Source organism: Streptomyces sp. NPDC001922 (assembly GCF_042891165.1).
Lineage (GTDB): Bacteria > Actinomycetota > Actinomycetes > Streptomycetales > Streptomycetaceae > Streptomyces.
This window is the reverse complement of record NZ_JBIASV010000003.1, coordinates 262,651-316,746: the sequence shown is the minus strand read 5'-3', so window position 1 is coordinate 316,746 and position 54,096 is coordinate 262,651. Positions and strand designations below refer to the sequence as shown.

Below are 54,096 nucleotides of genomic sequence, written 5' to 3'. Positions count from 1 at the left end.
CGCGGGGGCGGTGTGGAGGCGGATCCGGACCCGCAGGTCCGGCCCCGCTGGAACGTCTACTTCCGGGTGCCTGACGTCGATGCCGCGGCCGAGGCGGCCGTCCGGGCGGGCGGCACGGTCACCGGCGAGCCGGACGACTCCTCGATCGGCCGCTCGGCGACCCTCCGGGATCCGCAGGGCGGCCTCTTCACGGTGACCACGGGGACCGGCGCCGCCGCCTGAACACCGCCGCACCTGAACACCACCGCCTGAACACCTGCGCACACCTCGCCGAGAGGCCGGTGCGCCCCGCTCCGGTTAGCGTGAGGAGCATGTATGCGCCGCTGCGTACGGAACGGCTCGTGGTGCGCGACTGGACCCCCGGCGACGCCGAGGCCGCGCTGCGGATCTACGGCGCCGAGGAGGTCGCCCACTGGCTGACGCCTGCCATGCACCGGGTCGGCGACCTCCCCGCGATGCGCGCCGTCCTCCAGGCGTGGGAGGAGTCGCAGCCCAACCTGGTGCGGCCGTCGGGACGCTGGGCCGTGCAGCGCCGGGAGGACGACCGGGTGGTCGGCGGGGTCGTCATCCGGATGCTGCCGCCTTACGACGAGGACCTGGAGATCGGCTGGCAGCTCAGCCCCGACACCTGGGGCCGCGGCTATGCGACGGAGGCCGGTGCCGCGGTGGTCCGGTGGGCGTTCGAGCAGGGCGTGGACGAACTGTTCGCGGTCGCCCGCCCCAACAACACCAAAGCCGCGGCGACGGCCCGCCGGATCGGCATGGAGTGGGTGGGGGAGACGACCAAGTACTACGACATGCGGCTCAACGTCTACCGCATCCGCCCCTCCGACCTGGCCGAACCGGTCCGCATGCCGACCGACCGCGCCCACGGCTGACGCGGGGACGTCGCGGCGGGTCCGGGCATCGGCGGATCTTGACATCGGGGGTGCGGGGGCCGCGGAGGCGGGGAGGGGGAGTGCGGAGACGGGGGCGGTGCGAGAGCAGGAAAGTGGCGCCCGCCGTCCCGTGGACGGGCGCCACAGCCGAGGGGGCGGAGGAGCCGGAACGCTGCCCGGCGTGCTCCCCTCAGCGGTCGGGGCCCGGGGGCCCCGAGGACTCACCGGTCGACAGAGCCCTGCCGACCGAAGGAACCTCAGCGGTTGGCGCAGGAGTTCCCGAGGGCGGGGTTGGCGACACCGATGACGCTCACGGTGTCCCCGCAGGCGTTGACCGGCACGTGGATCGGGGCCTGGACCAGGTTGCCCGAACCGAGGCCCGGGGAGAGCATGGCGGCACCCTGGGTGCCCGAGTCGGCGACCGCCGCACCAGCGGCGGCGGAGAGGGCGGCACCGGCAGTGGCGGCCAGGACGGCGGCCTTGGCAATACGCGACATGACGCAAACTCTTTTCAGTCGTACAGAAAGAAACGTCCCTGCCTGTGACAAGCAGGGAACCGGATCAACGCACCGGACGAGGTGAAGATGCGCCTCGTGGACGGCTTTGGCCCGATCGAGTGATCGACGGGCGACGTGTTGCCGCCGTCCCTCCGCGCGAGTGCGAAGCGTCCCGCCCCGGGGTCCTCCCGGCCGCCGCCGGCCCGTACGGGAGAATCCGGAGGCGACGGAGAGGAGCCACATGCCGGGGATGTCCATGGCCGCCGGCCTGCGCCGGGTCGCCGAGGCGGGGCCGTTCTTCGCCGTGCGGACCGCGGAGGCGCCGGGAGAGGGGCCGCGCGCCCACGGGTATGTGCCGCTCGCCGAGCTGGACGCGGGCCCCGGTCCGCTGCGCGCCCGGATCGCGACCGTGGCCGGCCGGCTGGGCACGGACGAGCTCCGGGTGGGCGCTTCCCTCGTCTTCCAGGGTCTCGCGGCCCGGCTGTGGTCCCTCGCGCTCGGCTCCGCCGTGCTCGCCGGCGCCCTCCCCGACCTCTCCCCGGAGCGCCTGTGGTGGCACCCGGACCGGAGCGCGCCGGACGAACTCTGGCTGCCCGGCCCCGTGTCGGCGGCGGATCCCGGCACCTCGGCGGACCGGCTGCGCACGGCGGTGGTCGACGCCCACCTCGTCCCCCTGCACCGCGCCGTGCGGTCCGTGTGTCAGGTTTCGGGGCAACTGCTCTGGGGCAACGCCGGGTCGGCGCTGTTCGGCTCGTACCGCGTCCTGCGTGACGGGTGCCGTGCGCAGGGCCGTACCGAGGCCGCGGACACGGCGTCGGCGCTGGTCCGGGAGCTGTTCCGGGAACCGCCGCTGCACGGCACCGGCACCCTCGCGGGCGGCACCTTCACCCGGCGCAGCTGCTGTCTCTACTACCGGGTCCCGGGTGGCGGGTTCTGCGGCGACTGCGCGCTCGCCTGAAGCGACGGCCACCACGGAATCGCCCGCGGGACCGTGAACATGCTCACGCGAGGGGCGCGTGGTCGGTCGCCCGCGCCCCGGAAGCGCACCGTGCTCCAGCCTCCGGTGGTGGCCGATACCAACCCCCGGTTGTGGCCGGAGCGTGCTGCCCACTAACCTCGCAGGGCCTTGGTGTACGGGAAACCGGTGATGAAACCGGTGCGGCCCTCGCCACTGTGATCGGGAAGTCCGGTTCCACCCTTCGGGGAGCCACTGGGACGCCGAGCCGCCGGCTCGGTGCCCGGGAAGGCGGAGTCCGGGCGGCACGACCCGTCAGCCAGGAGACCGGCCGGGGCGCGTCGTCCATCCACGAGGTGCTGGAGAGGTTCGCTTTCCCATGCATATAGCCGAGGGGTATCTGCCCCCGTTGCACGCGGTCGCCTGGAGCGCCGCCGCTGCCCCGTTCGTCGTCCACGGCGTCCGGTCCCTGTCCCGCGAGGTCAAGGAGAACCCCGAGAGCACGCTGCTGCTCGGCGCCTCCGGAGCCTTCACCTTCGTTCTCTCCGCCCTCAAGATCCCGTCGGTGACCGGCAGTTGCTCGCATCCGACGGGCACCGGCCTCGGGGCCATCCTGTTCCGGCCGCCCATCATGACGGTCCTCGGCACGATCACCCTGCTCTTCCAGGCGCTGCTGCTCGCCCACGGCGGACTCACCACGCTCGGGGCCAACGCCTTCTCCATGGCGATCGTCGGCCCCTGGGCCGGATACGGGGTGTACCGGCTGGTCCGGCGGCTGGGCGCACCGCTCATGGCTGCCGTGTTCGCCGGGGCGTTCGTCGCGGACCTCAGCACCTACTGCGTCACCAGCCTGCAGCTCGCGCTGGCCTTCCCCGACCCGGGCACCGGAGTCCTCGGCTCCCTCGCCAAGTTCGGCGGCATCTTCGCCGTCACCCAGATCCCGCTGGCGGTCAGCGAGGGCATCCTCACCGTGCTGGTGATGCGCCTCCTGACCCAGTCCAGCAAGGGGGATCTGATCCGGCTGGGCGTGCTGTCCCGCTGCGCGGACGAGCAGGAGGCCGTTGCCCGATGAAGCGTCACACCAAGATCAACCTGCTGTTGCTGGCGCTGGTCGTCGCTCTGGCGGTGCTGCCGCTCGCGCTCGGCCTCGGGGACCACAAGAAGGAGCCCTTCACGGGCGCCGACGCCCAGGCCGAGTCCGCGATCACCGAGATCCGGCCGGACTACGAGCCCTGGTTCAGCCCGCTCTACGAACCGCCGTCCGGCGAGGTGGAGTCCGCGCTGTTCGCCCTTCAGGCCGCGCTCGGCGCGGGCGTCCTGGCGTACTACTTCGGGCTGCGCCGCGGGCGCCGTCAGGGTGCGGAGCAGGCCGCGTCCCAGGGCGGCTCCGGGGCCCCGGGCGGGGCGGCGACGCCGGACCGCGAGACCGCGGCCTAGCCGCGTGCTGCCCATCGACGCGGCGGCGCACAGCAGTCGCTGGCGCCGCCGCCACCCCCTGGACAAGGCCGTTCTCGCGCTCGGTCTGACGGTGTCGGCGGTCTGCCTGCCGCCGTGGCCGGGGTCGCTCCTCGTCGCGGTGGCCGCGCTCGTCCTGCTGCTGGGTCCGGCCGCCGTGCCGCCCCGTCAGCTGTGGCGGGCCTACCGCATTCCGCTCGGGTTCTGCGTCACCGGCGCCCTGCCGCTCCTCGTCCGGCTGGGCGGCCCGCACGGCCCGCTCTCCCTGGCTCCGGACGGGCCCGCGCACGCCGGACAGCTGCTGCTGCGCACCTCCGCCGCGTCGCTCGGGGTGCTGCTGTTCTCGTTCACCACGCCCCTGTCCGACCTGCTGCCCCGGCTGGCGCGGGCGGGCGTGCCGCCCGCGGTGGTCGATGTCGCCCTGGTCACCTACCGGATGGCCTTCCTGCTCCTGGACACCGTCTCCCGGGTCCGCCAGGCCCAGGCCGCCCGGCTGGGCCAGTCCGGACGGGCCGCGGCCTGGCGGTCGCTGGCCGGACTCGGAGCCACCGTGTTCGTCCGGGCGTTCGCGCGGGCCGCCCGGCTCCAGGCGGGGCTCGCGGGCCGCGGCTACGACGGCTCCCTCCGCGTCCTGGTGGCCGACGCCGAGGTCTCCCGGCGCTTCGTGGCCGCGTCGGTCACGCTCCTGGCGGGGATCGCCGCCCTCACGCTCGCACTCGAAAGGCTCACCCCATGACCGCAGGACCGCACGTGGTGGAACTCCTCGGCGCGGGATACGCCTACGAGGACGGGCCGGCCGTCCTGGACGACATCACCTTCGGCATCCGCGACGGCCGCAGCCTGGCGCTGCTCGGCCGGAACGGCAGCGGGAAGACCACCCTGCTGCGGCTGCTCAGCGGAGGCCTCCGGCCCTCGGCGGGCGAGCTGCGTCTGGAGGGAACCACGGTCTCCTACGGCCGCGCGGGGCTCACCCGGCTGCGCACCACGGTGCAGTTGGTGGTCCAGGACCCGGACGACCAGCTCTTCGCCGCATCGGTCGGGCAGGACGTCTCGTTCGGCCCGATGAACCTGGGGCTCCCGGAGCCGGAGGTGCGCGAGCGCGTCGCGGACGCACTCGCCGCGCTGGACATCACCGCGCTGCGCGACCGGCCCACGCATCTGCTCTCCTACGGACAGCGCAAGCGAGCGGCCATCGCCGGAGCGGTGGCCATGCGACCGCGGGTGCTCATCCTCGACGAGCCGACGGCGGGCCTCGACCCGCACGGTCAGGAACGGCTGCTGGAGGTGCTGAGGCGGCTGCGGGCGGCGGGCACCACCGTGGTCATGGCCACGCACGACGTGGACCTGGCCCTGCGCTGGGCGGACGACACCGCCGTGCTTGCACCGGACGGCCTGCACACCGGGCCGACCGCGGAACTGCTGGCCGACGGGCGGCTGCTGGACGAGGCCCGGCTGCGGCGCCCGTGGGGGCAGGCGGCGGCCGAGGTACTGCGGGCCCACGGACTGCTCGGACCGGACGCGATCGGGCCGCGGACGCCGGAGGACCTGGCGGGGTACGCGGTGGCGCGAACGGCCTGATGCCGGATTCCCGGGCGATCCCGGGTATCGCGCCGGTCCCGGGGCCGGGTTCCGGTTTTCGGGGGCCCGGCCCCGGCATCCGGTCCGGCATCTCGTCAGGCGCTTCGTCCCGGTGCCGCGGCCTGTCCCGGGTCCGGGGCGCCGGATGCGTTCCGGTCACGGTGTCCGGTTCTGCGTCCCCGTCAGGCGGGCCGGGGCGGTCAGCCTGTGGTCAGCAGGGGCGGCCCGTCCTCCCGCACGCCGGGAGCGGGGTCGGGAATCCGGCCCGGGGGGCCGTCCGCCGTCAGGACCACCAGACCCCATGCCGTGAGCGCCCCGGCCGCGAGTGCCGCCGGAACTCCGGCCGCGCCGAAGCGGAAACCTTCGTGCAGCAGCCCGATGCCCACCGCCGCGGCGGCCACCGGATTGACGACCGTCACCGTGGCCAGCGGTGCGGTCAGCCCGCCTCCCCGGTAGGAGGCCTGGGACGTGACCAGTCCCGCGACCGCCAGCAGCGCCACCACGCCCAGGGCCGGCAGCTCCCCGGTCACCGGGACCGACGGCCACGCCTCCGCCACCGACTTCACGAACACCGACGCCATGCCGAAGCACACCCCGGACGCGCCGGCCAGCAGGACACTGCGCGCTCCCGGCCGCCGCGCCCGGCGGCTCAGGAGGACCAGGACCGTCACCGTCGCCGCGGTCCCCACCGCCACGCCGGACTGCTCACCGCCGGTCAACGGCCGGGACTGTCCGCCCTCTCCGGTCAGCAGCAGGAGCCCGGCCAGCCCGGCCGCGGTCAGCAGGGCGCCGCGCCGCCCGGCCGGGGTGGTCCGCCGCCGGACCGTCACCGCCGCCATCGGCAGGACGAACACCAGGGTCAGGACGCCGAGCGGCTGGACGACCGTCAGGGGGCCGAAGCCCAGGGCGATCACATGGAGGACGCCGCCGGCCCCGTTCAGCACGGCCGAGGCCCACCAGTCGCCGCGCCGGAGCAGCGCCGTCCGGAGCGATGGCGTGCCCGCCACGCGTTCCTGCAGGACGGCGGCTGCCGCGTAGCAGACGGCCGACGCCAGGCACAGCAGCACGGACAGGGGCAGGGGGCTCATGGGCGCCCCCGCCTCGCCCGCTTGCTGATCATGTGGTCAACGATGGGCGAACCATGGCCAGTTGTCGTCGTCTTGGCGGACGCACCTGACATACACCGTATGGTGTACGCCGGGCCGCCGGGTCCGACTGCCGGTGGAGGCCCGGGTGCACACCCTGGACGGACGAGCGGCGCCCGGCACTCCTGCCCAGCCGCAGTCGCGCACATCGGCCCTGGTCGGAGCCGGCCCGGCCGTTGCGGCCCGGCCGGCCGGGGACACCTAGGGGCGCCCGGCGGGCGGGGGCGCTGCCGGTGCGCGGGACGGCCGGACGGCCCCGATGATCCGAAAGGCGGGTCTGAACCGGCCAGGACGGGGTACCCATCGGCACGTCGGCGGGGAAGCCGCCGCACACCGTTCGGATCCAAGTCCGGGAGGCACACGATGACGCACCCCGACCCCGTACCCCCCACCCCGACTCCTCCGCCCGGTCCCGGCCCGGGGCCAGGTCCGGGACCGGTGCCGGGGCCGGGCCCCGGTCCGCTGCCGCCCGACCCGATTCCCCCGGTGCCGCCGGGGCCGAACCACCCCGAGCCGAGCCCGGAGCCCCAGCCCGCGCCGGCACCCCCCGCAGGAACGGCCTGAGGCCGTGGAACTGCTCCGGGCGTTCGACGCCGCCCGCGCGGAGTTCGCCCAGCGGGTGCACGGGGTGGCGGCCGGTCAGTGGACGGCCGCCACCCCGTGCACCGAGTGGTCGGTCCGCGACCTGGTCAACCATGTCGTCGGAGAGCAGCTGTGGGCGCCGCCGCTGCTGGGCGGCGCGACGCTCGACGAGGTCGGCGACCGGTTCGACGGCGACGTCCTCGGCGATCACCCCACGCGGGCCTGGGACCGGTCCGCGGAGCAGTCGGCCGCCGCGTTCCACCGGGACGGCGCCCTCGACGGCACCGTGCAGACAGGCGCCGGCCCCACTCCCGCCACGGAGTACGGCTGGCAGATGACCACCGATCTCGCCGTGCACGCCTGGGATCTGGGGCGCGGCATCGGGGACGACGAGCCGCTGGACGAGGCCCTGGCGGCCGCGGTCCTCGCCTTCGTCGAGCCGCAGGCCGCCGCCTGGCAGGGCGTCGGGGTCTTCGCGCCCCCGGTCCCGGTGCCCGCATCGGCATCCGCCCAGGACCGTCTCGTCGCCCTGCTCGGCCGCCGCCCCTGAGCGGCGCCCCGCCGGACAGAGCGGGGGCGCACCGGTGCCCCCGCCCATGCCGCGCGGACGGCCCGGCAGGCGCGGAGGCCCGCCCGGAAGGAGCCGACGGCCCCGGGATGTGCGGGGCCGTGCCCGGTGCGGGTGCGGCGCCCCGCCCCCGGCAGCACAGTGGTACGCATGGAGAAGATCTCGCTCAGGACCGTGGCCGAGGAGCAGCTCGCCCTGGCCAGGGAGGCACCGGCCGGCCGCGCCGCCGTGACCCCGCTCGGCGGGACGGGCCGCCAACTGCGCCACACCTTGATCGCGCTCAAGGCCGGTGCCCGGATGACCGAGCACGTCAGCCCCGGCGAGGCCACGGTGCTCGTCCTCACCGGACGGATGCGGCTGGAGAGCGACGACGAGGCGGTCGAGGCCGTGAACGGCGAACTCATCGTGCTGCCGCCCACCCGGCAGGCCGCTGAGGCCGTCGAGGACTCGACGGTGCTGCTCACCGTCGTGAAGCCGTAGTCCGGACGGTTCCGTGCCGCGCCCGCGGCACGGGGGCGCACCCGCCGAACGGCGTGCGCCGGCACTGCGGCGCGCGGGCGGAACGGAATGCGCCGGACCCGGGGCGCCGCGCGGAACCGTCGTGCCCGGCCGCGGCGCGGAATTCCGCAACGGCCGCGGCACGGAGCCCGCGAGCCGGCTGCGGACCGACGCACGCCCGGACCGAACCGGACCCCTGATACGTCCGACAGCCGTCCTCTGCACAGCCCATGGCGCCATGCGCCGCGCGGTCGGGTCCGAGTCCACCGCCGTGCCTCGTTCGCTGCCTTCGCCCAGGCGCCGGCCCGTGTCGCCGAGGACGCCCGAGGGCCGGAGCCGATGAACCGGAACGGCCACCTCCGAACCGGCCCCCGTCATGCGGGACTTCACCTGTCGGCACCGGCGCCGCACCGCCTCCGGAGGCAGCCGGGCGCGCCGGGGAGCCCGGCGCGGAAAACACCGCCGCGGTTGAACACACGGGACGCCACCGTCCGTATTCACCCCAGTCGGAGGCGCGCACCCGCGCCGGACGGGAAGCGGACTGCAGGAGTGGACATGAGGAAGTGGCGGAACGCCTCGGTCGCGACGACCGCTGCGGCGATCATGCTGACAACGGCATGCGGGGCGGAATCCGGCCCGACGGACGCGACCGGGGTGCAGCCGGCCGGGCAGGCCGGTGTCGCGCCCGGCAAGGGGAACAACGGGTACGGGCAGGGCGGTTACGGCGGGGCGGCGCCGCAGGGCGGCAAGTCGCCCGGCAGCCGGCCCGCCGGGCAGCTGATGGTCGGCACCAGCAAGAAGCTGGGCTCCGTGCTGACCGACAGCAAGGGCTTCACCCTCTACCGCTTCGACAAGGACTTGCCCGAGCCGCCGAAGTCCGCCTGCGTCGGTGACTGCGCCACCACCTGGCCGCCGGTCCCCGCGGCGGACGTCTCCTCGGCTGCCGGAATCGACTCCTCCCTGCTCGGCGAGGTGACCCGCGCCGACGGCACACAGCAGCTCACCGTCGCGGGCTGGCCCATGTACCGGTACGCCAAGGACACCAAGCCGTGGCAGGCCAAGGGGGAGGGCGTGGGCGGCACGTGGTCCGCCTCCGCCCCCGACGGCACCAAGGCGTCGGGCTCCGACGAAACCGGCGGCGGTGCCGGCGCCGGTGCGGGGACCGGCACGGGGGAAGCGGGCACCGGGGGAGCGGGGGCCGGCTCGGGCGGCGCGACCGCGGGGAAGCTGCCCGCGGTGTCCACCGTCAACGACCCGAAGCTCGGCGAGATCCTCCGGGACGGGAAGGGCCGCACGCTCTACCGCTTCGACAAGGACTCCGCCTGGCCGATGAAGTCCAACTGCACCGGCGCGTGCCTGGACACCTGGAAGCCGGCCAAGCCGGTGGACAAGAACGATGTCGAGGGCATCGACCCCGAACTGCTCAGCACGTACACCCGCCCCGAGGGCGAGGAGCAGCTCGCGATCGACTGCTGGCTGCTGTACTGGTACACCGGCGACGAGAAGCCCGGGGACACGAACGGACAGGGCGTCGGCGAATCCTGGTCCGCGGTCTCGCCCGACGGCGAGAAGGCCGAGTAGCCGACCGGCACCGCCCACCGGGCGACGTCGCGGCAACGCGGGAACGGTGCGGCGGAGGGGCCGATGACCATGGTGCGTCGGCCGCTCCGCCGCACCGGCCTGCCGCCACCAGGTCTGCCACCATCTTTCGAAAAATCGGGCAAACAATGACAGAGTTGCGCTGAAGGGCACAGCTGACCGTCGGCGCGCCGCCCCGCGCGGTTTCCCGCCGCTCCGGGAGGGTGACATGGTTGATCGGGGAACGGCCCCGGCCTCCACCCCGTTGCCGGACGAGTGGCCCATGCGCCCCGAGATCAATCTGGCGCTCAACCGCATGGGCAGTTTCGACTGGGATCTCGACAGCGGCCGCATGCACCTGGACGCCGCCGCCCTGAGCGTCTTCGAGCTGGAACCGGACGACTACGACGGCGATCCGGCGACCCTCTCCCGGCACATCCCCGCGTCCGAGGCCCGACGCCTGGACGCCGTGGTCGCGCAGGCGCTCCGGGACGGCAGCACCACCTACGGCACCTACTTCCGCACCCGGTGCCGCGACGGCTCCCTGCGGTGGACCCACACCCAGGGCTACGTCCACCGCGACAGCGACGGCCGCGCGCACCGCGTCGTCGGGATCATCCGCGACGCCACCGCGGAACTCGCGCACTCCGCGGAACGCCTCGCCCTGGCCGAGGAGCGGCGGCGCCAGACCAGCGTCGTGGAGGAGACCACCGCCGCCCTCGCCCACGCCATCACCGTGCAGGACGTCATCGATGTGCTGGCCGACAGCCAGGGCATGGGCCGGCTCGGCGCGGTCAGCCTGGTGATGGGGCTGCTGGAGGACGGCCGGATGCGGGTCGTCGTCGAGGGCCAGGAGGGCAGCAACGTCCCGGAACTGGAGTACACCCGCGTCGACGAGGACTTCCCGATGAGCGAGGTGGTGCGCACCCTCACGCCCTGCCTGATGACGTCGCCGGAGGAGTTCGCCCGCCGCTACCCGCGGCTGTGGCCGCACATCGAGCCGCTGGACGTCTCCGCCGCCGCGTATCTGCCGCTGATCGCCCAGGCCCGGCCGCTCGGCGCGCTGGGCTTTCTCTACCGCGACAAGCAGTCGTTCAGCCCCGAGGAGCGCAACCTCCTCGTCGCCCTCAGCAGCAGCATCGCGCAGAGCCTCCAGCGGGCCATGCTCTTCGACCAGGAGCACGACATCGCGGAGAACCTGCAGACGGCCATGCTGCCGCGCAGCATCCCCGACGTGCCCGGCGCCCACATCGCCGTCCGGTACCGCTCCGCGCGCTTCGGACGGGACATCGGCGGCGACTGGTACGACGCCATCCCCGTGCCCGGCGGCCGCGTCGGAGTGGTGATCGGGGACGTCCAGGGCCACGACACCCACGCGGCGGCCGTGATGGGCCAGCTGCGCATCGCGCTGCGCGCCTACGCCGCCGAGGGCCATGCGCCCGCCACCGTCATGGCCCGGGCCTCGGTCTTCCTCGACGAACTGGACACCGACCGCTTCGCCACCTGCGCGTATGCCGAGGCCGACCCGGTGGACGGGTCCCTGCAGATCGTCCGGGCCGGGCATGTCGACCCGCTGATCCGGCACCCGGACGGCAGTTGCCGGGCGCTGGGTCTGGCCGGCGGGCTGCCGCTGGGCCTCTCCGCCCAGTTCGGGCGCAACGACTACCCGGTCACCCGGCTCGCCCTCGACCCGGGGGAGACCCTGATCCTGTTCACCGACGGGCTCATCGAGCAGCCCGGCGCGGACGTGGACGACGGCCTGCGCCGGCTGCTGGAGGCGATACGCCGCGGCCCGCACGAGGTCGAGGCCCTCGCCGACCACCTCGGCGCGGAGATCGGGGCGCAGGGCGGCGGCGACGACATGGCGATGCTCCTGCTGCGCCGGGAGGGCCCGGCCGTCCCGGAGCTCGGCCAGCGCCTGTACCGGCACATCTCGCCGGCGGACCCGGAGGCCCTGACGGCCGTCCGGCAGGCGATCGGTGACGCGGTGCGGACCTGGGGCGCGCGGAGCCGGGCGGACGAGGTCGAACTCGTCGCCGACGAACTCATCACCAATGCCCTGCTGCACACCGACGGCGGCGCCGTGGTGACCGTCCGGATGCTCGGGGGGACCGACCACCGGCTGCGGGTCGACGTGGAGGACATGTCCAGCAGCCTGCCCCGCCGCCGCGAGCCGGGGGAGACCGGCGTCTCGGGGCGTGGGCTGCTGCTGGTGGACCGGCTCGCCGACGTCTGGGGCGTGGAGGCCCAGGGGGCCGGCAAGAGCGTGTGGGGCGAGTTCATCCTCCAGACCTGACGAGGCTCCGGACCTGACGAGGCTCCGGACCTGACGAGGCTCCGGACCTGACGAGGCTCCGGACCTGACGAGGCTCCGGAACCGGCGAGGTTCCGGGACCGACAAGGCTCCGGGGCTGCTGAGGAGTGGTGCGGGCCTCGGTCCGGCCGGGACCGGCCGGGACCCCTCGGCCCGGCGGCCGGCGGGTGGCGCCCGCCCGGCCGCGCGGCGTGCGGGCTCGCCGCGTGCGGGGCGGGGTTCCGCGCCGGGCCGCGGCGGGCAGGGATCCGGCGTGAACGCACACGAGTGGGACCGACTGACCATGGCCGTCGTGGCCTGCGCCCTCGCCAATGACGGCGAGGGCGCCGCCGCGCTCCTGGAGCCGCTCGACGCCCGCGACGTCAGCCACGTCACCGTCCGCCTCGCGGCCATGGCCGCCGAGGCACTGCTGCTGGAGGCGGAGGCGGCGGGGGTCGGCCGGGCCGAGGTGCTCGGACGGTGGCAGGCACGCATCCTCGACCACGAGGCCCGCCCCGCCGAGTAGCCGGAGCCCGCCCGGCCGATCAGCCGGAGCCCGGCCGGGCGGGTGACCGCCGCCCCGCCGGCGGAGCGGCCGACGACGCCTCGTCCGGTCGAGGGGCCGGTGTGCCGCCCGGGCCCGGTGCGCCCTGCCGGCCGGTCCCGCCCGAGCCCGCCCGGCAAACGGTCCGGCCCGCGGTGCGAACCGCCCCTCACACGAACCGTCCCTCACACGAACGCCCCGCACACGAACGACCCGCAGCGAACCACCGAGCGCCACGGCACCGGGCCGACCGGGATCCGTCCCACCGCCCCGGTGCCCGCGCGCAAGGGCCCGGTCCGGGTCAGATCTTGTGGTAGTTCCGGGCGTCGTCGGTCGCCGAGAGGACCAGGTCGAGGTCGGCCCCCGCCGACGCGGTGACCAGCGCCGCCACCGCGCCCTCCACGAACGGCGCGTCGGCGATCCGCACGCCCTCCGGCAGCGCGGACGCGCCCGTCTCGGCCAGCAGGGCCTTCACCGTGAGCACGGCGCTGCCCATGTCGCAGATCACCACCACACCGCGGCCCGCGTCCGCGTGCTTGATCGCGTCGCGGATCAGCGTGGCGCTGGTCCCGATGCCGCCGTCCTCGACGCCGCCCGCCACACCTATCGCCGCCGGAGTGCCCGACCCGACCAGGGCCTTGGCCAGTTCCGCCGTTGCGGCGGCCACGTCACGGCTGTGCGAGACCAGGGCCACCCCGACCATGGCCTCGGTCCCGGCGGCGGCCGGCTGGGCCCCCTCCTCGTCGTCCGTCTCCTCCGCGCCGCCCGCGCTCTCCGCCGCCCCGGCCTCCGCGGTCCCGGTCACCGCTCCGGTGCCGGACGCGCCCGCGAGCTCGTCCCCCGCCGTTGCCGTGGCGTCGTAGAGGGCGGTGATCAGCAGCGCCGACGACGTGGCTCCGGGGTCCTTGTGACCGATGCTCCGCTCGCCGAGGTAGCTGGCCCGGCCGCGCCGGGCCTGCAGTGGGATGGTCGCCTCGGCCCCCTCCCGGGCCGCCTGCGAGGCCGCCGCGAGGGCCTGCGGGACCTGGGCGCCGCCGCCCAGCGCCACGCTGTACGCCTCGGCGGCCGGAGCCAGGGCGTCGACCATCGTCTTGTCCCCGGGCCCGGAGTCGCCCAGCCGCCGCACCCCGGCCACCGCGGCCGCCAGCGCCTCGCCGAGCGACTCGGGGGTGACGGGGTCCTCGTCGCCCAGGGCCCGGCCCGCGCGCCGCAGCACCGTGCCGTACAGCGGACCGGACGCGCCGCCGACCGTGTTGGTGAGGTGGGTGCCGAACGCCTTGAGCAGCGCCCCCGGTGTGGCCGGGGGTTCGGCCGTCACCACGGCGAGCGCCGAGGTGAAACCGCGCTTGAGGTTGGCACCGTGGTCCGCATCCCCGATGGCGGAGTCGAGCTCGGTGAGATGGGCGGCCTGCTCAGTGATCACCTTCGTGGCGCGGTCGAGCCACCGGAGGAAGAAGGCGGTGTCGAGTACGGCGGAGGCGGGGCCCGTCGGGTCGGTCATGGGCGGAGACTCCTCGGCTCGGAGCGGATGCGGGCGTACGGCCTGCGCGCGGGGTACGGGCCGTCCGCCACCAGTCTGCGCCCGCGGCGTCCGGTCAGCCCCCCACGGCGGTCGCCGGAGGGCGTTCCCGCAGCGGGAAACGGACCGATGAACCGCAGGTCGTGGGCCGTACCGTAGCGTTCCGCGGCCGTCGCTGCCCATCCGTGGGAGGTGTGCCGCGACGATCTTGTCCACCTCGTCCCCGAACCTCCGCGGGCTGCGCCCCGGGCGCGCCGCCCGTCGCCCCGCCGCCGACGGTCGGGGGCGTGGCGACGGGCGGCGTGGCGACCGGCGATAGTGCCACCGACGGCAGTGCCACCGGTGGTGGTTCGGCGGGCGCAGTACGTCCGGGAGCGGAGCAGCCGCCCGGCCCCGCTCCCGTGGCGGAGGCCGGGCGGGTGCCCCGTACCACGGGTCAGCCGATGGCCTTGATGAGTTCGCCGTTCGCGGTGTCGCCGCTGAGCTCCCAGAAGAAGGTGCCGCCCAGCCCCTGCTGGTTCTTCCAGGCCGTCTTCGCGGCGATGGTCTGCGGGGTGTCGTAGCTCCACCACTGGGAGCCGCAGTGGGCGTACGCGGTCCCGGCGACGGTGCCGTTCGCGGGACACCGGCTCTTCAGGACCTTGTAGTCCTCGATGCCCGCCTCGTAGGTGCCGGGCGCCGCCCCGGTCGCGGTGCCGCCCGGGGCCTGCTGGGTGACGCCGGTCCAGCCGCGCCCGTAGAAGCCGATGCCGATCAGCAGCTTCGACGCGGGGATGCCCAGCCCCCGGAGCTTGGAGATCGCGGCCTCGGTGGTGAAGCCCTGCTTCGGCAGCCCCGGCCAGGAGGTGAGCGGGGAGTGCGGCGCGGTGGGGCCCTGGGCGGCCCAGGCGCCGAAGAAGTCGTACGTCATCGGGTTGTACCAGTCGACGTACTGGGCGGCGCCCGCGTAGTCGGCGGCCTCGATCTTGCCGCCGGGGGAGGCGTCGGCGGTGATGGCCGCGGTCACCAGATTGCCGCTGCCGAACCGGGTGCGGAGCGCCTGCATCACGGTCCTGAAGGAGTTCCGCCCACTGGTGTCACAGCTGAGGCCGCAGGCGTTGGGGTACTCCCAGTCGATGTCGATGCCGTCGAAGACATCGGCCCACCGCGGGTCCTCGACCAGCCGGTAGCAGGAGTCGGCGAACGCGGCGGCGTTGCCGGCCGCTTCGCCGAAGCCACCGGACCAGGTCCAGCCGCCGAAGGACCAGAGCACCTTGAGGCCCGGGTGCAGCCTCTTCAGCTTGCGCAGCTGGTTGAAGTTGCCGCGCAGCGCGCCGCTGTCCCAGGTGTCCGCGGTGCCGTCGACGCTGGAGGCGGCGTCGTAGAACTTGTCGTAGTCCGCGTAGGCGTCCCCGATCCGGCACTGGCCTCCGGTGACGTTGCCGAAGGCGTAGTTGATGTGGGTGAGCCGGTTCGCGGACCCGGAGGTCTGGATGTTCTTCACGTGGTAATTGCGCTGGTAGACGCCCCAGTTGGTGAAGTAGCCGAGGACCTTGGAGCCTGCCGCCGCCGTCGCCGGGGCGGCGGCCCGCGGCTGCTCCGCGGCGGCGGGGCCCGCGGGAAGGGCCGCGGCGAGCAGCGTCGCGCAGACGGCCGCGAGGACCGTGAGCAGGGTGCGGAGGCGGGCGGGGGGCCGGTTCGGTCTGAGCATGTTTCTCCTCGGTGTGGGGGAGGGCGGCGGCGCCGGCCTCGGGCCGAGTTGACATGGACGCGAAGAGCGATGCTGGAACGTTAGAAGGACTAGACCAATACGTCAATGGTTCGGACCAATAGAGGAACGGTGGAATCCATCCCGGCCGACCTGTGACGTGAGTCCCCCGATCGGGCATACTCAACGCGCCAGAGCCGCTGGTCAGGCCCCTTCGAGACCCGACGGGGCAGCACCGACCGGCAGAACGTCCGGTGGCGCCCGCCCTACCCCGTGCGGAAGGCCGCCGCAGCGCCCGACAGGGAGGAGAGCGCCGCCATGACCGACCGCGCCGCACAGCCGGTGGAACGCCAACTGCCCACCGAGGAGGCCCGGGATCTCTTCGGTCTCGTCCGCGAGCTGGCGCAGCGGGAGATCGCGCCGCACGCGGCCGAGGAGGAGGCGGAGAGCCGCTTCCCCCGCGAGGTCTTCTCCCTCCTCTCCGAGGCCGGTCTCCTCGGCCTGCCGTACGAGGAGGAGTACGGCGGCGGCGCCCAGCCCTACGAGGTCTACCTCCAGGTCCTGGAGGAGCTCGCCGCGACCCGCCTGACGGTCGGCCTGGGCGTCAGCGTCCACACCCTCGCCTGCCACGCCGTCGCCGCGTTCGGCACCAAGGAGCAGCGCACCGAGCACCTCCCGGCCATGCTCGGCGGCGGTCTCCTCGGTGCGTACTGTCTCTCCGAGCCCGCCTCCGGCTCCGACGCCGCGTCCCTGCGCACCCGCGCGGTCCGGGACGGCGACGACTGGGTCATCGACGGCACCAAGGCGTGGATCACCCACGGCGGCATCGCCGACTTCTACACGGTCCTCGCCCGGACCGGCGGTGAGGGCGCCAAGGGCATCACTGCGTTCCTCGTCCCCGGTGACGCCCCCGGCCTGTCCGCCGCGGCACCCGAGCGCAAGATGGGCATGAAGGGATCGCCCACGGCCCAACTGCACTTCGACGGGGTCCGGGTCCCCGACGCCCGTCGCGTCGGGGACGAGGGCCAGGGCTTCGCCGTCGCGCTGTCCGCCCTCGACTCCGGCCGGCTCGGCATCGCCGCCTGCGCCATCGGAGTGGCCCAGGCCGCCCTGGACGAGGCGCTGGTCTACGCCGCCGACCGGCAGCAGTTCGGCCGCCCGATCGCCGACTTCCAGGGCCTGCGCTTCATGCTCGCCGACATGGGGACCCAGATCGAGGCCGGCCGCGCCCTGTACCTCGCCGCGGCGCGGCTGCGGGACGCGGGCCTGCCGTTCTCGAAGCAGGCGGCGATGGCCAAACTCTTCTGCACCGATACGGCCATGAAGGTGACGACCGACGCCGTCCAGGTGCTCGGCGGCTACGGCTACACCGCGGACTTCCCCGCCGAGCGGTACATGCGGGAGGCCAAGGTCCTGCAGATCGTGGAGGGTACCAACCAGATCCAGCGCATGGTGATCGCCCGGCACCTGGCGGGGCCGGAGAGCAGCTAGCGTCCTTCGTCGGCGCGAGCCGGCGCGGGCGATGCCGAAGCGCGCGAGTCCGGCGGGGTCCTGTCACGGGATCCCGGCCGGGGCGCGGGCGGATCACCTCCCGGCTCGTCGCCGGAGCCCCGTGGGGCGCGGCGGGCCGGGCGTGATGCCAGGGAAGCGGTCAACGCGAGGCGGGTGACACGGTTCGTCCTCACCGCGCGGATGGCTCCTTGGCCGTGCGGGGGCTCGCGGCGGTGCGGGACTTCCCGGGGCGTCCGCGCCGTCCTCCCGCGGCCCGTGGGCGCCGGCCGGTCCCACTGGGGGCTCGACGGCGGGGCCGGGCCGGAACCGCATGCGGGACCGGCCTGGCGCGGACATCGGCTGACGTGACCTCACCCGCCTCCCGTGCGGGGCGGGTGCGTGGACGCCGGACAGGCCCGGCCGCCTGACGCGTGCGGATGGTTCCCGGGGCCGGAGCCCGGCGGTGCGCCGGGCGAAGGGCCGGCCCCCAGGGGGCCTTACGAGCGGGCCGGCACCCGCAGCGGCCGGGAACCCGGGCCGCCCACGTGGGAGAACGGCTGGCGGCGCCAGTCCAGGCCCTCCGGCAGCGTCAGCAGCATCGCGGCGTCCTGCTCCTGGGCGGCCGGAGTGCCGTCGGCAGGCGTCGTCCCGGCGACCCCGCGGCCCGTCCCCGGGCAGACCTCGAGGCCGAACGGGTTCCACGGCGTCGGGCACAGGGCGTGTTGCGGGAGGACCTCCTCCTCGGCGAGCAGCGCGATCGCCCGCGCGCAGTCCGGGCAGATGACCCGGAATATCTCGTAGGTGCCGGTACTGTCCTCGTCGCTCTCGTCGTCGGCATCGAGGCCGTCCGGCACGAGGTCCGCGTCGACGGACGAGCTCTGGATGCGGTCGCTGCGACCGGGGCGCTTCAGGCTGCGCATGGTTCTTCTCCCCCTCAGATGGGCCGGCAAGGCACTGCGGCCTCGACCACAGCAACCATTTCCCTGACCGCCCGACAGGTAACCGCGACGCTCCGGGGGACCCCGCCCGAGTTATGTGGCGTTCGTCACATGGTCTGGGTGGTGCTCCCGGCTCGCCCGTGAGCTGCTCGGGGCGCATCGCCGGCCTGCGCCTCGCAAACGAAGGACGTCTGACGGATCGGCGACCGTTCGAGGTGGTCGCGTCGGCCGGCCGGTCACGAAACCTGTGGTCAGGGCCGCGGGGGATCCGTCAAGTCCGTCATCGCGACCGACCTGTCGTGCACCGGAGTTCGCGCCCCGGATCCCCGGGAGCAACGGAGCGGCGAACTCGTCCGCGCCGAAGCGGGGTTGAGCGGGGACGTGCGGGGCGGCCGCACCCCGGCCCGGCTGTCCGTGGCCCTGCACGGCCCGGCCCCGGCCCGTGCAGGCTCGTGCAGGCCCGTGCAGGCTCGTGCAGGCCCGGGCCGGGCCTCAGCGTGCTCCGGCGAGAGCGGCCAGCGGGTGGTCCGCCAGGAAGCCGAAGACCAGGGTGCTGAACTCGTCCGGCCGCTCCAGCCCCAGAGCATGGCTGGAACCCGGCCCGCAGAACACCTCGTACCGAGCGTCCGGCAGCCGCGCGGCGACCGCCTGACCCATCCGTGGAGGGCAGAGCACGTCCTTCTCCCCGGCCACGACCAGCGTCGGCCCGGTGATGGACGGCAGCCGGTCCAGGGTGTCGTGCGCGAGGGCCGCGTCCCACTGCTCCACCGTCGTCCGCAGCTGTTCCTCGGTGCGCGGGAACAGCGGCACCAGCTCCTCCAGCAGCTCCCCGGAGGCCGGCGACCCGAGCAGCTCGGGGGAGAAGACGAGGCGGAGCACGGAGACCGCGGTCTCGGGGTCGCGGCGGGCGAACGGGTACCGCAGGGCCGTGAACATCGCCTGCATGTACCCGTCGGTACGGCCCCAGGTCGACCAGAGGACGAGCGCCCCCAGCCGCTCGGCGTGCCGCAGCGCGAAGGCCTGGGCCACACCCGACCCGAACGACCAGGCCAGCACATGGGTCCGGGCGATGCCGAGGGCGTCCAGCAGCGCGGCCATGTCGTCCGCGAGCGCGTCCATGGAGAGCGGCCCGTCGCCGGCGTCCGACTCGCCCAGCCCGCGGCAGTCGAAGCAGATCAGCCGGTAGCGGGTGGCCAGCGCCCGGATCAGCGGGCCCCAGCCGTCCTTCGAGCCGCCCGCCCCCGTCACCATCAGCAGCGGCTCCGCCTCCGGGTCGCCGAACTCGCTGACGGATAACCGGATACCGGTGGACAGTTCCTGCATCATGAAGATCTCCCCCGTCGTGTCCTGCCATGGAACACTGCCACTCGCCGGTGTCCGCGGGCAACCGAGTGTGACCGCCTACCGGCCGTGACCGGCCACCGGCCGACCGTCCCCGCCGGGCAGCGTGCGGACGGCCCCGTTCCGCCCAGGAGGGGCCGGCGGACCCGCGCGCGGGGCGCGCCGGGCCCCGATCGAAGCCGTGTACGGCCGGAGGCCAGGTGTGCCAAGGGGGCACCGGCGCTGTAGGTTCTTGCGGTGTGGAGGAACTGGACCGGCAGATTGTGGAATTGCTCGTCAAGGACGGGCGCATGAGCTACACCGACCTGGGCAAGGCCACCGGCCTGTCCACGTCGGCGGTGCATCAGCGCGTCCGCAGGCTGGAGCAGCGGGGTGTCATCCGCGGGTACGCGGCCGTCGTCGATCCCGAAGCCGTCGGCCTTCCGCTGACCGCGTTCATCTCGGTCAAGCCCTTCGACCCGAGCGCCCCGGACGACATCGCGGACCGGCTCGCCGACATCGCCGAGATCGAGGCGTGCCACAGCGTGGCGGGCGACGAGAACTACATCCTCAAGGTGCGGGTCGCCACCCCGCTGGAGCTGGAGCACCTCCTCACCCGGATCCGCTCCCAGTCCGGTGTCTCCACCCGCACCACGGTGGTGCTCTCCACGCCGTACGAGGCCCGCCCGCCCCGTATCTGACCGGGCGCCGCGGGACGAGGGGGCACGCAGGCGGTCGCCGTCCGACCCCGGGGCGGGCATCCGCCCGCGCGCGGGAGACACTGACCGTCATGAGTGAGAGCCCCACGCGCCAGGACGACGCCCCCCGCACGCTGCTGCTGCGCGGCGGAACCGTCCACAGTCCCGCCGACCCGTTCGCCACCGCCATGGTCGTCGAGGGCGGCGCGGTCGCGTGGGTGGGGTCCGAGGGGGCCGCGGACGCCTTCGCCGACGGCGTCGACGAGATCGTGGACCTCGAGGGGGCCCTCGTCACCCCGGCCTTCACCGATGCGCATGTGCACACCACCGCGACGGGGCTCGCGCTCACCGGACTCGACCTCTCCGGCGCCCGGACGCTCGCCGAGGCCCTGGACCGGGTGCGGGCGTTCGCCGCCGACCGCCCCGGGGACCGCGTCCTCCTCGGCCACGGCTGGGACGCCACCCGGTGGCCCGAGCAGCGGCCCCCGTCCCGTGCGGAGCTGGAGGCCGCCGTGAACGGCCGGCCCCTCTATCTCACCCGGGTGGACGTGCACTCGGCGGTGGTCACCGGCGCCCTGCTGGACCTCGTCCCGGGCGTTGCCGGTCTCCCCGGCCACAGCCCCGAGGGACCGCTCACCCGGGAGGCCCACCACGCCGTGCGGCGGGCCGCGCAGGCCGCCGTCACCCCCGGACAGCGGGCCGAGGCCCAGCGGGCCGCCCTGCGCCGTGCCGCCTCGCTCGGCATCGGCACCGTCCACGAGTGCGGCGGCCCCGACATCTCCGGTGCGGACGACTTCACCGGCCTGCTCGAACTCGCCGCGACCGAGCGCGGGCCCCGGGTCCTCGGGTACTGGGCGGAGCAGATCCGGAACGCGGAGGACGCCGCCCGGATCCGGGAGCTCGGCGCGGTCGGCGCCGGGGGAGACCTCTTCGTCGACGGTTCCCTCGGATCGCACACCGCCTGCCTCCACGAGCCGTACGCCGATGTCCCGCCCGATGCCCCCGGCGGCGGGCCGCACACCGGCACCGCGTACCTGGACGCCCCGGCCATCGCCGCCCATGTCGCCGCCTGCACCGAGGCCGGGCTCCAGGCCGGTTTCCACGCCATCGGCGACGCCGCGCTCACCGCCGTCGCGTCCGGAGTCCGGGGCGCCGCCGAACGCCTCGGCCTGGCCGCCGTCCGCGCCGCCCGCCACCGGGTCGAGCACGCCGAGATGCTCACCCCGGAGACCATCGCCGACTTCGCCGAACTGGGCCTGACCGCCTCGGTGCAGCCCGCCTTCGACGCCGCCTGGGGCGGAGCGGACGGCATGTACGCCCGACGGCTCGGCGCCGAGCGGGCCCGCACCCTGAATCCGTACGCCGCGATGCTGCGCGCCGGTGTGCCGCTCGCCCTCGGTTCGGACAGCCCCGTCACCCCGCTGGACCCGTGGGGCACGATCCGGGCCGCCGCCTTCCACCGCACCCCCGAGCACCGCATCTCGGTCCGGGCCGCGTTCACCGCCCACACCCGGGGCGGTTGGCGGGCCGTGGGCCGCGACGACGCCGGGGTGCTCGTGCCCGGGGCCCCCGCCGACTACGCCGTCTGGCAGGCCTCGGACCTGGTCGTTCAGGTCCCCGACACCCGCGTCGCCAACTGGTCGACCGACCCCCGCTCCGGCACCCCCGGGCTGCCCGACCTCACCCCGGGGGCCGAACTGCCCGTCTGCCTGCGCACCGTGGTGGGCGGACACACGGTCTTCGCACGGCCGAACGAGTGACGTACCGGGGTGGCGCGCGGCCGGAACTCCGGGTGCCGGTCCGTCGCGTCACCTGCGGATCTTCCCCACTGACCTGCCGAATCGAGCAAGAGGCGCAGGTCAAGCGGCTGTTGACAGAACGCGGGCGGCGGCCGGTAGGTTCGGCCGAGTCCACCACAGGACGTCCGACCGGAGAAGAATCTCCACGCAGTCGCCGCACGCCGCTGGGCATTGGGGCGGTGCGCCGCACGGTGCACCGCCACTGGGAGCCAGGTCCAGCGTCCGCGCCACGGGGGCGAGGGGGGTATCGGCCGGTCGGCAGGTGCGACCCGGGTGGGGCCCGGACGTTCAGTAGACAACGGCTCTCGGTCGATCCGCAGCCAGCGGGTCCCAGGTCGGCCCGAAGGGCGCCGGGCCCCCATCCGTTCGATCCGGCACGGCGGGCGCGCGGCCCGGTGCCTCCCGTCGCCTCCCGCCCCCGGCCGGACGGCCTCCGCGTACCGGCGCTTCCCGGGATCCTCGTGCCCGCCTCACTTCCCGCGTCCCGCCGCCCGCCGTCCGTTTCCCGCTCCCCGCGTATCCCCGCCCGCGTTCCGTGACGTCCCCGCAGCACCCGTGGCCGCGCCGTACCCGTCGCGGTGCTGCGCGCCGGTGTGCCGCTCGCCCTCGGTTCGGACAGCCCCGGCGCTTTTACGGACCGGCCTGGTCACTGTTGCCCTGCCGCCCGGCATCCCGCCCGGCAGGAAAACGAGCGGCAGCTTCCGAAGCGGGGTGTCCCCGCCGGGCCCATGGCCCCGCCTTCGCGATGTACCGTCACCAGACGACTGCACGACCTGCAAGGAAGGCCGCGACCGTGCCATCGGGTCCCGATACCACCACCGCCCGTGCCTCCGGAGGCGCAGCTTCCGGACGCCGCGAGGCAGACCTCGCGGTGCCGGGCGGCTCCGCCGCCGGGGCGGAGACCGACCGCGCCGCCGACCACGCGGACGCGGCAACCGGCTCCGACGTGCCCGCGGAGGGCTCCGACGTGCCCGCCGGGGAACCGGCGGGGGCCGGCGCCGCGACCGGCCGGGCGCACCGGACCGGGCGGGCCGTGCGCCGCGAGGCGCCGCGCACCGCTGCCGCCGCCGTCGCCGGGGCGGCGCTCGCCCTGGCCTTCCCGCCCTACGGCTGGTGGCCGCTGTCGGTGCTCGCCGTGGCCGGGCTGGGCCTCCTGACCCGGGGCCGCACCGCCCGGCAGGGCGCCTGGACCGGCTTCGCCTTCGGCCTGCCGTTCTTCTTCGTGCTGCTCCGCTGGCTCCATGTGGTCGGCTACGACGCGGTCGTCGGCCTCTCCGTCATCGAGGGGCTCTTCCTCGCCGCCCTCGGCGCGGGCCTGGCCGTCGTCTCCCGGCTGCCGCTGTGGCCGCTGTGGGGCGCCTGCCTGTGGGTCGCCGAGGAGTGGGCGCGCGACCGGATTCCGTTCGGGGGATTCCCCTGGGGGCGGCTGGCGTTCGCCAACACCGGCTCGTCGTTCACCCCGTACGCGGCCCTCGGCGGCGCCGCGCTGGTCACCTTCGCTGTCGCGCTGAGCGGCATGCTGCTGGCCGCCGCGGCCGTGGGCGCCCCGCGCCTGCGGCGGGCGCCGCGCGGCCTCCGGTCCGCGCTGCCCGGAGCCGGCGCCGCGGTCCTCGCGGTGAGCGTCGCGGTCGCCGGTTACGCGGTTCCCGTCCCCACCGCCGCCGACGACCACGTCGACGTCGCCGTCGTCCAGGGCAATGTCGAGCAGCCCGGGATGAACTTCCTGGGCCGTCCGATGAAGATCCTGAACAACCATGTCGACGCCACCCTCGACCTGGCGAAGCGGGTGAAGGAAGGCCGGGCCGAACGGCCCGACCTGGTGATCTGGCCGGAGAACTCCTCCGACCTCGACCCGTTCCAGTACCGGGAGGCGTACGACCGGATCGACCGGGCGGTCAAGGCGATCGGGGTCCCCGTCCTGGTCGGCGCCCTCATCGACCACCCGGGCAAGGAGGGCTACGTCGAGAACCAGGGCATCGTCTGGGACCCCCGGACCGGCCCCGGAGCCTCCTACACCAAGCAGCACCCCGTGCCGTTCGGCGAGTACGTCCCCTTCCGCGACCAGCTCAGCAAGGTGATCACCCGGCTCCAGCGGGTGCCCCGCGACTTCTACCCCGGCGACCGCACCGGCGTCCTCCAGGCCGGGCCGGCCCGGATCGGCGACGTCATCTGCTTCGAGGTCGCCTACGACGAGATCGTCCGGGACACGGTGCAGAAGGGGGCCCGCGCCCTCGTCGTCCAGACCAACAACGCCACCTACGGCCGCACCGGCCAGCCCGACCAGCAGCTCGCCATGTCCCGGCTGCGGGCCGTCGAGCACGGCCGGGCCGTGGTCACCGCCGCCACCAGCGGCATCAGCGCCGTCGTCGCCCCCGACGGCACGGTCGAGCAGCGGACCGCGGAGTTCACCCGCGACGTGCTCTCCGCGCGCCTGCCCCTGCGTGACGACACGACGGTCGCCGACCGCGTCGGCGCAGGTCCGGAGTGGGCTCTCGCTATGGTGGGCCTTCTGGCCTGCGCCGCCGGGATCATGATCGGCCGGCGGGGACGAATGGACGGGAAGGGGCAGAAGTGAACGACGGTGGCGCGGTTCCGCGCAGCGGGGCGCAGGGGCGGCAGTACGGTCCGCTCGGCACGGCTCTGGTGATCATCCCGACCTACAACGAGGCGGAGAACGTCAAGTCGATCGTCGGGCGGGTGCGGGCCGCGGTGCCGGAGGCGCACGTCCTCGTCGCCGACGACAACAGCCCGGACGGCACGGGCAAGCTCGCCGATGAGCTGGTGGCCGAGGACGAGCAGGTCCATGTGCTGCACCGCAAGGGCAAGGAGGGCCTCGGCGCGGCCTATCTGGCCGGATTCCGCTGGGGCATCGAGAACGGCTACGGCGTCCTCGTCGAGATGGACGCCGACGGCTCGCACCGGCCCGAGGAACTGCCGAGGCTGCTCACCGCCCTCAAGAGCGCGGACCTCGTCCTCGGCTCCCGCTGGGTGCCCGGCGGCCGGGTGGTGAACTGGCCCAAGTCCCGCGAGTTCATCTCCCGCGGCGGCAGCCTCTACTCCCGGGTCCTGCTCGGCGTCCCGATGCGCGATGTCACCGGTGGCTACCGGGCCTTCCGCAAGGAGACCCTCGAGGGCCTGGGCATGGAGGCCGTCGCCTCAGCGGGCTACTGCTTCCAGGTCGACCTGGCCTGGCGGGCGGCGAAGGCGGGCTTCCACATCGTGGAGGTGCCCATCACCTTCGTGGAACGTGAGTTCGGGGACAGCAAGATGAGCCGCGACATCCTCGTCGAAGCGCTGTGGCGGGTCACCGGCTGGGGCCTCTCCTCCCGGGCGAAGCGCCTCCTGGGCCGCGGCGGCCGGTGACCGCGACGGCCCGCGACCACGGCGCGGGCCCGTAGGGCCTGCCCGAGGCATCCCGCCTGCCCCGCGGTGTCCGGCACGCACGCTCCCTGGCCCTTCGCAGCGCGGGAGGTGCCCCCACGCTGCGTTGTCGGTCGTCGGTGCAGCCCGCTGCGCGCTCTCCCCTTGGGGGCCTGGCGGCCCGGGAGGTACCCCCACCCTCCGCCTTGCGAGCGCACGCACCGGACGCCGCGGGCCCGCCCTGCAGGCGGGCCCGCGGCATGTGTCGGACAGCCCCAGGCCTCGACGCGTTCTCGCGGCACGGAGGAGCGGGCACGCCCCGGGTGGGGCAACTGCCCGTCTGCCACGACCCGGACCCGTCGGGGTCCGACCCCGCCCGAGATCTCCCCGGTCCGGATCGGCGGCGGACAGCCGGCCCGCCTTCCCGGAATGGGCGCACAGCACTCTCCTGCCGAGCCTCCGTGCGGCATTCTGACGACGGGGGTGGGTACCCGCACGTCATCCGGAGGTGTTGTCACATGCCCGACCCGCAGATCAAGGACGAGAAGACCTACCAGGCCCTGCGCCGTGAGGGCGCGAGCAAGGAGAAGGCCGCCAGGATCGCCAACGACGCCGGCGGCTCCCGCCGAGCCACCGCGCGTAAGGGCGGCAAGGCCGGGGCGTACGAGGGGCGGACCAAGGACGACCTGTACCGCGAGGCCAGGAAGGTCGGTATCGAGGGCAGGTCCGGCATGTGGAAGGACCAGCTCATCTCGGCGCTCCGCAACCGCTGAGCCGCAACCGCTGAGCCGCAGCGGCGAAGCGCGCCGAAGCCTCACTGCCGAAGCGCCGAAGCGCCGAAGCGCCGAAGCGGCGGACTGACGGCCGGCGGCCGTACGGCCCCTCTGCGGTGCCGTGGAGGGGCCGAACCGGTGTGGAACGGAAGCGGAGGGGCCCGGACACCGTCCGGGCCTCTCCGCGTGCGACGTCAGTCCGTCGGCTCGTCCGGGGCGGGCTCGTCCGGGTTCACCCCGATCGGCTGCGGCGCTCCCCGCGGCCCGGTGCCCGCCTCGTCGGTGTCCGGCATCCGCTCCCCGTCCCGGTCCTCGAGGGACGACCCGTCGGCGTCCCAGTGGTCGGGGCCGGCCTCGGCGTCAGCCTGCTGATCGGGCAGGTCCCGGGGGACGCCCTCGCTGCCGTGTCCTTCCGGAGCTTCGCTCGGTCGTTCGCTCATGGCCCCATCCTCACTCGCTTACGGGGTTCGTGCCGGGCGGGCGGGTACCCGGCGGGGCCGCCGGGCATGCGCCGGTCACCGTGATGATCGACACCGGCCCGGTGCGGCAGCCGTCGTACGGCACCGCATCCGGTGGCCGCGGCCATACGCGTCGGGACCTTTGCCAGGAGCCTCATGAGCCTGTCACTGGGAGAGCCTGTCACCGGATGTCCCGTGCCGCGAGTGCCGTCGCCGACGGGCCCCGTGGCGGGCGTTGCGAGAGGCTGTCACCCCGGCCTGAGTCCTGCCATGGCGTCACGCCGACCTGGGGCGCGCGGGACACGGCAGCCCGTCCGGGTGGGCGATGGGTCCGCCGCGGTCGGCAGCCCGCGTCGAAACAGCGGGGTGTCCCGTCGCCGACTGGGGCGCGGCCCGTGAAGGCGGCGGCCGGCAGTGGTACCTCCAGCTCGTGCCGCCGGCCGCTGAAGCGGTGGGGGCGTGCATCCCCGGTCCGGACAGGGAGCAGGGCATGGGGCGTGCAGCGGGGCGTCACGCGCAGGCGCCCGCATCCGCGTTCCCGGCCGCGCGCCGCCCGAGCGGTGGGGCCACGGAACGTGGTGCCGCGGGCGGGTGACTGCCGGACCGGGGCAGCACCGGACAGCTGCCCCGGTCGTCCGGCGGCGTCAGCGCCGGGCCCGGCTGCGGGCCCGGGCGTTGCGGCGTCGCAGTGCCCGGCGTTCGTTCTCCTCGAGACCGCCCCAGACACCCGAGTCCTGGTTGTTCTCCAGGGCCCATTCGAGGCACTGGTCCGTGACCGGACAGCGCGCACAGACGGCCTTCGCCTCCTCGGCCTGCAGGGCCGCCGGGCCCGACGTGCCGATGGGGAAGAAGAGTTCCGGGTCCTCGTCGATGCAGGCAGCGCTCTGGCGCCAGTTCATGGGGTCAACTCCGTTTCCGCGCCCCGTGAGGGCGCATACGTGCCGGTCCGCTTCGCGTACCCGGGAGCCCGGCCGGAATGCACGGGCCCGGCGTACGGAGGCCGACCCACCGCTCCGATTCCGCCACCGGCCCAGGCACACTGGGACACATGACGACCGGCACACCGCACCAGAATTCGCCCCGGGGCCGAGAGCCCGGCCGCCGGCGCTCCCGCGCCCGCAGGTTCCTGCCGCTGGCGGTCGCCGCCTGGCTGGTGCTGGAGCTGTGGCTGCTCATCGTGGTGGGCGAGGCCTTCGGCGGTCTCACCGTTCTGCTGCTGCTGGTGGCCGGAGCGGTGCTCGGCGGATATGTGATCAAGCGGGCCGGCCGCCGGGCCTGGCGAGGGCTCACCGCCGACCTCCGGGCCGCTCAGGCCGGCGGGGCCGGTGACCGGCAGGAGGACGACCCGGCGCGCGACGGCGACCGGAGCAGCGGCAATACGCTCCCCATGCTGGGCGGGCTGCTGCTGATGATCCCGGGGCTGATCTCGGACGCGCTCGGACTGCTCTGCCTCTTCCCGCCGACGCGGACGCTGCTGCACCGCTCGCTGGAGCGGTCACTGGAGCGCCGGATGCGGACCGCACGGCCCGGGACCTTCGGCGACGCCTTCCAGCAGGCACGGATGCACCGCCCCGACGGCAAGGTCGTCCAGGGCGAGGTCGTCCGGGACGACGCGGACGTGCCGGGGCGCCGCCCGCACGACGAGGACGGGCCGCGCCCACCGCTCACGCACTGAGCCGTCGCCCGGGACGGGGCCGGTGGGGCTCCCGCGGGCCCGCCACGCTCCCGGGCATCCCGCGCTCCCGGGCACCCCGGGCACCCCGGGCTCCTGGGCATCCCGGGCATCCCAGGGCGAGGCCCGTCCACCCTGTCTGTCGCCGGGGCCGGCAAGATGAGCCCGTCGCCGGGGCATGCAAAAGCCGCGGGCCGGGGACACCGGCTGGTGCCCCTGACCCGCGGCCTCTCTGCGCGGTTCGCGCGGCGCCTCGGCGCTACGCGGACTTGCGGTTGTCGCGCGGATGCACGGCAATGTTCATGGCGCCGGAGCGGAGAACGGCCAGCCTCTCGGCCAGCACCTCCTCCAGCTCCTCGCGGGTGCGCCGCTCCATGAGCATGTCCCAATGCGTACGCGCGGGCTTGCCCTTCTTCTCTTCAGGGCCCTCGCCGTCCACCAGGAGTGCCATGGCGCCGCACGCCTTGCACTCCCACTCCGGCGGAATTTCCGCCTCTACCGAGAACGGCATCTCGAATCGATGTCCGTTCTGGCATGCGTACTCCACCGCCTGGCGCGGGGCCAGATCGATGCCGCGGTCGGTCTCGTAGCTGGTAACCACGAGTCGCGTGCCGCGGAGAGCTCGCTCACTCATGAATCGTGCCTCCCGGGCTTGTAGCCCACAGGACAGGTGTCGCTGTCGTCGTCATCCGGTCAACGTCCGGTCGGCGGTGAAGATTCCCGTTCCGGGACATGCGTCGCCCGTCGTGCCGCCCCTTGTTGTACCCACCGGCGCCCGGTTTGTCACATCTGGCAGCAGATGTCACCCAGCGTTCCCGTTTCCTGAGCACGCAGTAACGGTCCACCCGGCAGGCCAAGGGCGTACACTACCGCCTCCGGCTCTGGACCCTAAATCCGGGCCGGTACGGGGTTGCCCGCCGCCGCTACCGCACGCCGCACCGGCACCCGCGCGAGCAGCACGAATCCCAGTGCGAAGAACACCACGAGCGAGATGATCGCCGTCCGGTAGTTCCCGGTCAGCTGGTAGGTCAGACCGAACAGCAGCGGCCCCAACCAGCTCGTACCCCGGTCGCTCAGCTCGTACGCCGAGAAGTATTCGGCCTCCTTGCCGCGTGGCACCAGATGGGAGAAGAGCGACCGCGACAGGGCCTGGCTGCCGCCCAGCACCATCCCGATCGCCGCCGCCAGCACGAAGAACCACCCCGGCTCGCCCGCCGGCAGGAAGCAGCCCGCGCCGATCGTCACCGTCCAGGCCGCCAGCGCGCCGAGAATCGTGCGCTTCGCGCCGTACCGGCGGGCCAGCCGGCCCATGCCCAGCGCGCCTGCCACCGCCAGCACCTGGACCAGGAGGATCGCCAGGATCAGGGTCGTCTGGTCCAGCCCCAGCTCCTCCGAGCCGTACACCGAGGCCTGGGAGATCACGGTCTGCACCCCGTCGTTGTAGACGAGATAGGCGAGCAGGAACATCAGCGTCAGCGGATACCGGCGCATGTCCCGCAAGGTCGCCACGAGTTGCCGCAGGCCCTGGCCCAGCGAGGCGCGCTCCGCCGGGGTGCGGCCGGGCAGCCGCCGGTCCCGCAGCCGCCGCAGCGGGATCAGGGCGAACGCGCCCCACCACAGGCCCGCGGTGGCCAGCGAGATCCGCACCGCGGTGCCCTCGGACACCCCGAAGCCGTCGTGCCCCGAGTACAGGACCAGGTTCGCGACCAGCACCAGCGCCCCGGCCGCGTAGCCCAGGGCCCAGCCGCGCGAGGAGACCGCGTCCCGTTCGTCCGGCCCGGCTATCTGGGGCAGGAACGCGTTGTAGACCACCATCGAGACGGACAGCGAGGCGTTGGCCACGATCAGCAGCGCTCCGCCGAGCAGATAGCGCTCCCCGTCCAGGAAGAACATCCCCGTCGTCGCCGCGGCCCCCAGGTAGGCGGCCACCGCGAGGATCGGCTTCTTGCGGCCCGTCCGGTCCGCGACCGCCCCCGCCAGCGGCATCACCAGCACCGCCAGCAGGATGGACGCCGAGACCGCGTACGCGAAGTAGGAGCCCGCCCGCACCGGGACGCCCAGCGGGTGTACATAGCCGTCCGCGTCGGCGGCGGCCCGGGCCACCGCCGTCAGATACGGCCCCAGGAACACCGTGACCACGCTCGTCGAGTAGACCGAGACGGCCCAGTCGTAGACGTACCAGCCCCGCTGTTCCCGCCGCCGCTCCGCCGGCGTGGTCGCGCTCCCGGCCGCTCTGTCCCCCGCCGTGTCCGTGCTGTCCATCCCCGGCCCCTCGTCTCCCCGTCGGCCGCCGTACCACGGCGGCCCGGGGTCAGGCCCAGGCTCCCCGGTCGGTCAGTACCGTGCGCAATGTGTCGAGATGATCGGTCATGATGCCATCGACGCCCAGGTCGAGCAGGGCTGCCATCCGATCCGCGTCGTTCACCGTCCACACGTGCACCTGGAGCCCCCGCGCGTGCGCGGCCCGGACGAAGGCCCGGTCCACCACCCGGAGGCTGCCGAGCACCGGGACCGGCTGCGCCTCGGGCACCTGCACGGCGACCGCCGTACGCCGCGGCCGGACCGGCAGCCCCAGCGAGCGCAGCCGCAGCGCCAGCACCCCCCGGACGCCGTAGGACGTCGCCAGCCGGGGCCCCGCCAGCCGCTGCGCCCGGGCCACCCGCGCCTCGGAGAAGGACCCCACGCAGACCCGGTCCCAGGCTCCGGTCCGGCGGACCAGCTCGAGCAGCGGGATCAGCGCAGCCTCCGCCTTGACGTCCACGTTCCAGCGGGCCTCGGGGAAGGACTCCAGCAACTCCTCGAACAGCGGGAGCGGCTCGGTCCCGGCGACCCGGGCCCGCCGCACCTCGGACCAGGGCAGGTCCGCGATCCGCCCGCGGGCGTCGGTGACCCGGTCCAGGGTCGCGTCGTGGAAGGCGACCAGCGCGCCGTCCGCGGTGACGTGCACATCGGTCTCCAGGTAGCGGTACCCGGTGCCGACCGCGCGCCGGAACGCGGCCGCGGTGTTCTCCAGCCCGTCGGCCGTTCCGCCGCGGTGGGCGAAGGCGAGCGGGGCCGGATGGTCGAGGAAGGGATGGCGTACGGAATTCACTGCGGCAGTATCGCCTGTTCCCTCACCTCGCCCCGCGCCACCACCGGGGAAGGCTCCCCGTCGGCCCCGGGAATCGCGAAGACCCGGAGGAACACCTGCGAGAGCGGGCCGATGGCCAGCGCGAACGCCACCGTGCCCACGCCGACCGAACCGCCGAGCAGCCAGCCGGTCACCAGCACGGTGACCTCGAGCCCGGTGCGCACCAGACGGATCGACCGGCCGGTGCGCTTGTGCAGCCCGGTCATCAGGCCGTCCCGGGGGCCGGGGCCGAAGCGCGCCGAGATGTAGAGCCCCGTCGCGACGCCGTTCAGCACGATCGCGAAGACCAGCAGCGGCACCTGGAGGGCGAGCCCGCGCACGTCCGACGTGAGCGCCAGGGTGGCGTCCATCGCCACGCCGATCAGCACGACGTTGGAGACCGTTCCGAGCCCCGGGCGCTGCCGCAGCGGCACCCAGAGCAGCAGCACCAGGGCGCCGGCGAGGATGCACACCGTGCCGATGGACAGCCCCGTGTGCTTGGAGACGCCCTGGTGGAAGACGTCCCACGGGTCCAGGCCGAGTCCGGCGCGCAGCTGGAGCGCCATGCTCATGCCGTAGAGGACCAGTCCGACGTAGAGCTGCACGAGGCGACGGGTGAGCCGGCGGGGGAGTGCGGACCGGGTCGTTCGCGACCATCGGGACATGTGGGGGCTCCCAGGGAAGGGTGACGCTGGTGGAAGTGGCCTGACTCATGACACCCTGTGGCCTGGGGCCACGGTGGTTCCAGGGCCAATCGAGGGAAGGTGGACTGCTGATCATGGGTCAGTGGACTTCGGCGGTGGGCGCCGCGCAACTCGCCCGGCTACTGCGCTCCCAGACCGACGGCGGGCGCGAGACCGCGGCCGGGCGGCGGCTGCCCGCCTACCGCGCCCTCGCCGACGGCGTGCGTCTCCTCGTCCTCGAAGGACGCGTGCCGGTCGCCGCCCGGCTCCCCGCGGAGCGCGAACTCGCCGCCGCTCTCGCGCTCAGCCGCACCACGGTCGCCTCGGCGTACGAAGCGCTGCGCACCGACGGCTTCCTGGAGTCGCGGCGCGGAGCGGGGAGTTGGACCTGCGTCCCGGCCGGCAGCCCACTGCCCACCCGCGGCCTGGACCCGCTGCCGCCGGACGCCGCCGGATCCGTGATCGACCTCGGGTGCGCCGCCCTGCCCGCGCCCGAACCCTGGCTCAGCCGGGCCTTCCAGGGCGCCCTGGAGCAGCTCCCGGCCTACGCCCACACGCACGGCGACTACCCGGCCGGCCTCCAGGACCTCCGGCAGGCCCTCGCCGACCGCTACACCGCCCGCGGTATCCCGACCATGCCCGAGCAGATCATGGTCACCACCGGGGCCATGGGGGCGGTCACCGCGACCTGTCATCTGTTCGCCGGGCGCGGCGAGCGGGTCGCCGTCGAGTCCCCCTCGTACGCCAATGTCCTCCAGCTGATGCGGGAGGCGGGCGCCCGGCTGGTGCCGGTCGCGATGGCGGACGGCCTGGCGGGCTGGGACATTCCCGCCTGGCGGCAGGTGCTGCGCGACGCCGCTCCGCGCATGGCGTACGTCATGGCCGACTTCCAGAACCCCACCGGCGCGCTGGCCACCGAGGAGCAGCGCCGTGACCTCGTGGCCGCCGCCCGCTCGGCGGGCACGGTGCTCGTCGCCGACGAGACGATGTCCGACCTGTGGCTGGACCCGGACCCCGAACTGCCGCGCCCGGTCTCCGCGTTCGACCCCTCGGGCAGCACGGTCGTCACCGTCGGCTCGGCCAGCAAGGCGTTCTGGGCCGGGCTGCGCATCGGCTGGGTCCGGGCCGCCCCGGACGTCATCCGCAGCCTGGTCGCCGCCCGGGCCTACGCCGACCTGGGCTCACCCGTCCTCGAACAGCTCGCCGTCACCTGGCTGTTGAACGACGGCGGCTGGGAGGCGGCGGGGGACATCCGCCGCGCGCAGGCACGGGAGAACCGCGACGCGCTCGTCGCCGCACTCCGGCAGCACCTGCCCGACTGGGAGTTCACCGTCCCGGGCGGCGGGCTCACCCTGTGGACCCGCACCGGCGGTCTCTCCGGCTCCCGGATCGCCGAGGCGGGCGAACGGATGGGGGTGCGGGTGCCGTCCGGGCCGCGGTTCGGGGTGGACGGCGCCTTCGAGGGCTTCGTCCGGCTCCCGTTCACCGTGGGCGGCGCGGTCGCCGAGACCGCCGCGGCCCGGCTCGCCGCGGCGGCTCACCTGGTGGAGACGGGTGCCCCGGTCGCCACGGACACACCGCGCAGCCTGGTGGCCTGAGCCCGGTCGGCCCTGCGGCCCGGGCCGCCCCGGACCTCGTCGGGCCGGTCCGGGCCTCCGGCCCTCCCGCCGGACCCTGCCCGGCTTCCGGACTCCGGCCGGACCGGACCGGTGTGGTCCGCGCCCCGCCGGACGGAACCCCTGGCCCGAGCCCGGACGGCCCGGCTCCCGCAGGAGTGGACCGATCCGGCGGACGGTCCGGTGCGTGCGAGCGGGAGGAGGGGCCGCGGGGCGTGCCGGGTCAGCTGTCGGCGTGCACGGCGGCCGCGGGCTGGGCCGGCAGCTCCGGACCGGCCGGTTCCGGCAGCAGGTCCAGAACGGCCTGCCGGTCCGTCTCGCTCACCTCGTCGTCGTACGGGTCGGGGGTGGCCGGCACCTGGAGCCGGTGCACCGGCCCGGCACCCAGCCGCGCGTAGCCGCGCCCCGGCGGGACGTGTGCGGGCGGGGTGGTGTGCGGCGGCTGGTCCAGCACGTCCGTCACCTCCTCGGCCGTGGCCGTTCCCAGGATCACCCGCGCCCTGGTGTGCGACCGCACGGCGTCGGCCAGCAGGTCCGCGCAGTCCAGTTGGTCACCGACGCAGACGGTGACCTGGGCGGCCCGCCCGTGCCGCAGCGGGATGCCGAGCAGCTCCTGCGGGTCGGTCCGTCCCTCGGCGGCCGCGACCTGGCTGAGCACGGAGGGCCGGTCGAGGACGATCCACAGCTGCCGACGGGTGTCCTCCGGCGCCGGATGCCCCAGCTGGCGGGCCCGGTTGGCGGCGATCAGCCGGCGCTCCGTCTCGTGGGCCGCCCACTCCAGCGACGTCAGGGCCCCCGCGAGGCCGCTCTCCACCGCCAGTACCCCCTCCCGGCCCAGCAGGCAGGCGTACTCGCCGGTGCCGCTCCCGTCCACCACCAGCACGTCGCCGTGCCGCAGCCCCTGGAGGGCGAGCGAGCGCAGCAGCGTGCTGACGCCGCTGCCCGGCCTGCCGAGCGCGAGCAGATGCGGCTCCGTGGTGCGGGGACCGGTCCGCCAGATCACCGGCGGGGCGTCGCGCGGGGCGTCGTCGGTGGTCACGGGCACAGTGCGCCGGACGTCGCCGGAGTCGGTGAAGCCCAGGACCGTCTCGGCGGGCGAGGTGACGAAACGCTGGGCCCGGATGTCGGTGGGGAGCGGCTCCAGCACCGTCATGACGAGTTCGTTCAGCTCCTCGTTCCAGTCGAACAAGTACTCCCGGCCCCGCCCGGACTTGGCGTGGAGCAGCTTCTCGATCCGGGCCCGCGCGGCGGGCTCGCCGTCGGTGAAGTACGGCGGGTAGTGCAGGTGCAGCAGCGTGATCCGGCCCTCGTCGTCGAAATCCCAGGCGGAGAAGGCCTGTTGCCAGTCGCCTCCGTGCGCGTACAGCGGGCCGGGATCGTCGGTCGCGGAGAAGTAGGGCACCAGGGCGTCGTGGAGGACCTGCAGCCGTCCGCTCTCGGCCTCGCTGGGGCCGGTCTCCGCCGGGTCCCGGTCACGCCCCGCCCAGGCTCCGGCCGCCAGGACCCCCGCCATCATGAGCGCCGGCCCGTACGGCAGCAGCGCGAGCGCCACCACCCCGGCCGCCAGCATGACCAGCGCGGGACCCCGCCGGTCCGGGGGCGCGGCGGACAGCCGCCGCCGCCCGCCGGCCGCCAGGCGGCGCAGCCCGCGCACCACGACGATGAGCGGATGCAGGACGTCCGCGGCGGTGTGGACGGCGGCACGGGCCGCCGCGCGGCTTCGCGCGAGGAGTGCGCCGGTCAGGATGCGGGGCAGTGGGCGCCGGGCCACAACGGTCTCCTGGGGTGTGCAACGTCGGTGGACGGGACGGCCGTCGCGGCCGGACCTCAGAACTTGATTCCGCCCAGCAGGCTGGCCAGGCTCGCGCTGCCCGCCTTGATGCTCGGAGCGATCGCCGTGCCCGCCAGGAAGAAGCCGAACAGCGCGCAGACCACGGCGTGGGAGGCCTTGAGCCCGTCCTTGCGGAAGAGCAGGAAGACGATGATGGCGAGCAGTACGACGCCTGAGACGGACAGAATCATGGGGTTCTCCTGTGGGGTGGGGACGACACCGTCACCGTGAGGTGATTCAGGTTCGCAGCATGTGTCTGTCCCGGCAAAGTGGCACATGGGGGATTTGTCATGAATTTGATGCTCATGGGCGATGCGCGGTGCGCCGTCCGGGCGGGGGACGGTCCGGGGAGCCGGTGCCACGACGGCCGGTCCGCCGGACCCCCGGTGGGCCGCAGTACGCTGGCTGTTCACTCGTACGGGCGGCGGACCGGGAAGGCGGATCAGCGGATGGACACTCCGGAGTCGGGAGATGTCGCAGGTCAGGTCGATCCTGAGGTCATCGAGCTGGCGAGCAGGATCTTCGACTTCGCGCGCGGCGGCGAGACGGCCTCGCTGTCCGCGTACGTCGACGCCGGTGTGCCGGCCGATCTCACCAATGACAAGGGCGACTCGCTGGTGATGCTCGCCGCGTACCACGGCCATGCGGGTGCCGTGGAGGCCCTCCTCAGCCGCGGCGCCGATCCCGACCGGGCCAACGACCGCGGTCAGACGCCTCTCGCGGGTGCGGTCTTCAAGGGGGAGGACGCGGTGGTCCGGGCCCTGCTGGCGGGCGGCGCCGATCCGGCGGCGGGCACCCCGTCCGCGGTGGACACGGCGCGGATGTTCGGCAAGGACGACCTGCTGAAGCTGTTCGGCGCCGCATGAGATTCCCGGGCCGGATTCCCCCGGGCCCGGTCCGGCGTCCGAACGGACGTCAGAACAGCGGCAGCTGACCCGGCACCGGCGGCGCGTCCAGGTCGATCAGCGGCGGCTGGCTGTCGCCGACGGAGGTGAGACGCCGCGACCCCGGGCAGGAGATCAGCTCCAGCACCGAGCGGCGGCCCGGCGGGTCGTGCCGGGCCAGCCGGCCCCCCACCACGGCGATCTCACGGCAGCAGACGGGGCAGGAGCGGCGCGGAGCAGACATGCTGCTCAGTTTCCCCCATCCGGCGGCATCCATCGGCCGCGGGCCGGGGTCCGGGGCCGCAGGCGGCCTCTGCGATGGGCCGCCGATCTCCGGAGACGCGGCCGGCCCACCGCCCCTCGGTGCCCCGGGGAGTGGCCTGCCGGACGGGCCGGCCACGAACGGGCCGTCAGGCGCCGGACGCGGGAGCGCGACATCCGGGCGCCGGGTACCTGTTGTGCCGAGGCGGTGTCACCCCGAAGTGCGGCGGGTCCGCGTACTCAGCGCAGGCGACGGACCACCTGCGCCTCGGCGCGTTCCACGGCGCCGCGACCGTGGGTGTGCACCAGGGCCAGATGGAACAGGGCGGGAGTGAGCGGGGCCCAGCGGCGGACGCGGTCGGGGCGCAGCAGGTAGCCGACCACGTCGGCCGGGCGGAACGGCACGTGGTCGATGCTCTGGTGCTCCCAGCGGTCGGCGACGCCGTGCGAGATGCGGGACCGCAGGCCGTCGCCGGTCAGGCCGGAGAGGTGCGCGGTGAAGTGGGCGCTCCACTGCCGCCGTTCCACGTCCAGCGCGAAGGCCAGCAGCGTGAGCGAGTACTCGTGCGGCTGCACGGAGAGCTCCTCGCGCATGCCGCGCCGCGCGACGTCGTGCAGGTCGGGTGCGTGGCGGCCCGCCGAGTCGATGTGCCGGGAGAGCCCCTCGTTCACCGAGGAGCCCCACAGGCCGGGGCCGGAACGCACCTGGTCCGACCGCCGGCTGACGACGAGAAGGTGGTCGGCGGTGACCACGGCCACGTTCACACCGAAGCTGCACTGCAGGAACGCGGGGGCATCCAGCGGGCGGTCGGGGTCGAGGTAGCGTCCGCGCGGGGTGCTGCCGTCGGGCAGCCTGCGGTCGAGCTGCTGTGCCGCGAGGAAGGTGAAGTAGTCGGTGGGGCGCAGCCGCAGCCGGACGTCCGGGTGCTCCTCCAGCGCGGTGCGGGAGATCTCCAGGCCCTCCACGGCGTACCGGGGGCCGTTCCAGACGCGCACCCGGGTGCCGGTGGCCTCCGCCTGCTCCTGCTCCGCCGCTATCTCCGCCCGCCACGGCGCCATCTCCTCGGGGAGCGCCACCTCCCCGTCCAGTACGTGGACGCGGACCGACTCCGGCGCGATGGCCTGTTCGCCGTCGCCCTCCACGACGAGGGCCGAGGTGTGGAGCGGGCCGATCGAGAAGGTCGACCACATGGAGTGGGGCACGCCGTCGTCCCGGTACGTCACGCTGCGCACGGCGGTCGCGGACCGGCGGCGGATCCTGAACCAGGCGTTCTGGAGCGGCTGTTGGAACAGTACGGCGAAGACCATGCCGAAGACGGCCCCCACCACCCCGTTGACAAGATCGATTCCGGTCACGGGCCCCCAGCGTACGGCGTTCCGCGGCCCGGCCCCGCGGGATCCACACCTGACGTGCGGTCGGCCCGCGCTCCCCGGGGGCCCGGGGCGGACCGTCGTCAGAAGCCCGAGGCGCGGTCGCAGGGCAGACTCATATAGAGCGCCTGCTCGCCCGCGGACTCCGTGCCGTCGTAGAGGGTGGTGTCCAGGCCGCAGAGGGCGAAGCCCATCCGGCGGTAGGCGTGGATGGCGGGAGCGTTGACGTTGGTGACCTCCAGCCAGAGGTGCCCGGCTCCCCGCTCGCGGGCGAAGTCGACGGCGTGTCCCATCAGGGTCCGGCCGATGCCCCGGCCGCGGTGGCCGGGGGCGACCTCGATGTCCTCGACGGTCAGGCGGCGGTTCCACGCGGAGTGGGAGACGGCGGCGAAGCCGACGAGGGTGCCGTCGGGCCCCACGGCGACGAAGGTGCGGCGGTCGGCGCCCTCGCCCTCGTCGCCACCAGGGTCCTCGGCACCGGGGTTCTCGTCCTCGGGGCTCTCGTCCTCGGGAAAGGCCTTCGTCAGCGGCGGGTCGACGGGGACCTCGCGGAGGGTGAACCCGTTGCCAGTGGCCGTCACTTCGAAGACGGTGCCGGTGGTGAAGGAGCCGTCGAGGGCCTCGATGGCCGCTGCGTCCTCGGGACGGGCGGTGCGGACTGTGCAGGCTGTGGTGTCGTCGGCACTGGTCATGGCTCATGACGCTACCGGCAGCCCCGACAGCGGGATCGACCGCCCGGCTGCCCCGTACGGGACGGGGCTCAACGGCCCTCGGCCGGACCCTCCGTGCCTGCCCTGGCCTCCGGCCCCGCAGGGTCCATCGGGCCCTCCGGTTCCTTCCGCAGCCGTTCCGCCTGCCGGCGTCCCAGCGCGGCTCCGGTGCTCAGATAGTCGCCGATGAGGGCCAGTTCCTCGTCGGTGTACCGCCGGAGGTTCTCGTCGAAGGCCTGAGCGGGGCTCTCCCATGCCGCGTTCACCCTTCCCAGGGCACCCGGCACCAGGGCGACCAGTGCCCGCCTGCGGTCCCGGGGGTCCGGGCGGCGCTCGACCAGCCCCGCCTTCTCCAGACGGTCCACCAGCCGGGTCGCCGCCCCCGGTGTCAGACCGGTCAGCTCGGCGACCCCGCCGGTGCTCAGCGGCCCGGGTTCGAGACCGAGCAGGCCCAGGCACTGCAGGTCGGTGGGGTGAAGTCGCAGCCGGCCGGCCAGTGCCTGGTTGAACAGCGTCCACGCGGCGTGGTGCCGACGGCTTTCGACGCTGATCCGCTCCAGCAGCTCCGCCCGTTCCGCCGTCATGTCGCCTCCGCCGTCATGATCGCCTCCACGTTCCATTGATTGCGTGACGCAATATTGGTGCTATGTAATATCTGTGGCGCGCAATGGAGTCTACGGGTGCGCGGCCGTGCGGCGTTCCCGCATGCCCGCACCGACCCGATCCCCGAGGCCGGCATCGCCGAGGCCGCCCTGCGCCTTCGGTGCCGCCCGGCCCGGCTGTACGGCCCACGCCCCGACCGGGCCGGAGTCGCTCTCCTTCCAGCAGCAGCTCGAACGCATCGCGCAGGTGACCGGCCGGCCCGTCACCGTCAACACCGTCAGCCGTGAGACGGCGAGGAAGGGTGTGTCCGCCCACATGCCGGAGGCCGTCGTCGAGGTCCTGCTCGACATGTGGGAGTCGGCTCGGAACACCCCTGTCGAAATCGCCCGCACGGTGGAGGAGCTGACCGGCTGCCCGGCCCGCTCCTTCACCGCCTGGACCGAGGATCACGGGGCTATTTCATGTCGTGACAGGCATCTATGCACAAAGCACTTGAAAGCGCACAATGGTACTGCTCGCCTGATGTCGGCTGGCGAGTTCACAAATGGAGGATCGAAGGAGGCGAGTCGCATGGCCGACCTCTCGCACCGTCCCGGTGACCTGTCGAGTCACCCTGATGTACATGAAATGCGGGACCGGTATGCGCGCATGCTCCAGGGACCGGACGCCGGAGCCCTCGACGGACTGGCGTTCCTCGCGGGCGTCTACTGCGCCATCTCTCCCTGGGTCGTGCACTTCACGGGCGCCGAGCCCGAGCTGACCCTCAACAACCTCGTTCTGGGCATCGCTGTCGCACTGCTGGGAATCGGGCTGGCCGTCGCGCCGGAGAGGATCGGCGGGATGAGCTGGGCCATGGCGGCGATGGGTGTCTGGCTGATCATCTCTCCCTGGGTGGTCACCCGCTTCCCGGACACCGGGATGATCTGGAACAACGTGATCGTCGGCGCGGTGGTGTGCCTGCTCGGTCTGCTCGCCGCGGGAGCGGTGATGCGGACCATGAGGTCCCAGAGCCGCACGGCCTGACCCGGCGGCGAGGACATCGGCCACCCCACCGGTGTCCTCCTCGCCATCCAGAGCGGCAGTCGCCGGCGGCTGCCGCTCAGCCGTGTCCGGCCCCGCCCCCGATCCCGGCGCCGCCTCGGCCGCTCCGCGGGAAGCGGCCACGCCCGGAACGACGGGGGCGCCGACCGGCGCAGGGGTCATCTTCGCGGCCGGACGTCCGATTCGTTCAAGACGGCTGCGCCGCCCGCTGCCTACGGTGCCGGTATGACTCCACGATTCGACCTCATCGGCCTCGTCGTCACCGACATGGCGGCGTCGCTCGCCTTCTACCGCCGCCTCGGCCTGGACATCCCGGCCGAGGCCGACACCCAGCCGCACGTCGAGGCCGCGCTGCCCGGCGGCCTGCGCATCGCCTGGGACACCACCGAGACCATCCGCTCCTTCGACCCCGCATGGACACCCCCGCGGGGTCACGGTGTCTCCCTGGCCTTCGCCTGTGACGGCCCCGACGACGTCGACGCGTCGTACGCCGCGCTCGTCGGGGCGGGCCACGAGGGGTACTTGAAGCCCTTCGACGCCTTCTGGGGGCAGCGCTACGCCGTGGTACTCGACCCGGACGGCCACGCCGTGGATCTCTTCGCGCCGCTGCCGGCCGACTGATCCCACCGTCCGCCGACCTACCGGCCTCACTCTCCCCGTCCGGCCGCACGGTCCTTCGGCCGGCCGCACCGTCCATGGCCCGGCCGCATGATCCGTCGTCCGCTCCCGCCGCTCGCGGGCCGGCCGTCGCCGCTCGCGGACCCGCCGCTGCCCGTGGCGCCGGTCCGCGGACGGTCGGCTGCCGCCCGCGCGCGGGCCTGTCGCCGGCTCAGCGGACCGGCAGCTCGCTCAGCGGCACCCCGGCCAGGGCCTTCACCTCGCGCGCCAGGTGCGCCTGGTCCGCATAGCCCGCGGTGGCCGCGACGGTGGCATACGGAACGCCGTCGCGCGCCAGCCCCAGCGCCCGGTTCATCCGCAGCACCCGGGCCAGGGTCTTCGGGCCGTACCCGAAGGCCGTCAGACAGCGGCGTCGCAGCTGCCGCTCACCGAGTCCCGCCGCCGCGGCGACCGCGGCGACCGGTTCGCCCGCCTGCAGCGCCGGAACGAGCGCGGTGACGAGGGGGTCGGGCGGCGGACTCGTCCGCTGCCGGTCCGCCGCGATCCGTGCGAGCACCTCCGCCGGATCGTCCGCCTCGACGACCCGCTCCGCCAGCACCCGGGCATCCCGGCCCGACCAGAGCGCACCCAGCGGCACCCGCTGGTCCCGCAGCTCGTCCGCCGGCACGCCCAGCAGCGCGGGCCCCCGCCCGGGAGGGAACCGGAGGCCGAGGTACCGGGTGCCCGGCGGGCCCGTGGCCAGATGCGCCCGGGTGTCCGGGCCCGCCACCACCAGTTCTCCGCCGATCACGATGAGGTCGGTGCAGCCGTCCGGCAGGACCCGCTGCGGCGTGTCGCCCGCGGTCCGGGTCCACAGCGTCGCGCCGGCCGTCCGGGAGAACCGTTCCTCGTACACCCCTCCAGCATCACACCCCGCGGACCCCGCCGGTGCCTCACCGGTCCGGAGGGGGTGGTCACTCATTGGGGGGTGGAGGCGGGGTGGTTGTGCGCGGAGCTGCGCGGGCCTGTGTGGCCTGGGGTTTTGACGTGCGGAACGGCCGCTCGGTGGGCCGTTGGTGGGAGGGGAACGGCGGCCCGGCGTGTGCGCTTGACGGTCCGCGGGGGTGGCATGGGGTGCGTGATGGTCCTGTGCGGACGGCGAGGTTCCGCATGCGGGCGTTCCGGAGGTGTTGGGCGATGGGTGCGGTTGTGCGTCGGTGTGTGGGGGTCGCGCTGTTGGGTGTTGTGGCGGTGGGCGGCTCGGCGGTGGGCGCCGCTGCCGAGGACGGAGGCCGTGGGGAGGGGCGCGGGACGCTCTCGGTCTCCCCGCGCTTCCCCGCGCCCGGGGGCGAGGTGACGCTGGTGCAGCGGGGCGGCTGCCGGGCGCGTTCGGTGGTCGCGTCGTCCGAGGGGTTCGTGCGGTCGGTGACCCTGCGCGACAAGGGCGGGAGCAACTTCGTGGGGACGGCTCGCGTCTCGCCCCGGGCCCGGGTGGGGCAGACGTACCACGTGCGGACGCGCTGTGAGGGCGGCGGGTCGTCGGCGGAGGCGAGTTTCACCGTGCGCCGGGGCGCGACGGGCGGCTCCGACGCCGGTGAGGGCGGCAGCATCGCGGGGATGAACGGCCTGGGGATCGCCGGGGGTGCGGCGTTGCTGGCGGCCGGTGGTGCGGCCACGATCCTCATCACCCGCAAGCGGAACCGGAACGGCGCCTGACCTCCCGTCGGGCATGACCACCACCGCGGGCCCCGTATCCCGGCATGGCCGCACCGCGGTCGGCCGGGATACGGGGCCCGCGGCGTGTCCAGCCGCCGACGGACCCCGGAACCGAGACAGCACTCCTGGTACGGAAGACAGAAAGGACACCCCCGTGAGCACGGAAGACCAGCACCGGGCCCCGCATCCGCCGCCACCATCCCCCCTGGTCCGGCACCTGATATGCGGTTCCCTGCTCGGAGCGCTCTGCATCGTCCCGACGTCGGGCACGGCCTGGGCGGCGACGGAGCACCCGGCATCGGCCCACCGGCCGGGGTCCGACCGCATGGCGTACGCCGCCGGCACCGGCCGTGACGACGCCGAACCGGGCGACGACGATCCCCAGGAGGAGCAGTCCGAGCAGTCCGAGCAGTCCGAGCAGTCCGGGCAGTCCGGGCAGTCCGGGCAGTTCGTCGAGGAGCCGGCGGAGCCCTCGGAGGTGCCGGCGGAGGCGGAGGAGGCGGCACAGGAGTCGCAGTGGCAGGTGGACACCGGGGAGGGTGACCTGCGGGGCTGGGTCAGGCCGGTCGCCGTCGGCGCCGTGTCGGCCGAGTACGGCATCCCCGGTGAGTGGATCGCCGGCCATCACACGGGCGTCGACCTCGCCGTCCCGGTGGGCACCTCGGTGCACTCCGTCGGCTCCGGCGTGGTCACCCAGGCCGACTGGGCCGGCGACTACGGCCTGATGGTGATGGTGAAGCTGGACGACGGGCACTACGTGCTCTACGCCCACCTCTCCGAGGTCGCGGTCCACGAGGGGCAGCGGGTGGAGGCCGGCACCCTGCTCGGGCAGTCCGGCAACACCGGCAACTCCACCGGTCCGCACCTGCACTTCGAGGTCCGGACCTCCACCGCCTACGGCTCCGATCTCGACCCCGCGGCCTATCTGGAGGCGAAGGGGATACTGCTCTGACCGCTGGATGCAGGCGGATTCCGCCGAATCCCGCCGGCCCCTGTGCGAGGTCACGACGGTGCCGCCGCCCGGATCCCGGAGCGGCGGCACCGCCGCGCTCAGGCGGAGAGCTGCGCCGTGAGGGTGATGGTGGTCCCGGTGAGGGCCTGACTCACCGGGCAGTTCGCCTTGGCGTCCTCGGCCGCCGCCTGGAACGCGGCCTCGTCCGCCCCCGGCACCCGGCCGGTTGCCGTGAGGTGCACCCCGGTGATGCCGGTGCCCGGCTGGAAGGTGACCTCGGCCTGGGTGCGCAGCGTCGTCGGCGGCGTACCGGCCTTGGTGAGCCCGTTGGCCAGGGCCATCGAGAAGCAACTGGAGTGAGCGGCCGCGATCAGTTCCTCCGGACTCGTCCTCCCGGCCGGCTCCTCGGCGCGGGAGGCCCAGGTCACGGGGAAGTGCCCGACTCCCGAGGAGTCGAGCGTGACCTCGCCGGCCCCCTTGATCAGTTCGCCTTCCCATTCGGTGTGGGCGGTGCGCGTCGTGGCCACGGTGAAATCCTCCTGTGTGCGGATGACCCTCGGTGTGCGGATGACCGTCAGCCCGATCGTCCGCCCGGGACCGGCCGGGTGGGGCGCCGACGCGCCGTACGGCCCCGGGCAGCCGGGCCGGACCGCGGGGAGCGCGTGCACCGACGTGCCGGTGCACCGGGAGTCAGGTCATCCCGGCCGGGCGCCCAGTGGGGGCCTCGCGGCCCGTCCGGTGCACAAACCGGGCGGAGGAGAGCCGGGGGAGTGTCCGACGGCATCGGGCCCCGGCCGGGATGACGCAACGCCGGGGCCGGCTGTCAGCCTCCGGTGGCGGGCCGGTCCCGCCCGCCCACGACGAAGACCACACTCGACCGGGGCGCGACTCCGGTGGCCGACCGCCCGGGGGCCAGCACCGGGCCCGGCCGGCCGGCGCAGCCGGGCTCGGGGAAGAGCTCGGCCCGCAGCTCGCTGCCGTTGCGGAAGGCGGTCGCGGACCGGGTGCTGCCGAGCGAGTAGCAGATCCCGGCCCGGGGCGCGGCCAGGGACTCGGTGGGCGCCCCGGCGCCGTAGTCGAACGAGGCCGCGGGCGGGGCGGCCGCGGGCGGCGCGGGGGCGGGCGCGGAGCCGTGCACGGGTGTCCCGGCGTCGGCGGGGGCCGTGACCTGTGCGGCGCCGAGCGCCGCCCCGAGGACGCCGCCCGCGGCCGCGAGGGACATCAGTGCACGCATCGCGTTCATATGAGGATGTTTCAGTGCCCGCCACCGGGGGGCAACCGCAGTCCCGCCGTTGGCGGAGGGGCCCTCTCCCACGCTGTCGGCCGGTCCCGTTGTCGCAGGCCCGTGCCGGAGCCCGCCACGCCGGAGCCCGCCACGCCGGAGCCCGCCGTGCCGGAGCCCGGCTCAGCGGCGGCCGGTGCCCGGGAGCGGCAGGAGCGGTCGCGCCCGCCCGGGGCGCCGCGGCCGGTGCCCACGGAGCGGTGCCGGGACCGCCGGGCCCGCGACCGGCCCCGGAGAGCCGCCGGAACCGGGCCGGTGCGGCACCGGCCGCGACGCCTGAGTCACGCCTCGCGCCGCCCCTCCGGGAGGGCTCCGCCGGTACCTCCGCCGTGGTACGTCCCTCACCGCTGGACGGCGGATATGACAACCCGTTCGTCGCACCCTTTCGAGGGAGTGCGGCGGGTGGTGCGACTGATCCCGCCGGTCCGGGGCCGAGGGTGGACACCGAACCGGACACCAGGGCGAAAGGACTCTCCATGGCTCTGTCCCAGGCTCTCGGGGCCACCCAGCTGGCCGTCGACCTAGGAACGTCCTGCACCCGGGTGCACGGACCGCGGGGCACCTCGTTCCGCGGCGCTTCGGTACTCGCGGTCGACACCCGCACCGGGAAGATCGTGGCGGTCGGCGACGCAGCCAAGGGCATGGCGGGCCGCACACCGCCGGCCATCGAGACGGTCGCCCCCATCCGCCGGGGTGTCATCACCGACTTCGACGCGACCACCCGGCTGCTGTGGCACGCCATCGGGCAGCAGCGCCGCGGCCGGCTGCGGTCCTGGCTGCCGCCCCGGGTGGTGGCGGGCGTACCGGCCCAGGCCACCGAGGTGCAGAAGCGCGCCGTTCAGGAGGCCTTCGAGATCGCCGGGGCACGCTCGGTCCGGCTGATCCCCAAGTCCACCCTGGCGGCGATCGGAGCCGGCGTACCGGTCTGGGACGCGACCGGCACCATGATCGTCGACGTGGGCGCGGGGACGACCGAGGTGGCGGCCTTCGCCTTCGGCACCATGGTGGCGGCGGAGTCGATCCACACCGCCGGTGACTCCTTCGGGGCCGCCCTGATCGGCTATCTGCAGCGGGAGCACGCCCTGACGCTGAGCGCAGAGGCCGCCGAGGAGGTCAAGATCGGCCTCAGTCTGGCCGCCGCCGCCCGGCAGAACACCTCCCTGGAGGTGCGCGGCCGCGACCGGGTCACCGACCTGCCCAAGTCCGCGACGATGTCCGTGGGCGAGCTGCTGCTGGTCTCCGTGCCGGAGATCAAGCGGATCGGCGAGGCCGTCGCCTCCGTCGTCGGGCACTGCCCCGCGAGCGTCGCCGACGACATCATCGAGCGGGGGCTGGTGCTCACCGGGGGAGGAGCACTGCTGGGCGGCCTGCCCGAGCAGTTGAGCCGGCTGGTGGGCATGTCGGTCCACCTGGTCGACACGCCGCAGGCCTCGGTGCTCCAAGGCGCCGTGCGGTGCCTGGCCGACTCCATGCCCTCCGGTGAGCAGCAGTTGCTCGCGCCGATGTGATCCGGTACATCGGCACTCTGTCATCTCGTCCGCGTCCCCCTGCTTCTGACGGTGCATCGGATCGTCGCCCCCGGATGGAGCAGGAACGCGCGGCACGCCAACCACAGCGTTTTTACGGTGCAGCCATGGGAACGAAGTCGGGACTGAAGACGCGGATCGCCGCGATGACACTCGTCGCCGGGAGTCTGGCCCTCGCCTGCCCGGCGGCGCCGGCGCACGCGGACGACGAGGGGCAACGCCACGGCAGACCGGCCGCGGTGGGCGGACCGCGGCTGAGCCGGCCCGGTGTGCAGGTACGGCCCACGGCCCGGGCGCCGCACCTCCCCTCGAACCTCTCGGGCCTGTCGTGGGTGGTGGCCGACGCGGGGACCGGCCAGGTGCTGGCCTCGAAGGACGCGCACCGGCGACTGCCCCCGGCGAGCACCCTGAAGACCCTCTTCGCGGTCACGGTGCTGCCCCGGCTTCCGCAGCAGGTGCTCCGCAAGGTGAGCGAGGCCGACCTCGCCGGGGTCGGCGAGGGCAGCAGCCGCGTCGGCGTGCAGGCGGGCCGCTCCTACACCGTCGCGGACCTCTGGCGGGGCGTGTTCCTCAGCTCCGGCAACGACGCCGTGCACGCCCTGGCCGCCATGAACGGATCGATGCGCACCACGATCGCGCAGATGCGGGCCAGGGCGCGCTCGCTCGGGGCGTACGACACCCGGGTGGTCTCGGCGGACGGCTACGACGCCCCGGGGCAGGTCTCCTCGGCGTACGACCTGACCCTGATCGCCCGCGCCGGTCTGGCCCGGCCCGACTTCGTCCGCTACGCCTCGACCCGCTACGCCCGCTTCCCCACCGGGAGGACGGCGGACGGCAGGGCGAACGGGTCCTACGCCATCCAGAACACCAACCGGCTGCTCGTCGGCGCGTCCGGACTCGAGCGCTACCGCGGCCTGATCGGGGTCAAGAACGGCTACACCAGCCAGGCCGGGAACACCCTCGTAGTCGCCGCGCGCCGCGGCGGGCGGACCCTGCTGGCGACGGTGATGAACCCGCAGTCGGGCAGCTACAACGCCGTCTACCACGAGGCGAAGTCCCTGCTCGACTGGGGGTTCAAGGCCTCGGGCAAGGTCTCCGCGGTCGGCACGCTGCACCACGACCAAGCCGCCGCGGCGGCCCGCGCGGTGCACCGCCCGGTCCACGACGACCCCGCGACCGTGGTGAGCCAGGCGTCGGCGGCCACCGTGCCCCGCGACCGCCCCCCGACGGCCTGGTACGTCTCCGTGGCCGGCACCCTGGTCGTCGGCAGCACGGCCTGGACCCTGTACGCCCGCCGCCGCTCCCTGGGGAGCCGGGACTACTGACGCGCCGCGCCGCCCCCGGCCGGGCGCGCGCCGTCCGGCGTGTAGCGGGCCGGTGCCCGGGAATCCGACGGCGATGAGCAGAGAACAGAGCGGCGACGCCGCCTCCGGGCAGCGCGCCGAGGACAGCAGAACCAGAGCGACCGTCTTCGTGGCCCTCGCCGCCAATCTCGTCATCGCCGTCGCCAAGGCCGCCGGGGGCGTGTTCGCCCACTCGCCGGCGCTGCTGTCCGAGGCCGCGCACTCCGTCGCGGACAGCCTCAACGAGGTCTTCCTCCTGGCGTCGCTGAAGCGCAGCACGCGGCAACCGGACGAGGAACACCCGTTCGGCTACGGCAAGGAGCGCTACTTCTGGTCGCTGCTCGCGGCCGTGGGCATCTTCGTCATGGGCGGCTGCTTCTCGTTCTTCCAGGGCATCGAGGCCCTGCACGCCACCGAGCAGGAGACCGGCGCCGGTTACACGGCCGGGCTCGTCGTCCTCGGCGTGGCCCTGATCGCCGAGGGCGCCTCCCTGGTCAAGGCGCTGCTCCAGGTCCGTGGGCAGGCGCGGCGGGCGGGCCGGGGCATGGTCCGGCAGCTCCGTGCGGGCATGGACCCCGCGCTGCGCACCGTGCTCGCGGAGGACAGCACGGCCTGCCTCGGCGTGGTGCTGGCCATCGTCGGCATGGCCCTGCACCTGGCGACCGGCGACCCCGTGTACGAGGCCTGGGCCTCGCTGCTCATCGGCGGCCTCCTGGTGTTCGTGGCCTACCGGCTCGGCAAGGACGCCCGCAAGCAGTTGATCGGTGAGGCCGTCGCCCCCGCACTCCGCCGCGACCTGCGGGTGTTCCTGGAGGCACAGCCCGAGGTCGACACGGTGACCACGGTGCTGACGATGCGGCTCGGTCTGGAGGACACTCTGGTCGCCGCCCGCATCGACCTGGTCGGCGGGCTGGACAGCGAGGAGGTCGAGGAGGCCTCGGAGCGCATCAAGGCGGCGATGCGGGAGCACCTTCCGGTGAGTGACCAGATCTTCCTCGACATCACCGACGCCTCGGCCGCCGACCGGGCCCGCGCCCGCCGGGAGCGCAGGGCGCTCGACCGGGCGGCGGCCGAGGCGTCGGGACCGGTGCCGTCGGGCGGTGCGCCGGAAGGGTAGCGGCTCCCGCGCCGGCCACAGGAGCAGAGGGGAGGGCCGGGCCTGCGGAGTCCGGGAGGCGGGGCCGTTCCGGAGCGCCGGGGCCGCGGTCCCGCCGCTCCCGTCCGTTGCCCGGCCGGCGTTTCAGACGCCCGGCTGGTCGCGCGGGATCCGCTCCAGCAGCCCCCGCATGTCGTCCGCGTGCTCCTCCTCCTGGGCCAGCAGCTCCTCGAAGATCCGGCGGGTGGTCGGATCGCCCGCCCCGATCCACTGGGCGATCTCGGTGTACGCGGCGATGGCGACGCGCTCGGCCACCAGGTTCTCCTTGATCATCTCGATCAGATCGGCGCTGGCGTCGTACTCGGCGTGCGCCCGCCGGGTGAGGGTGTCCGGGTTGAAGTCCGGTTCCCCGCCGAGCTGGACGATGCGCTGCGCGAGCTTGTCGGCGTGCTGCTCCTCCTCCTGGGCGTGCTGGAGGAACTCCGCCGCGACGGGCTCGGAGTACAGCCCGGTCGCCGTGTAGTAGTGCCGCTTGTAGCGCAGTGTGCAGACGATCTCGGTGGCCAGAGCCTCGTTGAGGACCAGGATGACCCGGCTCAGATCGGCGCCGTAGGCGTCCGTCACCGGTCCCTTGTCGATCTCCCTGCGCGCCCGGTCCCGGATGGTCCGGATGTCGGTCAGAAACTCTGCCATGTCGGTACAGCCGCCCTTCTCCGTACAGGGGGGAATCGCCACCGGGGGAATCGCCGTGCTTGCTGGCGGTACCCGGTGCGCCCGGCCCGCACGCGCCTGTCCCCGGGGTTCAGCCGGGCGGCCGTACCGGAGGCCGGGCCCGCACCGTCGGCGGCCCCGTACCCACCGCCGGCGCGGGCCCCAAAGCCCTGACGGCCGGTCAGGGAAGCCGGCCGCGGGTCACGGCGGTCCGGCCGGGCGCGCGGCACGGTCCGGCTCGTCCAGCGCGACCGGCGGGAGGTGCTCACCGATCAGGGTGCGGGTCCACCACGCCCGGGTCTCCCGCCGCTCCCGGCGGGTGGTGAACCGGTACTCGTAGAGCCGGGCGCGCACATGGGCGGGCGGGGCGTCCGGGAACGGGTTGCGGCGCAGCAGCCGCAGGGTGGCCGGGTCGTTCACCAGCAGGCGCTCGACGAACGGCAGGAACCAGGAGCGGGAGTAGGCGGAGGACAGCGCCGCGAACCACATCAGCCAGTCCAGCCGCAGGTGGTACGGCGCGAACTGGGGCGGCAGCCGGGCCGGGTCACCGGGCTTGCCCCGGAACTCGTACTCCCGCCACACGGTGGCCCGGGTGACCTCGGGCTCGTCCGTGCCCTCGACGACCACTTCCCGCCGGGTCCGGCTGATGGTGCCGAACGCGCCGTAGGTGTTGACCAGGTGCAGGGGATTGAACGAGCGGTTCATCTCCTGCCGGCGGGAGAGCAGATTCCGCGCCGGCCAGTAACTGAGCACCACGACCAGGGCGGTGGCGGCGATCACCATGCCGTCGAACCACGCCGGTGCCGGGGGCAGTGCCGGAGGCCGGGGCAGTGACAGCGCGTCGGTGACCGCGCCGCCGCCGATCGCGGGCAGCGCGAGCAGGATCGTCACCCAGTTCAGCCAGGCGAAGTTGCCGGACAGCACCAGCCAGAGCTGGGTGAGGACGATCCCGGCCGCCGCGATGCCCGCCACCGGCTGCGGGGTGAACAGGGCCACCGGGAGCACCAGCTGGGCCACATGGTTGGCCGCGACCTCGACGCGGTGCAGCGGTTTCGGCAGATGGTGGAAGTACCAGCTGAGCGGCCCCGGCATCGGCTGAGTCTCGTGGTGGTAGTGGAGGCAGGTCAGATCGCGCCAGCAGCGGTCGCCGCGCAGCTTGATGAGTCCGGCGCCGAACTCCACCCGGAAGAGCAGCCACCGCAGCAGCCACAGCACGAGCACCGGTGGCGCGGTGTCGGCGTTCCCCAGGAACACGGCGAGGAAGCCCGCCTCCAGCAGCAGGGACTCCCAGCCGAAGCCGTACCAGATCTGGCCCACATTGACGATGGACAGATACAGCACCCACAGCACGGCCCACAGCACCATCGACGCCCAGAGCGGGACCGCGTCGGCGGCACCGGCCGCCACGGCCGCAGCCAGCGCCGCCCCCGTCCAGGAAACCGCGGCGAAGAGGAGGTCGGAGTAACGGAAGTGGAAGAGGCTGGGGGAGCGCCGGAACGGAACCCGCGCCACGAAGTACGGCACCGGCAGCATCCCGCGCTCCCCGATCAGAGCGCGGAACTGGCGGGCCGCTGCCAGGAACGCCACCAGATAGAGGGCGGCGAGCCCGCGCTGGAAGACCAGCCGGCCGAGCCAGTAACCGGAATCCGTGGACCACTCCATGCCGCCTGCCCTTCGGGCTCTCGTTCCGGGTCCCGCACCTGCGCCGGCCCTGGGCCCGGGCCTGCCACGGCGCCCCCGGGCCGGAAGGCGCCCGCGGGCCCGCGGACGCCCGTTACGAGGGCCCCGGCTTCTCGTACTCCTTGAGGACGTCCTCGGTGGGGCCGTCCATGACCAGTTCCCCCTTCTCCAGCCACAGCACGCGGTCGCAGGTGTCCCGGATCGACTTGTTGTTGTGGCTGACCAGGAAGACCGTGCCGGCCTCCTTGCGGAGCTCCCGGATGCGGGCCTCGGAGCGCTTCTGGAACTTCCGGTCGCCGGTGGCCAGCGCCTCGTCGATCATCAGCACGTCGTGGTCCTTGGCCGCGGCGATCGAGAACCGCAGCCGGGCCGCCATGCCGGAGGAGTACGTCCGCATCGGCAGGGTGATGAAGTCGCCCTTCTCGTTGATCCCCGAGAAGTCGACGATGCCCTGGTACCGCTCACGGATCTCGTCGACCGTCATGCCCATCGCCAGGCCGCCGAGGACGACGTTCCGCTCACCGGTCAGGTCGTTCATCAGCGCCGCGTTCACACCCAGCAGCGAGGGCTGGCCGTCGGTGTAAACCTTGCCGCTCTCCGGCGGCAGCAGGCCCGCGACGGCCCGCAGCAGGGTCGACTTGCCGGAGCCGTTCGACCCGATCAGCCCGATCGCCTCACCCCGGTACGCGGTGAACGTCACCCCGCGCACCGCGTGCACCTCGCGTATCCCGGGGGTGCCCTTGCGGCCCAGGATCCGGCTCAGCGCGGCCGTCGCTCCGCCCCGGCCCCGGCCGCCGCCGTGCACCCGGTAGACGATGTGCAGGCCGTCCGCGATGACCGTGGGGACCCGTGTCTCGGGGGTATCGCTCTGCTCAGCCACGGCCGTACCGCTCCTCCGCCTGCCAGAAGTACACGAAGCCGCCGGTCCCGACGAGCAGCGCCCAGCCCAGCGCGATGGCCCAGGCGTGCGGCGGCAGCGCTCGCGCGTCCCGGAAGCTGTCGATCAGCGCGTACCGCATCAGGTCGATGTGGACCGCTGCCGGATTCAGGTTCAGCAACCACTCTACGAAGCGGGGCAGGTGCCTGCCCGCCGTGAGGTGATCGGTGCTGTACATGACCCCCGAGGCGTACATCCAGGTCCGCACGGCGAAGGGCATCAGCTGGGCGATGTCCGGGACCCTGCTGCCCAGCCGGGCCGTCACCAGGGTCAGGCCGGCGTTGAACACGAACTGCAGGGCCAGCGCCGGCACCGCCAGCAGCCAGGCGGCCTGCGGCCGCTCACCCCAGGCCAGCACGATGGCGACGAGCACCGCCAGCGAGTACAGCAGTTGCTGCAACTGCAGAAGACAGACCGACAGGGGCAGCGAGGCCCGGGGGAAGTGCAGGGTCTGGACCAGTCGCTGCTGTCCCGAGATCGCCCGGGTGCCGGACAGCACCGAGTTCTGGGTGAACGCGAAGACGAAGACCCCGGTCACCAGGAAGGGCACGAAGTCGGGCACACCGTCCCGGGTGCCGATCAGCCGCCCGAAGATCAGGTAGAAGACCGCCGCGTTCAGCAGCGGTGTCGCCAGCTGCCACCACTGCCCCAGCCGGGCCTGGCTGTACTGGGCGTGCAGCCGCGCCCGCGAGAGCGTGACCACGAAGTGCCGCCGGCCCCACAGCTGGCGGACGTACTCCGGCAGACCCGGCCTGGCGCCGCTCACCGCCAGGCCGTGCCGCGCGGCGAGCGCGGCCGGGGATTCGTTCATCGGAGCTCCTGCGAAGGTCGTCATGGAGTTCATGGAGGGAGTGGGGGGCATGAACGACGGGACGAAACCGTTTCGTCGTGTCGCCACGGTAGGGCAGTGTGCGTCGCAACGCAACCGTTTCGTCGTAACGCCGGGTAGGGTGAGCTCATGCCACCAGCGGACAAGCCGATTCCCCGCCGCGTCCCCGCCGGAGCAGCCGTTCTGCAGGAAGACGTGACAGCGGCGATCCGCGCGGCGGTCTTCCAGGAGCTCGCCTCCGTCGGCTACGGGCGGATGTCCATCGAGGCCGTCGCCCGCCGTGCCGGAGTCGGCAAGACCGCGGTCTACCGCCGCTGGTCCTCCAAGCTGCAGATGGTGATCGGTGTGGTGTCCGACGTCGCCGTCCAGGACACGCCCGTCCCCGACACCGGCAGCCTCCCGGGCGATCTGCGGGTCCTGCTCGGATCGACGGCGCAGGCCCTGCAGCATCCGCTCGCCTCGCAGATCGTGCCCGATCTGCTGGCCGAGGCCGCGCGCAACACCGAGATCGCGCAGACCCTCCAGTCCGCCCTCGGCAAGGCCCAGGAGAAGGTGGGCGCGGAGATCGTACGCAACGCCGTCGCCCGCGGCGAACTGCCGGCCGGTACCGACGCCCGACTGGCGCTGGACGTCGTCATCGGCCCGCTCTACTGGCGTCTCGCCGTGGTCCGCAGCCCGCTGCCGGACGGCTACCTCGACCACCTCGCCCGGACGACGGCGGCCGCCCTCCAGGCCGGCAGCACTCCCTGACCCCATCGGAACCGTTGGCCCCATCGGAACCGTGAACCCCGCCCGCGCCGGGTGTCCGCACCGGGCCCCGGCCGGGATTCCGGTTGTCGGGCCCCAGGGATGGCGTCACGGGTCGAACATGGGTCCAATGGGGGTACCAGATGTACGCCGACCGGGTGAACGTCGGGCGGCGGGCCTCGGAGGCGAGGAGGGTCCCGGCCATGACTACTGCGCCCCGGTTCCTGCGGGCCCTGCCGCTCGACTACCGCAACCGTCTGATGGAGCTGGCCGTCGAGGTCTCCT

56 protein-coding genes, 1 pseudogene and 1 riboswitch (2 of these 58 cut by a window edge) are annotated in these 54,096 nt (G+C 74.1%); of the genes and pseudogenes, 30 read left to right on the top strand and 27 right to left on the bottom strand.

Annotated features, from left to right (window positions below; genetic code table 11):
- Both ACFYYR_RS06915 and ACFYYR_RS06910 read left to right on the top strand, forming a co-directional pair.
- A protein-coding gene (locus ACFYYR_RS06915) for a VOC family protein (protein WP_351503907.1) crosses the window boundary here: on the top strand, positions 1–222 show its 3' portion. Its footprint begins 516 nt before the window's first position; the window shows 222 of its 738 coding nt (coding positions 517–738); the start codon falls outside the window, past its left edge; the stop codon is at positions 220–222.
- Positions 223–311: 89 nt separating this feature from the next.
- The gene (locus tag ACFYYR_RS06910) at positions 312–878 is read left to right on the top strand and encodes a GNAT family N-acetyltransferase (protein ID WP_388847745.1); all 567 of its coding nucleotides are present in this window, start codon (positions 312–314) and stop codon (positions 876–878) included.
- A gap of 257 nt (positions 879–1,135) precedes the next feature.
- Here the strand turns inward: ACFYYR_RS06910 and ACFYYR_RS06905 are convergent, their stop codons facing one another.
- Positions 1,136–1,375, bottom strand: a complete 240-nt coding sequence (locus ACFYYR_RS06905; protein ID WP_388847743.1) for a chaplin — start codon at positions 1,373–1,375, stop codon at positions 1,136–1,138.
- A gap of 241 nt (positions 1,376–1,616) precedes the next feature.
- On the opposite strand from ACFYYR_RS06905, the gene ACFYYR_RS06900 reads away from it, so the two are divergent.
- The 5 genes from ACFYYR_RS06900 to ACFYYR_RS06880 all read left to right on the top strand — a co-directional run bounded on the left by ACFYYR_RS06900 (position 1,617) and on the right by ACFYYR_RS06880 (position 5,363).
- Positions 1,617–2,333: a (2Fe-2S)-binding protein gene (locus ACFYYR_RS06900; protein ID WP_388847741.1), complete on the top strand. Its 717-nt coding sequence runs from the start codon at positions 1,617–1,619 to the stop codon at positions 2,331–2,333.
- 152 nt (positions 2,334–2,485) lie between these two features.
- Positions 2,486–2,681: riboswitch (cobalamin riboswitch) on the top strand.
- Positions 2,682–2,709: 28 nt separating this feature from the next.
- Positions 2,710–3,402 carry an energy-coupling factor ABC transporter permease gene (locus ACFYYR_RS06895; RefSeq protein ID WP_388847739.1) on the top strand — a complete coding sequence of 231 codons (693 nt, stop codon included), beginning with the start codon at positions 2,710–2,712 and terminating at the stop codon, positions 3,400–3,402.
- The gene (locus ACFYYR_RS06890; protein WP_388847737.1) at positions 3,399–3,767 is read left to right on the top strand and encodes an energy-coupling factor ABC transporter substrate-binding protein; all 369 of its coding nucleotides are present in this window, start codon (positions 3,399–3,401) and stop codon (positions 3,765–3,767) included. Before ACFYYR_RS06895 ends, ACFYYR_RS06890 begins: the two co-directional genes overlap by 4 nt.
- Positions 3,768–3,771: 4 nt before the next feature.
- A complete protein-coding gene (gene cbiQ / locus ACFYYR_RS06885; RefSeq protein WP_388847735.1) occupies positions 3,772–4,521 on the top strand; it encodes a cobalt ECF transporter T component CbiQ in 750 nt (249 codons plus the stop codon).
- On the top strand, positions 4,518–5,363 hold the full coding sequence (locus ACFYYR_RS06880) for an energy-coupling factor ABC transporter ATP-binding protein (protein WP_388847733.1): 846 nt from the start codon (positions 4,518–4,520) through the stop codon (positions 5,361–5,363). The genes cbiQ and ACFYYR_RS06880 overlap by 4 nt, the downstream gene beginning before the upstream one ends.
- Before the next feature lie 200 nt (positions 5,364–5,563).
- On the opposite strand, the gene ACFYYR_RS06875 is transcribed toward ACFYYR_RS06880, so the two are convergent.
- Positions 5,564–6,451 carry a DMT family transporter gene (locus ACFYYR_RS06875; RefSeq protein ID WP_388847731.1) on the bottom strand — a complete coding sequence of 296 codons (888 nt, stop codon included), beginning with the start codon at positions 6,449–6,451 and terminating at the stop codon, positions 5,564–5,566.
- Between the two features lie 625 nt (positions 6,452–7,076).
- On the opposite strand from ACFYYR_RS06875, the gene ACFYYR_RS06870 reads away from it, so the two are divergent.
- The 5 genes from ACFYYR_RS06870 to ACFYYR_RS06850 all read left to right on the top strand — a co-directional run bounded on the left by ACFYYR_RS06870 (position 7,077) and on the right by ACFYYR_RS06850 (position 12,553).
- On the top strand, positions 7,077–7,640 hold the full coding sequence (locus ACFYYR_RS06870) for a TIGR03086 family metal-binding protein (protein WP_388847729.1): 564 nt from the start codon (positions 7,077–7,079) through the stop codon (positions 7,638–7,640).
- Between the two features lie 168 nt (positions 7,641–7,808).
- Complete coding sequence (locus tag ACFYYR_RS06865; protein ID WP_388847727.1) at positions 7,809–8,138, top strand: LuxR family transcriptional regulator; 330 nt, start codon at positions 7,809–7,811, stop codon at positions 8,136–8,138.
- 573 nt (positions 8,139–8,711) lie between these two features.
- The gene (locus ACFYYR_RS06860) at positions 8,712–9,737 is read left to right on the top strand and encodes an SCO0930 family lipoprotein (RefSeq protein WP_388847725.1); all 1,026 of its coding nucleotides are present in this window, start codon (positions 8,712–8,714) and stop codon (positions 9,735–9,737) included.
- Positions 9,738–9,963: 226 nt separating this feature from the next.
- Positions 9,964–12,030: a SpoIIE family protein phosphatase gene (locus ACFYYR_RS06855; RefSeq protein ID WP_388847723.1), complete on the top strand. Its 2,067-nt coding sequence runs from the start codon at positions 9,964–9,966 to the stop codon at positions 12,028–12,030.
- A 271-nt stretch (positions 12,031–12,301) separates the two neighbouring features.
- Complete coding sequence (locus ACFYYR_RS06850) at positions 12,302–12,553, top strand: hypothetical protein (RefSeq protein ID WP_388847721.1); 252 nt, start codon at positions 12,302–12,304, stop codon at positions 12,551–12,553.
- 319 nt (positions 12,554–12,872) lie between these two features.
- Here the strand turns inward: ACFYYR_RS06850 and ACFYYR_RS06845 are convergent, their stop codons facing one another.
- From ACFYYR_RS06845 to ACFYYR_RS06835, 3 genes and pseudogenes are all read right to left on the bottom strand, one after another.
- Positions 12,873–13,274, bottom strand: coding sequence for a PTS-dependent dihydroxyacetone kinase phosphotransferase subunit DhaM (locus ACFYYR_RS06845; protein ID WP_388848138.1), 402 nt, complete (start codon positions 13,272–13,274; stop codon positions 12,873–12,875).
- 135 nt (positions 13,275–13,409) lie between these two features.
- Positions 13,410–14,072 (bottom strand): annotated as a pseudogene (dhaL, locus tag ACFYYR_RS06840) (dihydroxyacetone kinase subunit DhaL); the annotation flags it as partial.
- A gap of 454 nt (positions 14,073–14,526) precedes the next feature.
- On the bottom strand, positions 14,527–15,780 hold the full coding sequence (locus tag ACFYYR_RS06835; protein ID WP_388847719.1) for a glycoside hydrolase family 18 protein: 1,254 nt from the start codon (positions 15,778–15,780) through the stop codon (positions 14,527–14,529).
- A gap of 315 nt (positions 15,781–16,095) precedes the next feature.
- Between ACFYYR_RS06835 and ACFYYR_RS06830 the strand changes: the two genes are divergently transcribed.
- Positions 16,096–17,268, top strand: coding sequence for an acyl-CoA dehydrogenase family protein (locus tag ACFYYR_RS06830; protein WP_388847718.1), 1,173 nt, complete (start codon positions 16,096–16,098; stop codon positions 17,266–17,268).
- Between the two features lie 497 nt (positions 17,269–17,765).
- Here ACFYYR_RS06830 and ACFYYR_RS06825 read toward each other — a convergent pair whose 3' ends face one another.
- Both ACFYYR_RS06825 and ACFYYR_RS06820 read right to left on the bottom strand, forming a co-directional pair.
- Positions 17,766–18,188 (bottom strand): hypothetical protein, encoded by a 423-nt coding sequence (locus ACFYYR_RS06825; protein WP_388847716.1) that lies wholly within the window; start codon positions 18,186–18,188, stop codon positions 17,766–17,768.
- 510 nt (positions 18,189–18,698) lie between these two features.
- Positions 18,699–19,532, bottom strand: coding sequence for an alpha/beta fold hydrolase (locus ACFYYR_RS06820; RefSeq protein WP_388847714.1), 834 nt, complete (start codon positions 19,530–19,532; stop codon positions 18,699–18,701).
- A gap of 254 nt (positions 19,533–19,786) precedes the next feature.
- Between ACFYYR_RS06820 and ACFYYR_RS06815 the strand changes: the two genes are divergently transcribed.
- The 5 genes from ACFYYR_RS06815 to ACFYYR_RS06795 all read left to right on the top strand — a co-directional run bounded on the left by ACFYYR_RS06815 (position 19,787) and on the right by ACFYYR_RS06795 (position 26,156).
- On the top strand, positions 19,787–20,227 hold the full coding sequence (locus tag ACFYYR_RS06815) for an Lrp/AsnC family transcriptional regulator (protein WP_351503947.1): 441 nt from the start codon (positions 19,787–19,789) through the stop codon (positions 20,225–20,227).
- A gap of 89 nt (positions 20,228–20,316) precedes the next feature.
- Positions 20,317–21,984 carry an amidohydrolase gene (locus tag ACFYYR_RS06810; RefSeq protein WP_388847712.1) on the top strand — a complete coding sequence of 556 codons (1,668 nt, stop codon included), beginning with the start codon at positions 20,317–20,319 and terminating at the stop codon, positions 21,982–21,984.
- A gap of 832 nt (positions 21,985–22,816) precedes the next feature.
- Positions 22,817–24,598 (top strand): apolipoprotein N-acyltransferase, encoded by a 1,782-nt coding sequence (lnt, locus tag ACFYYR_RS06805; protein ID WP_388847710.1) that lies wholly within the window; start codon positions 22,817–22,819, stop codon positions 24,596–24,598.
- Positions 24,595–25,386 (top strand): polyprenol monophosphomannose synthase, encoded by a 792-nt coding sequence (locus tag ACFYYR_RS06800; RefSeq protein ID WP_388847708.1) that lies wholly within the window; start codon positions 24,595–24,597, stop codon positions 25,384–25,386. Before lnt ends, ACFYYR_RS06800 begins: the two co-directional genes overlap by 4 nt.
- A gap of 515 nt (positions 25,387–25,901) precedes the next feature.
- Complete coding sequence (locus tag ACFYYR_RS06795) at positions 25,902–26,156, top strand: Rho termination factor (protein ID WP_388848135.1); 255 nt, start codon at positions 25,902–25,904, stop codon at positions 26,154–26,156.
- Positions 26,157–26,350: 194 nt separating this feature from the next.
- Here the strand turns inward: ACFYYR_RS06795 and ACFYYR_RS06790 are convergent, their stop codons facing one another.
- Positions 26,351–26,596, bottom strand: a complete 246-nt coding sequence (locus ACFYYR_RS06790) for a hypothetical protein (protein WP_388847706.1) — start codon at positions 26,594–26,596, stop codon at positions 26,351–26,353.
- A gap of 662 nt (positions 26,597–27,258) precedes the next feature.
- Complete coding sequence (locus tag ACFYYR_RS06785) at positions 27,259–27,513, bottom strand: WhiB family transcriptional regulator (RefSeq protein ID WP_388847704.1); 255 nt, start codon at positions 27,511–27,513, stop codon at positions 27,259–27,261.
- 149 nt (positions 27,514–27,662) lie between these two features.
- On the opposite strand from ACFYYR_RS06785, the gene fxsA reads away from it, so the two are divergent.
- Complete coding sequence (gene fxsA / locus ACFYYR_RS06780) at positions 27,663–28,289, top strand: FxsA family membrane protein (RefSeq protein ID WP_388847702.1); 627 nt, start codon at positions 27,663–27,665, stop codon at positions 28,287–28,289.
- A 256-nt stretch (positions 28,290–28,545) separates the two neighbouring features.
- Here the strand turns inward: fxsA and ACFYYR_RS06775 are convergent, their stop codons facing one another.
- From ACFYYR_RS06775 to ACFYYR_RS06760, 4 genes are all read right to left on the bottom strand, one after another.
- Positions 28,546–28,920, bottom strand: coding sequence for an RNA polymerase-binding protein RbpA (locus ACFYYR_RS06775; protein WP_388847700.1), 375 nt, complete (start codon positions 28,918–28,920; stop codon positions 28,546–28,548).
- A gap of 254 nt (positions 28,921–29,174) precedes the next feature.
- On the bottom strand, positions 29,175–30,548 hold the full coding sequence (locus ACFYYR_RS06770; RefSeq protein ID WP_388847698.1) for an MFS transporter: 1,374 nt from the start codon (positions 30,546–30,548) through the stop codon (positions 29,175–29,177).
- 49 nt (positions 30,549–30,597) lie between these two features.
- Positions 30,598–31,377, bottom strand: a complete 780-nt coding sequence (locus tag ACFYYR_RS06765) for a glycerophosphodiester phosphodiesterase (RefSeq protein ID WP_388847696.1) — start codon at positions 31,375–31,377, stop codon at positions 30,598–30,600.
- Positions 31,374–32,060, bottom strand: a complete 687-nt coding sequence (locus ACFYYR_RS06760; protein WP_388847694.1) for a YitT family protein — start codon at positions 32,058–32,060, stop codon at positions 31,374–31,376. The genes ACFYYR_RS06765 and ACFYYR_RS06760 overlap by 4 nt, the downstream gene beginning before the upstream one ends.
- Before the next feature lie 113 nt (positions 32,061–32,173).
- On the opposite strand from ACFYYR_RS06760, the gene ACFYYR_RS06755 reads away from it, so the two are divergent.
- Entirely contained in the window at positions 32,174–33,676 is a 1,503-nt protein-coding gene (locus ACFYYR_RS06755; RefSeq protein ID WP_388847692.1) for a PLP-dependent aminotransferase family protein, read from the top strand.
- 241 nt (positions 33,677–33,917) lie between these two features.
- Here ACFYYR_RS06755 and ACFYYR_RS06750 read toward each other — a convergent pair whose 3' ends face one another.
- Together ACFYYR_RS06750 and ACFYYR_RS06745 are read right to left on the bottom strand one after the other, a co-directional pair.
- Positions 33,918–35,465, bottom strand: a complete 1,548-nt coding sequence (locus ACFYYR_RS06750; RefSeq protein ID WP_388847690.1) for a hypothetical protein — start codon at positions 35,463–35,465, stop codon at positions 33,918–33,920.
- 56 nt (positions 35,466–35,521) lie between these two features.
- Complete coding sequence (locus tag ACFYYR_RS06745) at positions 35,522–35,716, bottom strand: hypothetical protein (protein WP_388847688.1); 195 nt, start codon at positions 35,714–35,716, stop codon at positions 35,522–35,524.
- 258 nt (positions 35,717–35,974) lie between these two features.
- Here ACFYYR_RS06745 and ACFYYR_RS06740 point away from each other — a divergent pair, with 258 nt between their 5' ends.
- Positions 35,975–36,391, top strand: a complete 417-nt coding sequence (locus tag ACFYYR_RS06740; protein ID WP_388847686.1) for an ankyrin repeat domain-containing protein — start codon at positions 35,975–35,977, stop codon at positions 36,389–36,391.
- A 49-nt stretch (positions 36,392–36,440) separates the two neighbouring features.
- Here ACFYYR_RS06740 and ACFYYR_RS06735 read toward each other — a convergent pair whose 3' ends face one another.
- From ACFYYR_RS06735 to ACFYYR_RS06715, 5 genes are all read right to left on the bottom strand, one after another.
- Positions 36,441–36,653, bottom strand: coding sequence for a hypothetical protein (locus tag ACFYYR_RS06735; RefSeq protein ID WP_351503979.1), 213 nt, complete (start codon positions 36,651–36,653; stop codon positions 36,441–36,443).
- Between the two features lie 257 nt (positions 36,654–36,910).
- On the bottom strand, positions 36,911–38,026 hold the full coding sequence (locus ACFYYR_RS06730) for a hypothetical protein (RefSeq protein WP_388847684.1): 1,116 nt from the start codon (positions 38,024–38,026) through the stop codon (positions 36,911–36,913).
- 98 nt (positions 38,027–38,124) lie between these two features.
- On the bottom strand, positions 38,125–38,733 hold the full coding sequence (locus ACFYYR_RS06725) for a GNAT family N-acetyltransferase (protein WP_388847682.1): 609 nt from the start codon (positions 38,731–38,733) through the stop codon (positions 38,125–38,127).
- Positions 38,734–38,801: 68 nt separating this feature from the next.
- A complete protein-coding gene (locus ACFYYR_RS06720) occupies positions 38,802–39,335 on the bottom strand; it encodes a MarR family winged helix-turn-helix transcriptional regulator (RefSeq protein ID WP_388847680.1) in 534 nt (177 codons plus the stop codon).
- A gap of 90 nt (positions 39,336–39,425) precedes the next feature.
- Positions 39,426–39,704 (bottom strand): hypothetical protein, encoded by a 279-nt coding sequence (locus ACFYYR_RS06715; RefSeq protein WP_388847678.1) that lies wholly within the window; start codon positions 39,702–39,704, stop codon positions 39,426–39,428.
- A 220-nt stretch (positions 39,705–39,924) separates the two neighbouring features.
- Between ACFYYR_RS06715 and ACFYYR_RS06710 the strand changes: the two genes are divergently transcribed.
- The gene (locus ACFYYR_RS06710) at positions 39,925–40,377 is read left to right on the top strand and encodes an SPW repeat protein (RefSeq protein ID WP_388847676.1); all 453 of its coding nucleotides are present in this window, start codon (positions 39,925–39,927) and stop codon (positions 40,375–40,377) included.
- Between the two features lie 243 nt (positions 40,378–40,620).
- Entirely contained in the window at positions 40,621–41,016 is a 396-nt protein-coding gene (locus ACFYYR_RS06705; protein ID WP_388847674.1) for a VOC family protein, read from the top strand.
- 208 nt (positions 41,017–41,224) lie between these two features.
- Here the strand turns inward: ACFYYR_RS06705 and ACFYYR_RS06700 are convergent, their stop codons facing one another.
- The gene (locus tag ACFYYR_RS06700) at positions 41,225–41,908 is read right to left on the bottom strand and encodes a helix-turn-helix domain-containing protein (protein ID WP_388847672.1); all 684 of its coding nucleotides are present in this window, start codon (positions 41,906–41,908) and stop codon (positions 41,225–41,227) included.
- Positions 41,909–42,189: 281 nt separating this feature from the next.
- Here ACFYYR_RS06700 and ACFYYR_RS06695 point away from each other — a divergent pair, with 281 nt between their 5' ends.
- Entirely contained in the window at positions 42,190–42,708 is a 519-nt protein-coding gene (locus ACFYYR_RS06695; protein ID WP_388847671.1) for a hypothetical protein, read from the top strand.
- Between the two features lie 154 nt (positions 42,709–42,862).
- Positions 42,863–43,660, top strand: a complete 798-nt coding sequence (locus ACFYYR_RS06690; RefSeq protein WP_388847669.1) for a M23 family metallopeptidase — start codon at positions 42,863–42,865, stop codon at positions 43,658–43,660.
- A gap of 98 nt (positions 43,661–43,758) precedes the next feature.
- Here ACFYYR_RS06690 and ACFYYR_RS06685 read toward each other — a convergent pair whose 3' ends face one another.
- Together ACFYYR_RS06685 and ACFYYR_RS06680 are read right to left on the bottom strand one after the other, a co-directional pair.
- Positions 43,759–44,187 (bottom strand): OsmC family peroxiredoxin, encoded by a 429-nt coding sequence (locus ACFYYR_RS06685; RefSeq protein ID WP_388847667.1) that lies wholly within the window; start codon positions 44,185–44,187, stop codon positions 43,759–43,761.
- Between the two features lie 296 nt (positions 44,188–44,483).
- A complete protein-coding gene (locus ACFYYR_RS06680) occupies positions 44,484–44,903 on the bottom strand; it encodes a hypothetical protein (RefSeq protein ID WP_388847665.1) in 420 nt (139 codons plus the stop codon).
- Positions 44,904–45,418: 515 nt separating this feature from the next.
- On the opposite strand from ACFYYR_RS06680, the gene ACFYYR_RS06675 reads away from it, so the two are divergent.
- From ACFYYR_RS06675 to ACFYYR_RS06665, 3 genes are all read left to right on the top strand, one after another.
- Positions 45,419–46,450, top strand: a complete 1,032-nt coding sequence (locus ACFYYR_RS06675) for a rod shape-determining protein (RefSeq protein ID WP_388847663.1) — start codon at positions 45,419–45,421, stop codon at positions 46,448–46,450.
- 125 nt (positions 46,451–46,575) lie between these two features.
- Positions 46,576–47,793: a D-alanyl-D-alanine carboxypeptidase family protein gene (locus ACFYYR_RS06670; protein ID WP_388847661.1), complete on the top strand. Its 1,218-nt coding sequence runs from the start codon at positions 46,576–46,578 to the stop codon at positions 47,791–47,793.
- Between the two features lie 73 nt (positions 47,794–47,866).
- On the top strand, positions 47,867–48,928 hold the full coding sequence (locus ACFYYR_RS06665; RefSeq protein ID WP_388847659.1) for a cation diffusion facilitator family transporter: 1,062 nt from the start codon (positions 47,867–47,869) through the stop codon (positions 48,926–48,928).
- A 123-nt stretch (positions 48,929–49,051) separates the two neighbouring features.
- On the opposite strand, the gene ACFYYR_RS06660 is transcribed toward ACFYYR_RS06665, so the two are convergent.
- The 4 genes from ACFYYR_RS06660 to ACFYYR_RS06645 all read right to left on the bottom strand — a co-directional run bounded on the left by ACFYYR_RS06660 (position 49,052) and on the right by ACFYYR_RS06645 (position 53,046).
- Positions 49,052–49,600: a bacterioferritin gene (locus tag ACFYYR_RS06660; protein WP_388847657.1), complete on the bottom strand. Its 549-nt coding sequence runs from the start codon at positions 49,598–49,600 to the stop codon at positions 49,052–49,054.
- A 219-nt stretch (positions 49,601–49,819) separates the two neighbouring features.
- Complete coding sequence (locus ACFYYR_RS06655) at positions 49,820–51,280, bottom strand: lipase maturation factor family protein (RefSeq protein ID WP_388847655.1); 1,461 nt, start codon at positions 51,278–51,280, stop codon at positions 49,820–49,822.
- Positions 51,281–51,392: 112 nt separating this feature from the next.
- The gene (locus tag ACFYYR_RS06650; RefSeq protein ID WP_388847653.1) at positions 51,393–52,178 is read right to left on the bottom strand and encodes an ABC transporter ATP-binding protein; all 786 of its coding nucleotides are present in this window, start codon (positions 52,176–52,178) and stop codon (positions 51,393–51,395) included.
- On the bottom strand, positions 52,171–53,046 hold the full coding sequence (locus ACFYYR_RS06645) for an ABC transporter permease (protein ID WP_388847651.1): 876 nt from the start codon (positions 53,044–53,046) through the stop codon (positions 52,171–52,173). Before ACFYYR_RS06645 ends, ACFYYR_RS06650 begins: the two co-directional genes overlap by 8 nt.
- Before the next feature lie 147 nt (positions 53,047–53,193).
- On the opposite strand from ACFYYR_RS06645, the gene ACFYYR_RS06640 reads away from it, so the two are divergent.
- Together ACFYYR_RS06640 and ACFYYR_RS06635 are read left to right on the top strand one after the other, a co-directional pair.
- Positions 53,194–53,814 (top strand): TetR/AcrR family transcriptional regulator, encoded by a 621-nt coding sequence (locus tag ACFYYR_RS06640; protein WP_388847649.1) that lies wholly within the window; start codon positions 53,194–53,196, stop codon positions 53,812–53,814.
- Positions 53,815–54,014: 200 nt separating this feature from the next.
- Positions 54,015–54,096: the start of a Crp/Fnr family transcriptional regulator gene (locus ACFYYR_RS06635; RefSeq protein ID WP_388847647.1), read on the top strand. Its footprint extends 365 nt past the window's final position; only the first 82 of its 447 coding nucleotides appear in the window; the start codon lies at positions 54,015–54,017; its stop codon lies beyond the right edge, outside the window.

What these genes read in the sequence shown, in the direction of transcription:
- ACFYYR_RS06910 (WP_388847745.1), top strand. Translation starts at nt 312, where the DNA reads ATGTATGCGCCGCTGCGTACGGAACGGCTCGTGGTGCGCGACTGGACC.
- ACFYYR_RS06905 (WP_388847743.1), bottom strand. Translation starts at nt 1,375, where the DNA reads ATGTCGCGTATTGCCAAGGCCGCCGTCCTGGCCGCCACTGCCGGTGCC.
- ACFYYR_RS06900 (WP_388847741.1), top strand. Translation starts at nt 1,617, where the DNA reads ATGCCGGGGATGTCCATGGCCGCCGGCCTGCGCCGGGTCGCCGAGGCG.
- ACFYYR_RS06895 (WP_388847739.1), top strand. Translation starts at nt 2,710, where the DNA reads ATGCATATAGCCGAGGGGTATCTGCCCCCGTTGCACGCGGTCGCCTGG.
- ACFYYR_RS06890 (WP_388847737.1), top strand. Translation starts at nt 3,399, where the DNA reads ATGAAGCGTCACACCAAGATCAACCTGCTGTTGCTGGCGCTGGTCGTC.
- ACFYYR_RS06880 (WP_388847733.1), top strand. Translation starts at nt 4,518, where the DNA reads ATGACCGCAGGACCGCACGTGGTGGAACTCCTCGGCGCGGGATACGCC.
- ACFYYR_RS06875 (WP_388847731.1), bottom strand. Translation starts at nt 6,451, where the DNA reads ATGAGCCCCCTGCCCCTGTCCGTGCTGCTGTGCCTGGCGTCGGCCGTC.
- ACFYYR_RS06865 (WP_388847727.1), top strand. Translation starts at nt 7,809, where the DNA reads ATGGAGAAGATCTCGCTCAGGACCGTGGCCGAGGAGCAGCTCGCCCTG.
- ACFYYR_RS06860 (WP_388847725.1), top strand. Translation starts at nt 8,712, where the DNA reads ATGAGGAAGTGGCGGAACGCCTCGGTCGCGACGACCGCTGCGGCGATC.
- ACFYYR_RS06855 (WP_388847723.1), top strand. Translation starts at nt 9,964, where the DNA reads ATGGTTGATCGGGGAACGGCCCCGGCCTCCACCCCGTTGCCGGACGAG.
- ACFYYR_RS06845 (WP_388848138.1), bottom strand. Translation starts at nt 13,274, where the DNA reads ATGGTCGGGGTGGCCCTGGTCTCGCACAGCCGTGACGTGGCCGCCGCA.
- ACFYYR_RS06835 (WP_388847719.1), bottom strand. Translation starts at nt 15,780, where the DNA reads ATGCTCAGACCGAACCGGCCCCCCGCCCGCCTCCGCACCCTGCTCACG.
- ACFYYR_RS06830 (WP_388847718.1), top strand. Translation starts at nt 16,096, where the DNA reads ATGACCGACCGCGCCGCACAGCCGGTGGAACGCCAACTGCCCACCGAG.
- ACFYYR_RS06825 (WP_388847716.1), bottom strand. Translation starts at nt 18,188, where the DNA reads ATGCGCAGCCTGAAGCGCCCCGGTCGCAGCGACCGCATCCAGAGCTCG.
- ACFYYR_RS06820 (WP_388847714.1), bottom strand. Translation starts at nt 19,532, where the DNA reads ATGATGCAGGAACTGTCCACCGGTATCCGGTTATCCGTCAGCGAGTTC.
- ACFYYR_RS06810 (WP_388847712.1), top strand. Translation starts at nt 20,317, where the DNA reads ATGAGTGAGAGCCCCACGCGCCAGGACGACGCCCCCCGCACGCTGCTG.
- ACFYYR_RS06795 (WP_388848135.1), top strand. Translation starts at nt 25,902, where the DNA reads ATGCCCGACCCGCAGATCAAGGACGAGAAGACCTACCAGGCCCTGCGC.
- ACFYYR_RS06790 (WP_388847706.1), bottom strand. Translation starts at nt 26,596, where the DNA reads ATGAGCGAACGACCGAGCGAAGCTCCGGAAGGACACGGCAGCGAGGGC.
- ACFYYR_RS06785 (WP_388847704.1), bottom strand. Translation starts at nt 27,513, where the DNA reads ATGAACTGGCGCCAGAGCGCTGCCTGCATCGACGAGGACCCGGAACTC.
- fxsA (WP_388847702.1), top strand. Translation starts at nt 27,663, where the DNA reads ATGACGACCGGCACACCGCACCAGAATTCGCCCCGGGGCCGAGAGCCC.
- ACFYYR_RS06775 (WP_388847700.1), bottom strand. Translation starts at nt 28,920, where the DNA reads ATGAGTGAGCGAGCTCTCCGCGGCACGCGACTCGTGGTTACCAGCTAC.
- ACFYYR_RS06770 (WP_388847698.1), bottom strand. Translation starts at nt 30,548, where the DNA reads ATGGACAGCACGGACACGGCGGGGGACAGAGCGGCCGGGAGCGCGACC.
- ACFYYR_RS06760 (WP_388847694.1), bottom strand. Translation starts at nt 32,060, where the DNA reads ATGTCCCGATGGTCGCGAACGACCCGGTCCGCACTCCCCCGCCGGCTC.
- ACFYYR_RS06755 (WP_388847692.1), top strand. Translation starts at nt 32,174, where the DNA reads ATGGGTCAGTGGACTTCGGCGGTGGGCGCCGCGCAACTCGCCCGGCTA.
- ACFYYR_RS06745 (WP_388847688.1), bottom strand. Translation starts at nt 35,716, where the DNA reads ATGATTCTGTCCGTCTCAGGCGTCGTACTGCTCGCCATCATCGTCTTC.
- ACFYYR_RS06740 (WP_388847686.1), top strand. Translation starts at nt 35,975, where the DNA reads ATGGACACTCCGGAGTCGGGAGATGTCGCAGGTCAGGTCGATCCTGAG.
- ACFYYR_RS06735 (WP_351503979.1), bottom strand. Translation starts at nt 36,653, where the DNA reads ATGTCTGCTCCGCGCCGCTCCTGCCCCGTCTGCTGCCGTGAGATCGCC.
- ACFYYR_RS06725 (WP_388847682.1), bottom strand. Translation starts at nt 38,733, where the DNA reads ATGACCAGTGCCGACGACACCACAGCCTGCACAGTCCGCACCGCCCGT.
- ACFYYR_RS06720 (WP_388847680.1), bottom strand. Translation starts at nt 39,335, where the DNA reads ATGACGGCGGAACGGGCGGAGCTGCTGGAGCGGATCAGCGTCGAAAGC.
- ACFYYR_RS06715 (WP_388847678.1), bottom strand. Translation starts at nt 39,704, where the DNA reads ATGTCGAGCAGGACCTCGACGACGGCCTCCGGCATGTGGGCGGACACA.
- ACFYYR_RS06710 (WP_388847676.1), top strand. Translation starts at nt 39,925, where the DNA reads ATGGCCGACCTCTCGCACCGTCCCGGTGACCTGTCGAGTCACCCTGAT.
- ACFYYR_RS06705 (WP_388847674.1), top strand. Translation starts at nt 40,621, where the DNA reads ATGACTCCACGATTCGACCTCATCGGCCTCGTCGTCACCGACATGGCG.
- ACFYYR_RS06695 (WP_388847671.1), top strand. Translation starts at nt 42,190, where the DNA reads ATGGGTGCGGTTGTGCGTCGGTGTGTGGGGGTCGCGCTGTTGGGTGTT.
- ACFYYR_RS06680 (WP_388847665.1), bottom strand. Translation starts at nt 44,903, where the DNA reads ATGAACGCGATGCGTGCACTGATGTCCCTCGCGGCCGCGGGCGGCGTC.
- ACFYYR_RS06675 (WP_388847663.1), top strand. Translation starts at nt 45,419, where the DNA reads ATGGCTCTGTCCCAGGCTCTCGGGGCCACCCAGCTGGCCGTCGACCTA.
- ACFYYR_RS06670 (WP_388847661.1), top strand. Translation starts at nt 46,576, where the DNA reads ATGGGAACGAAGTCGGGACTGAAGACGCGGATCGCCGCGATGACACTC.
- ACFYYR_RS06665 (WP_388847659.1), top strand. Translation starts at nt 47,867, where the DNA reads ATGAGCAGAGAACAGAGCGGCGACGCCGCCTCCGGGCAGCGCGCCGAG.
- ACFYYR_RS06660 (WP_388847657.1), bottom strand. Translation starts at nt 49,600, where the DNA reads ATGGCAGAGTTTCTGACCGACATCCGGACCATCCGGGACCGGGCGCGC.
- ACFYYR_RS06655 (WP_388847655.1), bottom strand. Translation starts at nt 51,280, where the DNA reads ATGGAGTGGTCCACGGATTCCGGTTACTGGCTCGGCCGGCTGGTCTTC.
- ACFYYR_RS06645 (WP_388847651.1), bottom strand. Translation starts at nt 53,046, where the DNA reads ATGAACGAATCCCCGGCCGCGCTCGCCGCGCGGCACGGCCTGGCGGTG.
- ACFYYR_RS06640 (WP_388847649.1), top strand. Translation starts at nt 53,194, where the DNA reads ATGCCACCAGCGGACAAGCCGATTCCCCGCCGCGTCCCCGCCGGAGCA.